The organism is [Roseibacterium] beibuensis (assembly GCF_039542305.1).
Lineage (GTDB): Bacteria > Pseudomonadota > Alphaproteobacteria > Rhodobacterales > Rhodobacteraceae > Roseibacterium > Roseibacterium beibuensis.
In genome coordinates this window covers 1-56,779 of the sequence record NZ_BAABHW010000008.1, presented here as the reverse complement: position 1 = coordinate 56,779, position 56,779 = coordinate 1, and the positions used below count along the sequence as shown (strand labels likewise).

At 61.7% G+C, this 56,779-nt stretch carries 56 protein-coding genes (1 of these 56 cut by a window edge); 28 read left to right on the top strand and 28 right to left on the bottom strand.

Features of this window, described 5'->3' with window-relative positions; all coding sequences use genetic code 11:
* Positions 1-55: the 3' end of a L,D-transpeptidase family protein gene (locus tag ABD923_RS18600; protein ID WP_259555043.1), read on the top strand. Its footprint begins 458 nt before the window's first position; 55 of the gene's 513 nt are visible here — the last part of the coding sequence; the start codon falls outside the window, past its left edge; the stop codon is at positions 53-55.
* Positions 56-64: 9 nt separating this feature from the next.
* Here ABD923_RS18600 and lnt read toward each other — a convergent pair whose 3' ends face one another.
* Genes lnt through ABD923_RS18550 form a run of 10 tightly spaced genes read right to left on the bottom strand, consistent with a single transcriptional unit; the run spans position 65 to position 7,487 of the window.
* The gene (gene lnt, locus ABD923_RS18595) at positions 65-1,642 is read right to left on the bottom strand and encodes an apolipoprotein N-acyltransferase (RefSeq protein ID WP_109535038.1); all 1,578 of its coding nucleotides are present in this window, start codon (positions 1,640-1,642) and stop codon (positions 65-67) included.
* Entirely contained in the window at positions 1,609-2,067 is a 459-nt protein-coding gene (lspA, locus tag ABD923_RS18590; RefSeq protein WP_109535039.1) for a signal peptidase II, read from the bottom strand. The genes lnt and lspA overlap by 34 nt, the downstream gene beginning before the upstream one ends.
* Before the next feature lie 28 nt (positions 2,068-2,095).
* Positions 2,096-2,878, bottom strand: coding sequence for a ZIP family metal transporter (locus tag ABD923_RS18585; RefSeq protein ID WP_038008344.1), 783 nt, complete (start codon positions 2,876-2,878; stop codon positions 2,096-2,098).
* Between the two features lie 12 nt (positions 2,879-2,890).
* Entirely contained in the window at positions 2,891-3,346 is a 456-nt protein-coding gene (locus ABD923_RS18580; protein ID WP_038008346.1) for a DUF411 domain-containing protein, read from the bottom strand.
* 3 nt (positions 3,347-3,349) lie between these two features.
* Entirely contained in the window at positions 3,350-4,723 is a 1,374-nt protein-coding gene (locus tag ABD923_RS18575) for a M23 family metallopeptidase (RefSeq protein WP_109535040.1), read from the bottom strand.
* A complete protein-coding gene (locus tag ABD923_RS18570; RefSeq protein WP_109535041.1) occupies positions 4,720-5,346 on the bottom strand; it encodes an SCO family protein in 627 nt (208 codons plus the stop codon). Before ABD923_RS18570 ends, ABD923_RS18575 begins: the two co-directional genes overlap by 4 nt.
* A complete protein-coding gene (locus ABD923_RS18565) occupies positions 5,346-5,813 on the bottom strand; it encodes a copper chaperone PCu(A)C (protein WP_066010340.1) in 468 nt (155 codons plus the stop codon). Before ABD923_RS18565 ends, ABD923_RS18570 begins: the two co-directional genes overlap by 1 nt.
* Before the next feature lie 23 nt (positions 5,814-5,836).
* Positions 5,837-6,496: a DsbA family protein gene (locus ABD923_RS18560; protein ID WP_078530650.1), complete on the bottom strand. Its 660-nt coding sequence runs from the start codon at positions 6,494-6,496 to the stop codon at positions 5,837-5,839.
* Positions 6,493-6,915, bottom strand: coding sequence for a disulfide bond formation protein B (locus tag ABD923_RS18555; RefSeq protein WP_009573598.1), 423 nt, complete (start codon positions 6,913-6,915; stop codon positions 6,493-6,495). Before ABD923_RS18555 ends, ABD923_RS18560 begins: the two co-directional genes overlap by 4 nt.
* Positions 6,916-6,920: 5 nt before the next feature.
* Positions 6,921-7,487: an SCO family protein gene (locus ABD923_RS18550; RefSeq protein ID WP_259555044.1), complete on the bottom strand. Its 567-nt coding sequence runs from the start codon at positions 7,485-7,487 to the stop codon at positions 6,921-6,923.
* 207 nt (positions 7,488-7,694) lie between these two features.
* On the opposite strand from ABD923_RS18550, the gene ABD923_RS18545 reads away from it, so the two are divergent.
* The 6 genes from ABD923_RS18545 (at position 7,695) to ABD923_RS18520 (ending at position 11,788) form a co-directional block, all read left to right on the top strand.
* Complete coding sequence (locus ABD923_RS18545) at positions 7,695-8,123, top strand: MerR family transcriptional regulator (RefSeq protein WP_013959865.1); 429 nt, start codon at positions 7,695-7,697, stop codon at positions 8,121-8,123.
* Between the two features lie 103 nt (positions 8,124-8,226).
* Positions 8,227-8,805 (top strand): cation efflux transmembrane domain-containing protein, encoded by a 579-nt coding sequence (locus ABD923_RS18540; protein WP_009573601.1) that lies wholly within the window; start codon positions 8,227-8,229, stop codon positions 8,803-8,805.
* A 95-nt stretch (positions 8,806-8,900) separates the two neighbouring features.
* Positions 8,901-9,656 (top strand): transglutaminase-like domain-containing protein, encoded by a 756-nt coding sequence (locus ABD923_RS18535; RefSeq protein ID WP_259555046.1) that lies wholly within the window; start codon positions 8,901-8,903, stop codon positions 9,654-9,656.
* Positions 9,646-10,563, top strand: coding sequence for a cation diffusion facilitator family transporter (locus tag ABD923_RS18530; protein ID WP_259555047.1), 918 nt, complete (start codon positions 9,646-9,648; stop codon positions 10,561-10,563). The genes ABD923_RS18535 and ABD923_RS18530 overlap by 11 nt, the downstream gene beginning before the upstream one ends.
* Positions 10,560-11,117: a methyltransferase family protein gene (locus tag ABD923_RS18525; protein WP_259555048.1), complete on the top strand. Its 558-nt coding sequence runs from the start codon at positions 10,560-10,562 to the stop codon at positions 11,115-11,117. The genes ABD923_RS18530 and ABD923_RS18525 overlap by 4 nt, the downstream gene beginning before the upstream one ends.
* Before the next feature lie 95 nt (positions 11,118-11,212).
* Positions 11,213-11,788: a L,D-transpeptidase gene (locus ABD923_RS18520; RefSeq protein WP_259555049.1), complete on the top strand. Its 576-nt coding sequence runs from the start codon at positions 11,213-11,215 to the stop codon at positions 11,786-11,788.
* A 107-nt stretch (positions 11,789-11,895) separates the two neighbouring features.
* On the opposite strand, the gene ABD923_RS18515 is transcribed toward ABD923_RS18520, so the two are convergent.
* Complete coding sequence (locus tag ABD923_RS18515; RefSeq protein WP_259555050.1) at positions 11,896-12,738, bottom strand: hypothetical protein; 843 nt, start codon at positions 12,736-12,738, stop codon at positions 11,896-11,898.
* Between the two features lie 236 nt (positions 12,739-12,974).
* On the bottom strand, positions 12,975-13,571 hold the full coding sequence (locus ABD923_RS18510; RefSeq protein ID WP_405048347.1) for a hypothetical protein: 597 nt from the start codon (positions 13,569-13,571) through the stop codon (positions 12,975-12,977).
* A 367-nt stretch (positions 13,572-13,938) separates the two neighbouring features.
* Here ABD923_RS18510 and ABD923_RS18505 point away from each other — a divergent pair, with 367 nt between their 5' ends.
* Positions 13,939-15,090 carry a Fic family protein gene (locus ABD923_RS18505; RefSeq protein WP_259555052.1) on the top strand — a complete coding sequence of 384 codons (1,152 nt, stop codon included), beginning with the start codon at positions 13,939-13,941 and terminating at the stop codon, positions 15,088-15,090.
* A 54-nt stretch (positions 15,091-15,144) separates the two neighbouring features.
* On the opposite strand, the gene ABD923_RS18500 is transcribed toward ABD923_RS18505, so the two are convergent.
* A complete protein-coding gene (locus tag ABD923_RS18500; protein ID WP_259555082.1) occupies positions 15,145-15,372 on the bottom strand; it encodes a hypothetical protein in 228 nt (75 codons plus the stop codon).
* A 247-nt stretch (positions 15,373-15,619) separates the two neighbouring features.
* Between ABD923_RS18500 and ABD923_RS18495 the strand changes: the two genes are divergently transcribed.
* The 16 genes from ABD923_RS18495 to ABD923_RS18420 are packed head-to-tail and all read left to right on the top strand — an operon-like array spanning position 15,620 to position 28,016.
* On the top strand, positions 15,620-15,979 hold the full coding sequence (locus ABD923_RS18495) for a hypothetical protein (protein WP_259555053.1): 360 nt from the start codon (positions 15,620-15,622) through the stop codon (positions 15,977-15,979).
* 52 nt (positions 15,980-16,031) lie between these two features.
* Entirely contained in the window at positions 16,032-16,703 is a 672-nt protein-coding gene (locus tag ABD923_RS18490) for a lytic transglycosylase domain-containing protein (protein ID WP_259555054.1), read from the top strand.
* Positions 16,700-16,990 carry a TrbC/VirB2 family protein gene (locus tag ABD923_RS18485; RefSeq protein WP_100196091.1) on the top strand — a complete coding sequence of 97 codons (291 nt, stop codon included), beginning with the start codon at positions 16,700-16,702 and terminating at the stop codon, positions 16,988-16,990. Before ABD923_RS18490 ends, ABD923_RS18485 begins: the two co-directional genes overlap by 4 nt.
* 9 nt (positions 16,991-16,999) lie before the next feature.
* Complete coding sequence (locus ABD923_RS18480; protein ID WP_045682577.1) at positions 17,000-17,278, top strand: VirB3 family type IV secretion system protein; 279 nt, start codon at positions 17,000-17,002, stop codon at positions 17,276-17,278.
* Positions 17,268-19,652: a VirB4 family type IV secretion/conjugal transfer ATPase gene (locus tag ABD923_RS18475; RefSeq protein ID WP_259555056.1), complete on the top strand. Its 2,385-nt coding sequence runs from the start codon at positions 17,268-17,270 to the stop codon at positions 19,650-19,652. Before ABD923_RS18480 ends, ABD923_RS18475 begins: the two co-directional genes overlap by 11 nt.
* A complete protein-coding gene (locus tag ABD923_RS18470) occupies positions 19,649-19,864 on the top strand; it encodes a hypothetical protein (protein ID WP_259555057.1) in 216 nt (71 codons plus the stop codon). Before ABD923_RS18475 ends, ABD923_RS18470 begins: the two co-directional genes overlap by 4 nt.
* Before the next feature lie 4 nt (positions 19,865-19,868).
* Positions 19,869-21,035, top strand: a complete 1,167-nt coding sequence (locus ABD923_RS18465) for a lytic transglycosylase domain-containing protein (RefSeq protein ID WP_259555058.1) — start codon at positions 19,869-19,871, stop codon at positions 21,033-21,035.
* The gene (locus tag ABD923_RS18460; RefSeq protein ID WP_259555059.1) at positions 21,032-21,829 is read left to right on the top strand and encodes a type IV secretion system protein; all 798 of its coding nucleotides are present in this window, start codon (positions 21,032-21,034) and stop codon (positions 21,827-21,829) included. Before ABD923_RS18465 ends, ABD923_RS18460 begins: the two co-directional genes overlap by 4 nt.
* 26 nt (positions 21,830-21,855) lie before the next feature.
* A complete protein-coding gene (locus ABD923_RS18455) occupies positions 21,856-22,503 on the top strand; it encodes a VirB8 family type IV secretion system protein (RefSeq protein ID WP_259555083.1) in 648 nt (215 codons plus the stop codon).
* On the top strand, positions 22,500-23,213 hold the full coding sequence (locus ABD923_RS18450) for a TrbG/VirB9 family P-type conjugative transfer protein (protein ID WP_405048346.1): 714 nt from the start codon (positions 22,500-22,502) through the stop codon (positions 23,211-23,213). Before ABD923_RS18455 ends, ABD923_RS18450 begins: the two co-directional genes overlap by 4 nt.
* Complete coding sequence (locus ABD923_RS18445; protein WP_259555060.1) at positions 23,210-24,535, top strand: TraB/TrbI/VirB10 family type IV secretion system protein; 1,326 nt, start codon at positions 23,210-23,212, stop codon at positions 24,533-24,535. Before ABD923_RS18450 ends, ABD923_RS18445 begins: the two co-directional genes overlap by 4 nt.
* 1 nt (position 24,536) lies before the next feature.
* The gene (locus ABD923_RS18440; RefSeq protein ID WP_259555061.1) at positions 24,537-25,571 is read left to right on the top strand and encodes an ATPase, T2SS/T4P/T4SS family; all 1,035 of its coding nucleotides are present in this window, start codon (positions 24,537-24,539) and stop codon (positions 25,569-25,571) included.
* Between the two features lie 17 nt (positions 25,572-25,588).
* The gene (locus tag ABD923_RS18435; protein WP_259555063.1) at positions 25,589-26,008 is read left to right on the top strand and encodes a hypothetical protein; all 420 of its coding nucleotides are present in this window, start codon (positions 25,589-25,591) and stop codon (positions 26,006-26,008) included.
* Positions 26,008-27,033, top strand: a complete 1,026-nt coding sequence (locus ABD923_RS18430; protein ID WP_259555064.1) for a TrbL/VirB6 family protein — start codon at positions 26,008-26,010, stop codon at positions 27,031-27,033. The genes ABD923_RS18435 and ABD923_RS18430 overlap by 1 nt, the downstream gene beginning before the upstream one ends.
* A gap of 47 nt (positions 27,034-27,080) precedes the next feature.
* Positions 27,081-27,515 carry a hypothetical protein gene (locus ABD923_RS18425; protein ID WP_259555065.1) on the top strand — a complete coding sequence of 145 codons (435 nt, stop codon included), beginning with the start codon at positions 27,081-27,083 and terminating at the stop codon, positions 27,513-27,515.
* A gap of 27 nt (positions 27,516-27,542) precedes the next feature.
* A complete protein-coding gene (locus ABD923_RS18420) occupies positions 27,543-28,016 on the top strand; it encodes a hypothetical protein (protein WP_259555066.1) in 474 nt (157 codons plus the stop codon).
* A 46-nt stretch (positions 28,017-28,062) separates the two neighbouring features.
* Here the strand turns inward: ABD923_RS18420 and ABD923_RS18415 are convergent, their stop codons facing one another.
* From ABD923_RS18415 to ABD923_RS18405, 3 genes are read right to left on the bottom strand one after another with little or no spacing between them, the layout of a single operon-like run.
* A complete protein-coding gene (locus ABD923_RS18415; protein WP_259555085.1) occupies positions 28,063-30,045 on the bottom strand; it encodes a type IV secretory system conjugative DNA transfer family protein in 1,983 nt (660 codons plus the stop codon).
* Positions 30,038-32,389, bottom strand: a complete 2,352-nt coding sequence (locus tag ABD923_RS18410; protein ID WP_345229570.1) for a relaxase/mobilization nuclease domain-containing protein — start codon at positions 32,387-32,389, stop codon at positions 30,038-30,040. Before ABD923_RS18410 ends, ABD923_RS18415 begins: the two co-directional genes overlap by 8 nt.
* Positions 32,376-32,978 carry a helix-turn-helix domain-containing protein gene (locus ABD923_RS18405; protein WP_259555068.1) on the bottom strand — a complete coding sequence of 201 codons (603 nt, stop codon included), beginning with the start codon at positions 32,976-32,978 and terminating at the stop codon, positions 32,376-32,378. Before ABD923_RS18405 ends, ABD923_RS18410 begins: the two co-directional genes overlap by 14 nt.
* A gap of 561 nt (positions 32,979-33,539) precedes the next feature.
* Between ABD923_RS18405 and ABD923_RS18400 the strand changes: the two genes are divergently transcribed.
* From ABD923_RS18400 to ABD923_RS18385, 4 genes are all read left to right on the top strand, one after another.
* Complete coding sequence (locus ABD923_RS18400) at positions 33,540-34,259, top strand: ParA family protein (RefSeq protein WP_259555069.1); 720 nt, start codon at positions 33,540-33,542, stop codon at positions 34,257-34,259.
* 247 nt (positions 34,260-34,506) lie between these two features.
* Positions 34,507-34,926, top strand: coding sequence for a hypothetical protein (locus ABD923_RS18395; RefSeq protein WP_259555070.1), 420 nt, complete (start codon positions 34,507-34,509; stop codon positions 34,924-34,926).
* 151 nt (positions 34,927-35,077) lie between these two features.
* Positions 35,078-35,248, top strand: coding sequence for a hypothetical protein (locus ABD923_RS18390; RefSeq protein ID WP_165910185.1), 171 nt, complete (start codon positions 35,078-35,080; stop codon positions 35,246-35,248).
* Positions 35,249-35,386: 138 nt separating this feature from the next.
* On the top strand, positions 35,387-36,487 hold the full coding sequence (locus tag ABD923_RS18385) for a Fic family protein (RefSeq protein ID WP_259555071.1): 1,101 nt from the start codon (positions 35,387-35,389) through the stop codon (positions 36,485-36,487).
* Between the two features lie 94 nt (positions 36,488-36,581).
* Here ABD923_RS18385 and ABD923_RS18380 read toward each other — a convergent pair whose 3' ends face one another.
* From ABD923_RS18380 to ABD923_RS18325, 12 genes are all read right to left on the bottom strand, one after another.
* Positions 36,582-38,048 (bottom strand): DNA phosphorothioation-associated putative methyltransferase, encoded by a 1,467-nt coding sequence (locus ABD923_RS18380; protein WP_259555086.1) that lies wholly within the window; start codon positions 38,046-38,048, stop codon positions 36,582-36,584.
* A 28-nt stretch (positions 38,049-38,076) separates the two neighbouring features.
* Positions 38,077-38,526 carry a class I SAM-dependent methyltransferase gene (locus ABD923_RS18375; RefSeq protein ID WP_132952026.1) on the bottom strand — a complete coding sequence of 150 codons (450 nt, stop codon included), beginning with the start codon at positions 38,524-38,526 and terminating at the stop codon, positions 38,077-38,079.
* 110 nt (positions 38,527-38,636) lie between these two features.
* Positions 38,637-44,066, bottom strand: a complete 5,430-nt coding sequence (locus tag ABD923_RS18370; protein ID WP_259555073.1) for an FtsK/SpoIIIE domain-containing protein — start codon at positions 44,064-44,066, stop codon at positions 38,637-38,639.
* A 1-nt stretch (position 44,067) separates the two neighbouring features.
* Positions 44,068-45,639: a hypothetical protein gene (locus ABD923_RS18365; protein WP_345229569.1), complete on the bottom strand. Its 1,572-nt coding sequence runs from the start codon at positions 45,637-45,639 to the stop codon at positions 44,068-44,070.
* Complete coding sequence (locus ABD923_RS18360; RefSeq protein ID WP_132952020.1) at positions 45,636-47,453, bottom strand: ATP-binding protein; 1,818 nt, start codon at positions 47,451-47,453, stop codon at positions 45,636-45,638. Before ABD923_RS18360 ends, ABD923_RS18365 begins: the two co-directional genes overlap by 4 nt.
* A 7-nt stretch (positions 47,454-47,460) precedes the next feature.
* Complete coding sequence (locus tag ABD923_RS18355; RefSeq protein WP_259555074.1) at positions 47,461-48,336, bottom strand: phosphoadenosine phosphosulfate reductase family protein; 876 nt, start codon at positions 48,334-48,336, stop codon at positions 47,461-47,463.
* A complete protein-coding gene (locus ABD923_RS18350; protein ID WP_132952016.1) occupies positions 48,333-51,512 on the bottom strand; it encodes a hypothetical protein in 3,180 nt (1,059 codons plus the stop codon). The genes ABD923_RS18355 and ABD923_RS18350 overlap by 4 nt, the downstream gene beginning before the upstream one ends.
* Positions 51,509-52,411: a DUF4007 family protein gene (locus ABD923_RS18345; protein ID WP_259555075.1), complete on the bottom strand. Its 903-nt coding sequence runs from the start codon at positions 52,409-52,411 to the stop codon at positions 51,509-51,511. Before ABD923_RS18345 ends, ABD923_RS18350 begins: the two co-directional genes overlap by 4 nt.
* Positions 52,408-53,553, bottom strand: a complete 1,146-nt coding sequence (locus ABD923_RS18340; RefSeq protein WP_259555076.1) for a cysteine desulfurase family protein — start codon at positions 53,551-53,553, stop codon at positions 52,408-52,410. Before ABD923_RS18340 ends, ABD923_RS18345 begins: the two co-directional genes overlap by 4 nt.
* A gap of 4 nt (positions 53,554-53,557) precedes the next feature.
* Positions 53,558-54,418 (bottom strand): BrxR family helix-turn-helix transcriptional regulator, encoded by an 861-nt coding sequence (locus ABD923_RS18335; RefSeq protein ID WP_259555077.1) that lies wholly within the window; start codon positions 54,416-54,418, stop codon positions 53,558-53,560.
* 198 nt (positions 54,419-54,616) lie between these two features.
* On the bottom strand, positions 54,617-55,549 hold the full coding sequence (locus tag ABD923_RS18330; RefSeq protein ID WP_259555078.1) for a DUF2493 domain-containing protein: 933 nt from the start codon (positions 55,547-55,549) through the stop codon (positions 54,617-54,619).
* 365 nt (positions 55,550-55,914) lie between these two features.
* Positions 55,915-56,766, bottom strand: a complete 852-nt coding sequence (locus tag ABD923_RS18325; protein WP_259555087.1) for a DUF7146 domain-containing protein — start codon at positions 56,764-56,766, stop codon at positions 55,915-55,917.
* Positions 56,767-56,779 lie beyond the last annotated feature (13 nt).

The window sequence follows — 56,779 nt, the reverse complement described above, 5'->3', positions numbered from 1 at the left end:
CGAGGACATCTATGCAATGGTGAAGGACGGGACACCTATCCACATCTTTGCATGACGGTCTTTCTCATGCGGCGGTAGTGAGCCGTCGCATTGGCGCCATTGCCCAGCTCCACGAAGCCAAGATGAGCGCCAACAGCATCCAGTCTCCGAAGCTCGCGTAGAGTGTCGGCGGTCGCGCGGAGGGCAGGCTAGCGTCGATGATGCCCGTTTCGCCGGTATCGAGCCGCGCAACGATCTCTCCGCTCGCGTCGATGACCGCAGAGATGCCCGTATTCGCGGCTCGGATGACTGGAAGGCCTTCCTCTACGGCGCGCATACGTGCGGAAGCCAGATGCTGCTCGGGTCCGATGCTGGTGCCAAACCAGGCATCGTTTGTCGCGTTGAAAATCCACTCCGGCCGGAACAGGTCATCGACCACATGCCCTGGGAAGATGATCTCATAGCAGATCGCCACGGCGACCAGCGGCACACCCGGAAGCGCAAGCGTTCTCGGGCCCAGTCCGGGCGTAAAATCGCCCAGACCCGCCGTGAGCCGCTCGATGGGCAACCAGCCGCGGAATGGCACGTATTCGCCGAAGGGCACGAGATGGTGTTTCGCGTATCCGGTCAGGATCTCGCCGGTCTCGTCAAATGCCTGGACCGTGTTGAAATATCGGGTGCCATCCTCGCTCGGTACACGGTCCGGCACACCGGTAAGCAGCACTCTGCCGTCTGGTAGCGCTGCGGCAATGCGGGCCCGTGCCTCCGTATCCTCATCGAGGAAACCCGGAAAGGCGGTTTCCGGCCAGAGAAGAACGTCGAAATCGCCGGGCTGGGTTGAAAGCTCAAGATAACGCGCGAAGGTTGCCTCGCGGTTCTCGGGCGCCCATTTCTCCTCTTGGGGAACGTTGCCCTGGACGATGCGCAGCTCCACACCGGGTGGTTGTTCTGTATCCGACTGGAGGCGAAGTGTGCCGACGGCCCACATCGTCGCGATGCCGGCCAGCGCCATGAGCGAGATGGTCAGTCGTTGCCGCCCGGACGCCATGACAGCCGCGACGGGAAGTGCCGCGACGAACACGGTGAGAAAGCTTAGCCCATAGCTTCCGACCCAGGCGGCGGGCTGGCGCAAAGCGGCGTAATCGACCAGAGCGTAGCTGGCGAGGATCCACGGAAAACCTGTCAGAACGTGACCACGCAACCACTCGGCCACGGTCCAGAAGGTCGCGAACAGGAGGCAGGCCAGGAGATTGCCCAGGGCTCCGCGCCGCGCGATTTCGGCGAAGAGCGCTGCGGCAATGGCCGGGAAAATTGCGAGACCTGCGGACAATCCCGCGACGGCCGGGATCGCCATCGCCCCGAACCGCTCGCCCTCGACGTAGAAACTCTCTGCAATCCACGAAATCCCGAAACCGAACTGGCCAAGACCAAACGCCCAGCCGACGAGGAAAGCGCGCCCGAAGGAGAGATCGCGAAGACCGACAAACAACGCGGAATAGGCAACGGGAACAAGCAGGAGAAGCGAGAAAGGCGGGAAAGTCAGAACGGTCAGCGCCCCGGCGACGAAACCAAGCGTCATCCGCGAAAGCAAACGGTGGAGCAGTGCTATGCGGTTCAGAATTTCCGGCTTCACGATTTGATCGGACGCCGCACGCTGATCCATGGCGCAGCGAGCAAGAGCCCCACGCCACTGACGACAAATACATCCGCCATGTTGAAGGCAGGCCAATGTGTTGTGCCAATATAGAAATCGAGAAAGTCTGTTACGGCCCGATACCGCACACGATCGATGACATTGCCCAGGGCTCCGCCAATGATCGCACCGTAGGCAAGCGTTTCCACCGCATTGTCGGCGCGAAACAGCATAACCCCCAGCCAAACACAGATGGCAAGAGCGAAAGCGATGAGGCTCCACCACGGCGCGCCGCCCAACATCCCGAAAGTCACGCCGTCATTACGATAAAAGACGAGGTTGAATCCCGGAAACACGGGAATTCCGGCGCTTAAAGTGACGGCATTCGCAACGACAATGGCTTTGGTGATCTGATCGATCGCGAACGCAGCAAGTGCTGCGAAGACGCCGATCATCGGAGATACCTTGTTTAGTGACATTGCCTCATCCCAACCAGACATCAAGGAACAGCATCAGAACGAGCCCGACTGCGAGACCGAGCGTCGCCCTGTTCTGATGGCCGCTGCGATGGGTTTCAGGGATGATTTCGTGGCTAATGACGTAGAGCATTGCGCCCGCGGCAAAGGCCAGACCCCATGGAAGCAGCGGTTCCGACAGTGTGATGATGCCGGCCCCGAGCAAACCGCCAATCGGCTCGACCATGCCCGTCAGCGCCGCGATGCCCCAGGCGCGCAGCTTCGGATATCCCTCGCCCAGCAGAGATACAGCGACGGCCAATCCTTCGGGCGCATTCTGAAGCCCGATGCCGATGGCGAGCGGCAGACCGCCCTCCATACCTCCGGATCCGAAGCCGACCCCCACGGCAAGGCCTTCGGGGAAGTTGTGGATCGTGATCGCAATGATGAACAACCAGACCCGCCGCAAAGACGCCGCTTCGGGCCCTTCGCGTCCCGTCTTGAAGTGCTCATGCGGCAGCTTTTCGTTCATCAGGGCGACAGCCCCCATGCCCAGAAGAATCGAAACGCATACGATGGCCGCAGGCATCGCGCCGTTTTCGAACATCGGCTCCGCCGCATCCAATGCCGGGATGATCAGCGAAAAGAAAGAAGCGGCGAGCATCACACCGGCAGCGAAGCCGAGCGACAGATCGCGTGTGGCCCGAGACGGGATGCGCCCGAACAGCACGGGAACTGCTCCGACTGCTGTGAGCGATCCGGCGGCGAGACTTCCGAGAAAGCCGAGCATTATCGGAGAAAGATTTTCCATGGGCGGGCCAGATTATCCTTCGGCGTAGCTCGAAAAGACTTCCGTCGACCCGTCCTTGCGGATGAGGAAGACATCATAGGCCTCGCGGTCGTCTTCTGGCCCCATGCCGGGCGAGCCATAGGGCATCCCCGGAACGGCGAGGCCGACGGCGTCCGGGCGCTCCTCGAGAAGGCGGCGGATGTCAGCGGCCGGGACATGGCCTTCGATCACGTAGCCATCAATGAGCGCGGTGTGGCAGGAGACCATGCGCTGCGGCACGCCGTTGTCGAGCTTGAAGCGAACCAGCAACCCGCCGAACATGTCCTGGCCGGTCGGCGCAAAGCCATTCTCTTCGAGATGGTTCATCCACGAGAGGCAGCAGCCGCAACCGTTGGTCTTGCGGACGTCGATCGCCGTTGCCTCTGCGAGGGCCTGTGCCGCCGGGAACAGGGCGAGCGTGATGGCAAGAGCTTGGGTCATGCGTTTCATGGGTCAGAGCCTTTCGGTTGTCGTTTCGGCAATCTCGCTGCCGAGGTTTTCATTCAGAAGCGCGCGCGCCTCGGCCAGACGCGAGAGCGCGGCGGTATCATCCGCTTCGCTCTCGGCTGCTTCGGCGAGCCGGTCGTCAGCGAGGGGGTCAGTCGGGCGCCCATCCACGAGGACTTCGTAGTGCAGGTTCGGACCTGTCGCCGTGCCAGTCGCGCCGACGCGGCCGATCACGTCTCCCGCCGCAACGCGTTGGCCTTGTGCCAAATCTTCCGGCACGGCGCTCAGATGCGCGTAGCGCGTCATGGTGTCGGAGCCGTGCAAGATTTCGACCACGCGACCATATCCGCCGCGCCAGCCGATGAAATTGACCCGCCCCGGTGCCGTCGCTTGAACCGGTGTCCCACGTGCCGCTGCAAAATCGACGCCGGTGTGCATCCGGACGTTGCCAAAGACCGGATGCGTGCGGCGCCCGAACACCGAGCTGAGGCGCGCACCCTCGACCGGCTGTGCGAAGACGCGCAGCACCTCGCCATCGACGTAGATCGTCGCCTGACCGCTGCCGTCGTCAGGCCATACGATCTCGTAGAGCGAACCGCCGATGTCCAGTGCGGCGAAGGCGAGTTCGGGCTGTCCGATCCTGTCCTCGCCGACCCGCGCCTCACGCCAGAGAAGCCTTAGTGTTTCGCCGCCGGCCATCTCGCGGCGGAAATCCACGGTCCCACCCAGCATCTGCGCAAGGTCCACGGAAAAACGGGCGGGTATGCCGGCTTCGTCGAGTGCCGCGAAGATCGAGCTGTCGATCACGGCTTCGCCGGCAAGGGTTACGATCTCCGGATCCGGAGCCACGACCTGTGTGGACAACTGCTCGCCGAAAACCACCTCGATCCGAACCCCGTCCTCGACGGCGAGTGAGACGGTGCGGGGGCTGCCGTCCATGGTCGAAGCAACAGTGACCGAGTGCCCCGGCCGCAGCCGTCGCAGATCGTATTCCGCGCCAAGCGCGAGGGCAACTTCGGCTCTGTCAGGTGCCGCAAGACCAGCCTCAGACAGCAAGAAATCGAGCGTCTCGCCAGGTGCAATGTTGCGCGACCATGTCGACAGGGGTGGCTCGATCGCCTGCACGGGCCTGTCGGCAAACGCGACCTGCAGAAGGGGCAGGGGGCCGAGGTCGGGTGCATCTTCTGCCCATACCGTCACGGGCAGCGTCACGGGGATGTCAACGTTCTGGGGGGCTTCAGGACCTTGGGGCATCCAATTACCTGCCGAGGCAAGTTTCGGCGGCACGGGTTCTTTCGAGAAAACACCGGAGATGACGATAGCTGCCCCGGAAACCGTCCCCGCAATTGCGACACAAGCCGCCAAAGTTCTGAGCCTCATGTCGCCCCCTCCATTTCTTCTTCCAGCGCGCGGCGAATTTTCGGCACCGCGAATTCTCTGGGTTCGTGATAGTCGATCATGGTGACGAACCGCCCAGAGGCTGCGAACAGGAAGACGCTCGCGCTGTGGTTCATCGTGTAATCGCCGCTCTCCGTCGGCAACCTTTCGTAGGTGGCGTGGAAGCCGTCCGCGACGCGCGCGATCTGCTCTTCCGGTCCCGTCCAGCCACGTATCCCAGGATGGAAGTAGCCGACATATTCGGCCATCGTTTCGACAGTGTCGCGCTCGGGATCGACCGTGATGAAAACCACGTTCATCTCGTCGGCCTCGTCTCCCAGATCGTCGAGCCATCCCGAAATGTCCGAGAGCGTGGTCGGGCAGACATCGGGACAGTAGGTGAAGCCGAAGAACGCCATCGTCGGGCGACCGATCAGGGTTTCTGGCCCGACCGCGTTGCCCTCATGATCCGTCAGACGGAAATCCATTTCGGTCAGGGCCACAGGCCGCTGCCCGACAGGTTCGGGTCCACCGGGTCCATCGACCTGCCACCAACCGACGAAGAGCATCAGGGCGACCGCCCCGACACCAGCCGCGCCGTACCCCAGGATCGCCCGTCGCCGCATCAGTCCTCTGGCCCCCGCGCGGCGATGCCGAGGATCGGCACCTCGACCGTCACTTCGCCTCCGTCGTCGAAAAGCAGGGTCAGCGGAAAGGTGTCCCCTTCCGTCATCGGTTCTTGTAGCCGCATCAGCATTGCGTGCAGGCCCCCCGGTTCGAGCGCGACGCTCTCGCCCGGGGCGATCGCGATCTCCCCCGCCGGGCTCATGGAACTCACACCCTCGGCATTTGTCTTCGTCTCGTGAATTTCGGGCATCATCGCGAGCGGAGTTGTAAGGCCGATCAGCGTCACCGGCTCGTCGCCAGTGTTGCGGATCGTCATGTAAGCGGCCCCGGGACGGTTCATCCCGATGGAGGCGCGGGACCACGCGTTCTCGACGACAACATCCTCGGGTCCGGCCAGCGCGGGCACCGAGAGCCCTCCAAGGGTCAAAAGCGCGGCCAGTGTGCCAGTCAAAATATACTTTTTCATCGTTCTGATCCTGCCCTTTCCATTCAGCTTTGCGCGGCAGCGACTTCGGCGGCCACCAGACGACGCAACTCTGCCTCCCCGAATGGATCGAGCGGCTTGCCGTTCACAAAGAATGTGGGCGTCTGGCGAATTCCCACGGCCTCGACGTCAGCACGATCCTGGTTAAGGATCGCCACGACACCGGGTGCCAGCATTTGCGTGCGCGCGGCTTCGGCATCGAGTCCGGCCGTGGCGGCGATCTGAAGGATCAGGCCAGGCGCCGGGGCACCGTGCGACGCCCATCTCGGCTGTTCCCGCAGAACGGCCTCGAGCACCGGCACGTAAACGTCCTGCATGCGCGCCGCCTCGAGCACGCGGATCGCTTCCTCGGATGCCGCGCCGTGGAAAGGCGTGTAGCGGATCACGACGCGGACAGCATCCCCATGCTCGGCCATGATGTCCTTCACGATGGGATGAAAGGCGCGACAGGCCTCGCAGGCCGGATCGAAGAATTCGACGATCGTGACGGGCGCATCCGCAGGCCCGAGGATGGGCGAGTAGGGGCGGATCATCGCCTCCGCAAGTTCCGGAGCAACGGGCTCCGCTTCGGCCACTGGGCCGGGGCGGTTTGCAAACCAGGTGGCTCCGCCGAAACCGGCGGCGCCGAGGGCAAGAACGGACAGGATCAGGCCGCGTCGATTCATGTTCGTGTGTCCTTTAATGAAAGGGCCGACAGCGCCCCGATCAGCGCGAAGGCGGCGAGCGCCATCAGCGGGATAGGGATGCCGAAGACCAGTTGGTTGTCATCGGTGCAAGAGGGGCCGGTGGCCGTGCAGGGCTGGACGCGTTCGGGAACAAGACCGACGTACAGCCCCATGTGCCAGAGGGCGATTGCGCCGCCGCCAAGCGCCAATGCGATGCCGTAGCGCCCCACGCGGCCGTCCCGCCACCAAAGGCCGAGCCCGAGGACAATGGCCAAGGGGAACATGAAGGCGCGCTGGAACCAGCACAGCACACAGGGCGTCTGCCCCAGCACCTCGCCGATGAAAAGCACGGCAAGCGAGGCGACGAGCGCGATGATCCACGCCAGCCCGAGGGCTGTTTCTCCGGACATACGGTTCATGTCGGTCAGATCCTCTCTTCCAGATTGGCGAGGATCTCTTCGGCGGAGGTGCCGTAGGGCCACGAGTCGGCGAAGCCCGCGTCGGGATCGAAGAGGAACAGATGCGACGTGTGGCCCATCGTGTAACCATCCGGCGCCGCAGCCTCTTCGACGCGTTCGAAGAAGATCGGAAAGGTCTCGGATGTGGCGGCGATCTGTTCCGGCGTGCCGGTCAGCCCGATGATGCCCGCATCGAACAGCGGGACGTATTCGGCGAGTGCTGCGGGCGTGTCTCGTTCAGGGTCGATTGTTATGAAAATCGGCTGGACCTTGGCGGCATCGTCGCCCAGACCGTCCATCACCGCCGCGACCTCGGATAGGGTCGTCGGGCAGACGTCGGGGCAGTTGGTAAAGCCGATAAAAACCAGCATCCAGCGCCCCGCAAAGTCCTCCTCGGTTCGAACCATACCCTGGTGGTCCGTCAGTTCGAACTCAGCGAAAAAAGGCGGTTCGGCGTCGGTTCGGGCGCTATCGGCACGATAATCGGACCATAGCAAAAGCCATACGAAGGCAAGCGCTGCCACGCCTGCCAAAACCCAAAGAAACTTCTGTGCCGATGTAAGGGACAATCCTGTTCGCCTGATTTTGATTCTTATTGCTTGTGCGGATACATCCTCTAGCTGCTAGAGGTTCAAGCACGAAATCATGGTATAGCTTGAACTCACGCGTCTGTGAATCCGACACTTGTCTATTCCGACGGCAAAACCTACACAAACTGTATCTTTTTCATGGAGGCGAAAATGCTCACGATCGGTACTCTGTCAAAGAAGACTGGCACAAAAGTGCAGACCATCCGGTACTACGAACAGATCGGACTCATGCCCGAACCTGGCAGGACCGAAGGCGGACAGAGGCGCTACGACAATGCACAGCTTGATCGACTGTCCTTCATCCGCCACTCGCGGCAACTCGGCTTCTCGCTCGATGCGATCCGCGAGCTGCTCGACCTCAGCGACCATCCCAATCGGCCCTGTGATGAAGCTGATGCCATCGCGCGTCGCCAGCTCAAACAGGTGGAGCAGCGCATGGCTCGCCTGAAGGCGCTGCGCACGGAACTGAAACGTATGGTTCACGAATGCAGCGGCGGGCGGACGGGAGATTGCAAGGTGCTTGAGGTGTTGCGGGACCATTCGGAATGCTTGACCGAACACGAGGAAATCGGGGCCTGAAGGAATTCAGCCAACATTCCGGCTGGAACGCAGATCAGCCGCAGAAGTTAATGTGTCGTACAACACAAGCTGGAACCACAAAATGGCCGCTAGACAAGATTCAATGGAGAGACGGACGCTTTGGATCGTTCTGGCGCTCAATATCGGTTTGGCCGTGGCTTTTTTCGCAACAGGCGCCTTCGGCGACTCAAGTGCCCTGATCGCCAACGGGCTCGATAACCTCTCCGACAGCTTCGTCTACGCGATCAGCCTTTTCGCCTTGTCCCGATCCGCCAAATGGAAACGCGGGGCGGCGAACGTTTCCGGCGGGCTGCTGATCCTGTTCGCTGCAGGCATCCTCTACGATGCGTGGCGCCGCTACATCGGTGGGTCAGATCCGCTCGGGACGATCATGATTGCAATGGCCCTGATCGCGGCGGCTATCAACGCAGTCTGCGTTTGGCTGCTCGCTAAGCTCAAAAATCCAAACGTCAATATCCGCGCGGCCAACACCTTCAGTTACAACGATTTCGCCGCGAACCTCGGGATCGTCGTGGCCGGTGGCCTCGTCGCTTGGCTAGGAACCAACTGGCCGGACCTTGTCGTCGGTGTGATCGTCGCCGGGATCGCGGCCTGGGGCGGTATCGACATCCTGCGCGACGCACACGGCGAACACCACAAAGCGGTTCACACGGACAAATAGTTGCGGGAGATTCTTTCTGAAAGAAAGGATTGAAGCTATAGTGACTATAGCAATTAGTCTTGTTCCAAGACGATTCGAGGAGCGACCCGTTGCAGATGACTGACCCCCTACTTGTACCCACCAAACTACTGGATTTTGATGCCGCGCCTCTTGCGCGTCTAATTGAGAACCGCAGCTGGCGCGGCTTATCCGAATACGATCGGATCGGAGCTGCCTATGATTTCGTTCGGAATGAAATCGCGTTCGGATACAATCGAGCTGACGACATCCCCGCATCCGAAGTGCTTTCCGACGGCTATGGGCAGTGCAATACCAAAGGCACGCTCTTGATGGCGCTGCTGCGTGGTGTCGGCATTCGTTGCCGGTTGCATGGGTTTACGATCCATAAAGGCTTGCAGCGCGGTGTTGTCCCTGAGCTGGTGTATCCGCTTGCTCCGCAGGAAATTCTCCACTCATGGGTCGAGATCGAATTTCAAGGTGCCTGGATCAACCTTGAAGGCTTCATCCTGGATGACGCTTTCCTCGATGTCCTGCAAACGTCATTCTCGGACACAGAAAGTCTCTGCGGTTATGGCGCGGGCACGGATTGCCTTGGCGCGCCTCCCGTCGCCTGGAACGGAGAAGATACCTACATTCAGAAAACCGGCATCGTGCAGGATTTCGGCGTGTTTGATACGCCGGACGCCTTCTATTTTTCCCATGAGCAATCCTTTGGATGGCTGCGTGGTGCCCTTTACCGTCATATCATACGCCACTGGATGAATGCGCGCGTTCGTGGTTTCCGCAGCGACCGCCTCAAGACTGACCGACGCGCGACACACGCGCATGAGGAGCCTGCCAATGCCACATGACCACGGGCACGCGCATATCGATCCGGATTCTGGCGATCGGCGGGTTGCCATCGCGATCTGGGCGAACGGGCTTCTTACCGTTGCGCAAATCGTCGGGGGCATATTGTCGGGCAGCCTGGCACTGATCGCCGATGCGCTGCACAACTTTTCCGATATGGCCTCGCTTGTCATTGCCTTCGCCGCACGCAAGATCGCGCGCCGCCCAGCCGATGAGCGCATGACCTTCGGCTATGGTCGGGTCGAAATCGTCGCGGCCCTGATCAACTACACCACCCTCATCGTGATCGGCTTCTATCTGATCTACGAAGGTGGCATGCGCATGATTGATCCACCCGAAGTCATGGGGTGGACCGTAGTCATTCTCGGTGGAATCGCGCTTGTGGTCGACACGCTGACCGCAATGCTGACCTATTCGATGCAGAAGGGGAGCGTGAACATCCGTGCGCTTTTTCTCCACAACCTTTCGGATGCGTTGGCTTCAGTGGCCGTCATAGTCGGCGGGACGCTCATTATACTCTATGAAATGCGTTGGGTTGATCCGGCCATCACCATCGGCATCGCGCTCTACATCCTGTATTTGTCCTTCACCGAAATAGGGGGCCCAATTCGAACCCTGATGCTTGGGAGCCCACCAGATATTGATGGAAATGACGTGGTCAGAGCGATCCAGAGTGTCGATGGCGTTGTGGACGTGCATCATGTCCACCTGTGGCAAATGCAGGAGCACGCTGCGGCATTGGACTGCCATATTGTCGTCGAACGCGAATGGATGGGTGAGGCCGACAAGATTAAAGAAAACGTCAAATCGGTGCTGCATGAACGTTTATCAATCGAGCATTCCACGCTTGAATTCGAAGCGAGCGACAATGCGCGTCAGGAGGCGCAGGTGTTCGGACACCGCTCATGACGATTGCCCAAGGCATACTAATGGTCGTTGGCCTGCTATCCGGTCTGGTTTTGATTGGTGCGCTCCTTTGGTCGATCGCCCGCCCGTCCAAGCGCATCTGGCCTCCAAACAGAGAGCATTCAGTCATACCAAACATTGCATGGGGTCTCACATTGGCCGTGTTTGGGGCGGTGATCGGTTTGGGCATCTTGGATTGGAAATCCGCTTCTATGGCCAACCCACTCCGTTGGGCGGTCGGGCCGTTCTTGATCGCAACCGGAAATCTGATTGTCTGGTGGGGGGCATTCAGCATTGGACTGAAAGCCACCAGCGGTGCGAAAGACGAGCTGATCACTTCGGGTCTCTACCGTTTCTCTCGGCATCCGCAGTACCTTGCCGACATGGCCATCCTGATAGGTTTTGGTCTTCTCTTCGCCTCATCTTGGGTTTGGCCTATCGTCATCGTTGGAGTTGCCGCGCTGGCCCTTGCCCCGCTCGCGGAAGAGCCATGGCTGCATGAACAATACGGCTCCAAGTATCGCGATTATTGCGCTGAAACGCGTCGATACCTGTAAACTCGCGACCTCACGAGAACGTCATCGTTTTTCAGTTGAACCTCTAGCTTCTAGAGGTCGTATCCGTCAGCCAACAAAAGAGTGAGGCAAGGCATATGACAAAAACACTGAAAACACGACGCCAGTTCGTCTCGACAACTATGATCGGACTTCTGGCAACACCTTCCCTTCTCCGTGCTCAGGAGCAGGAGCAGGAGCCCTCGGCGGTACGCAGAAATATTTCGTCCTTTAGTGCGGATCTCTGGCAAGACCACTTCGATAACCTTCAGCACGGTGCAATTTTGTGCGACATCGACTCGCGTGCAGTCCAGTATTGGTGGGAAGACGAAAGTGTCTACAAACTCTACCCGTCGAGTGTCCCTGCATCGGAAGAGTTGACCCGCCGAGGATATACAGAGGTTATAAGGAAGGTGGAGGGGCCGAGTTGGCGGCCCACTCCATCAATGAAAGAGCGTAACCCCGAATGGCCTGACTATTGGCCGCCGGGTCCTGACAACCCGCTTGGAACACACGCACTTTATCTGTCGTGGCAGTATTACCGGGTGCACGGAACCGGTGACACGCGCAAAATCGGTCGGCAATCATCAAACGGCTGTATTGGACTGTACAACGAGCACATTGCTGAACTTTTTGCTCTGGCAGAAGTGGGAACCCAGGTCAGGATTTTCTGAAACCCAAGGAAAGCTGGCTGATACTTCCATTTTTAACATAAACTTCACTATCGGAACTTGACATCTGTGGCGGGGCTTTCATGGACTCCAAGTCCGAGCAAGCGAAGCTACCGGGATATCTCCCCTTCCAGCACCGCTCGTCCGTGCACCGCCAAGGTTGCTGAAAACCTCTGGCACCCAAACTTGCGGATCACATCGAGTACCCGCGCTTCGTAGGCAGCGTGTCCGATCAAGCGACACAAGTCGGACGCGTGGAACTGGCGGTTCGCAGTTGGTGCGGCTTGCATCTGTCTCAGCAATTCGCGCTCTTTGGGATCCGTTATTGGTCTCGCGGGCGGCTTGACCGCGGGACGAGTTGGAGTTCCCCACGAATTTCGCCATCGGCGCATGAAGCCAAGCAGGAAGCCGGCCGGCACCCTGCCGTTGCCTCGGGACCGGTTGAAGGCGAGGAAGCGATCCCAGATGACCTGGGTGTCGATGTTCCAGCAGGGCAACGTGGCCTTCGCTGCTTTGATGAGCTCCGCCCAACTTGTCTGAAAAACGTTCGAACTCGTGGTGATATCGATCAGCCCTGAGAAGATAGTTTTGTTATTATTATCTCTAGATAGTGATGTGTCGCCTTCACCTGACACGAGATCATGGGTTTCACTCTCCTCGTCGAAAGCGGAAAACCGAAAGATCCAGGGCGCGAACTTGCCATTCGGCTTCGCCCGCTCGAGCTGCAACTCCGAAGCCTCAAGTTCGCTCAGAAGAACCGCAAGATACTGCCGTGAGACACCCATCTTCTCTGCCAGGGCCGAGAGGGTGAAGGCTGCCGTTCCCCGCGACAAACCGTTGTAGCCATCCTTCCAGGCGATGGCGTCGAGGATGAGGGTGGCAAGCTTGTGCGCTGCAACAGAGAGATTTGTCTGCGTAATCCGCCGCAGGATCAAGCCGGTCGTAGGTTCCATGGTCGAGGTCTCCTTGGAGATCCGACGCCATGTCGTGAGACAACAACATTCTTGCCAGCAAAACAACTTTGCTGGTTGCAGGTGTTTTAGCGGTGCGCTAGGAAACTCTTGTTCACGGAGTTTTCTAGCACGGCGTCAGGCTTCACGGTCTGGCGTCGTCTCCTTTTCAGGGGTTTTGCACAGCCTCCCGTGCGGGGTTGAGATGACGCGCGCGGCAAAACCGCGCGCAGATTTTGTCAGTAGCGAACTTCTTCAGAACCATAGTTCCCGGCGTGATCACGCCAGTCGACGAAGACGGAACGGTAAAAGTAGCTGCCACATCCATTCGGGATGCTCAGGCCGGATGCGGCTGGCACCTGGCCCACGGTGGATCTTGTCCATCGGTAGTCGCCCTGCACGCCGTAGGACCCCAATCGCGTCGAGTCGCTGCGATTGCAGTCGCCATCTCGGTTTTCGTGCTGGCGGTACTGGATGTGATAAACGCGAATGCTGCGTACGAAATCAAAGGCGTCGCCCGAGATGTCGATGTCGGCTTGTTCATCCGCTTGGACGCGGACAAGGGGCAAAGGAGTCGATTCCTGCGGTTCGGGCGGATCGCGGAACGTGATGTCATAAAGGCGTTCCATAGGCGACATCGGACTGGGATCGTTGAGAGACACACCCATTGGGCACCGCCAGATTTGTAAGGGCGGCTCGATCGGCCATGGCGTGATCCGCCGAATGAAGACCGCTCTGGCATGCGCGCAGGGCGCAGAGTCAGGCCAACCGCCCGCAAGGCAGAGGAGGATCGCACAATCCACCTGATAGGCCTGAGCCGGAGCTGACGAGGCCATTAGTCCGGATATGCTTATTGCCGTGGCTGTTGCCACGCCGTGGATCACGTGCTTCATGATGCCGACTCCATCTATAATGGTGCAGCGATACGAAACAACATTAATGATAGCAAGGAGATTTGATTGATGGTCGCGTGCAAGTCTTGCCTTTTTCGCTCGCCATATCCTCGAGCCTGGCAGCGGGCCGCGGAGGAGTTGCGGCCAAGGAACCGGCCAAATTTGCGGACGGGATGCGCTTTTTGAGTCGGCAACCTTATGATAGTCTGTGGTTTTAGAAGAGGTAAGTCATGGCCAGAAAAGCGGCCAGAAAGCAGGACAAGTGACAACCCCGGATGATGGAGAAACGGTAGGACTTTTCGAGCCTCTCATGGTTTCTGAAGGTGCACCAGCGCGCGCGCGTCTAAACGATCTCGCGCTCGAGCTGGCAGAAAAGTCTGCCGCGTTCCGGAGCGGGTTGCCTTCTTCCGTCTCGGAGGCGTTGGCAGATCTCGTGCGGGCGATGAACTGCTACTACAGTAACCTCATCGAAGGGCACGACACCCATCCCATCGACATCGAACGCGCGATGCAGGGCGACTACAGCGCCGACCCATCGAGGCGAAACCTTCAGCTCGAAGCCAAAGCACATGTGGCGGTCCAGAAATGGATCGACGAGGACGGCATGGCGGAGAAGCCAACTGCGCCCACGTCCATTATCGAGCTGCATCGCCGCTTCTGCGAGCTGCTGCCGCCTGAGCTTCTCTTCGTCGAAAACCCGAAGACGGGCGAAAAAATACCTGTTGTGCCCGGCGAGTTGCGGACGCGCTACGTTGAAGTCGGGCTGCACGTTGCCATCAGCCCTGGCGCGGTGCCGCGATTTCTCGAACGTATGCACAAGGCTTACAGCCTTGCCGGCAGGATCGAACCAATCCTTGCAGCGGCTTGCGCGCATCACCGGCTTCTCTGGGTGCACCCTTTCCTCGACGGTAACGGGCGTGTTGCCCGCCTCATGTCTTACGCCATGCTGCGCAAGACGCTCGATACACGCGGGCTCTGGTCTGTGGCGCGCGGGCTTGCACGGCAAGAGGCCGCCTACAAGGAGCACCTGGCCTCCTGCGACGGTCCTCGCCGCGGAGATCGTGACGGCCGCGGCACGCTGAGCGAAGCCGCGCTTGCCTCCTTCGCAGACTTCTTCCTGCGCACATGTATCGACCAGGTGGAGTTCATGGAAAGTCTGATGCGACCTGATCGGCTGCGTGACCGCATCCTGATCTGGGCCGAAGAAGAAATCCGCGCCGGGGCGTTGCCTCCAAAATCCGATACCGTGCTGAAAGCCGTCCTCTATCAGGGGCAGATCGAACGTGGAGAGGTCGAGTCCATACTTGGCACGAGCGATCGCACCGCACGACGGGTGACGTCTGCGCTACTTGAAGCGGGGGCTTTGTCATCGACCTCGACCCGCGCGCCGCTCAAGCTGGCGTTTCCTGCCAAGTATGCAGGTCGGTGGATGCCCGGGCTGTTTCCTGAAAAAGACACATGAAGTTAGGCACAATGCGGTGACGCTTGATGGCCTCAAGGAAATGGCCGAGCACCTCTATTCGACAGCATTCAGGAACCTGGCATAGTCATCACTGACCTCCCTCGCCTCGACAAAGGTGCGGGCGCGCTCGGTGTCTAGACAACGGAAGTAGTCCTGCACATCGGCAATGTAGGTCTCGAAATCGCTTCTGATCAGATCGGCGTAGGCACGCATGTCGTCTTGCGACTTAGGCAAGAACGGTCGTTCTGGAGGTACGCAATCCGCGGCCGCAGCTACCGGCATGCTTACAAGCAGGAGCGCGAACAGCAACGGAGCGTTGCGCGCAATAAACAAGCGCAGGGCAAAACTCCTTTGCCGCCTTTAAGATTGTCGATCTGTCGGCTATCACTCTTATCGGAGCAAGGCAATCTTCGTCAAGTCGTTTTAATTGTCTTGCTATCGTTAATGTTGTCTTGTATCGCCCGCGGTGTTGCGACCCCGTGGGCCCGAGACTGCATCTCACGCAGAAAAAAGGGACCCAGGGAAGGCCATGATAGAAGAAGCACCGAATGTGGTTACAGAAGACGGGCTGCGCAGCCTCCTTGCCGAAGGCTATCTCATCGAGGTGGTCTGCAAGGAAGGCGCCGAGAAGCGCCACAACAGTTGGTACGGCGCCTGGGTCATCCGGGCAGTTGCCCCGGATGGTGGCGACGACAAGATGCTCGTCACCAGCCGCAGCGTCCTCAAGCAGCGCGATTTCAAGACCATCGTCGGTCTTGTCAGCTTCCTTGTCGACATGGGTTGCACGACTGCCAGCATCCCGCTCGTCGAAGGCGCTCGCGAGCGTCACGCAGCACCCGGGCGCACGTCCGAGCCACGGACCGGCCCGGTTCTGGTCAAGGACAACTGACCGCGCGTTTGCGCTCGTCGTGCTACTCGGTACAGGTGTTTGTTCCGCACCCTTGGCCGCATATGCACAGAATGGGGCCGACGGTTTCATCTTCCAGGTCAGCCCTGATGGCCGACTGATCGACACAACTGATGCCACGAGCACCCTGCGCTCGTTCACCGGTGACGAAAACGCCCAGAATGGGCCCCTTCCAGATCGTCTCTTTCTCTTTGCCGCACCGCAGTCCCATGGGGATGATGATCCCCTCAGCGATGTAACGGCTGCCGCAGCGATTGCCCCGCGCGCCATCCGCGCCGCCCCCGAAATCCTCCACGCCATCGAGACCACGGCGCTGCGTTACGGCAGCCATGATGCCCTGCGTCGGGCGGGCCTGTCGGTCACCGATTGGGCGCTGTTCTATCGCGCCAACATCGAGGTCGAGAGCGCGTACAATCCCGGCGCCTTGAGCCCGGTCGGTGCCATCGGGCTCGGCCAGCTGATGCCCGATACCGCGCGCGATCTCGGTGTTGACCCCCATGACATCGCACAGAACCTCGACGGCTCGGCGCGTTACCTTCTGATGATGCTTGAGCAGTTCGGCGATCCCGCGCTGGCGCTTGCGGCCTACAATGCCGGTCCCCATGCGGTCACCCGCCATGGCGGCATTCCCCCCTTTCGAGAAACCCAAGGCCATGTGGCCCGTGTGACAGCCGTGTTCCAGCGGCTGAGAGGAGACCTTTCGTGACGTCCAAACCTTCTATCGTCGCGCTCGGCGCGATGGCCCTCATCGTCCTGGCAGGACCGGCGCTTGCGCAAAGCATCGACCTCTCGCCCGTGCAAACCCTTCTGCAAGGCATCGTCGATGCGATCACCGGCCCCTTGGGCATCGTGATCGGCACGCTCGCGCTGATCGGCGTGTTCCTCTCCTGGCTCTTCGGCATCCTCGATTTCCGCCAGGCGCTCTGGGTCGTGGTCGCGATCGCCGGCATCGCTGCAGCGCCCACCATCGTCGCAGCCATCTGGACGACCTGAGCAAGACCCATGTCCGACCAATCCCGCGTGTTCATCGGCCTTCTCAGGCCACCCAAGCTGATGGGCTTGCCGATCATGTACGCCATGGTTTGGCTCTTCGGCTCGACGCTCCTGTTCCTCTGGGTCCAGAGCTGGGTGGTGGCCGTCTTCGCGGGGCTGGCCTGGCCGGCGCTCTGGAAGGCCGCGGACTGGGATCCGAACTTCCTCGATGTCCTGGTGATCACCTTGCAGGAAACTCCGCCCACGGCGAACCGCAAGCTCCACGGGGGCGACAGCTATGCCCCGTGATGGAGTAGCCGATGAAGTGGCCGACGCCCTCGATCCGCTCACCGCGCTGCCCGCATGGGTCAAGGGCGAGAAGCGGCTCTCGTCCATGCTGCCCTATGTCAGCCTCGTGACCGACCGGACGATCCGGACGCGCGGCAACGAGCTGATGCAGTGCATCCGGCTCGAAGGGGTGAACAGCACCACGAGCGAGGATGCGCATCTCGACCGGATCGGCGGGCTCCTGGCAGGCATCGTCGCGCAGGTGGGGACCGAGTTCTCCTTCTACCTGCACAAAGTCTCGAAAGCGGTCGACGTGACCCTGCCGCCCATCCCGGGCGAGGGATTTGCCACCGCCGTCGACAAACGATGGCACGCGCATCTGGGTCAGGCGGGCCTGCGTGACAAGACACTGACCCTGACGGTCCTTAAGCGCCCCGAGGCGGGGAGCCGTTTGCCCTTCGGTCTGGGGGCGTCGCGTGCGCGACATGCAGCGGACACAACCCGCCGCTTGCGCAAGCTCGACGAGGTCGTGGGGTTTCTGCTGTCCTCCTTCGATGAGCTGAAGCCTCGCCTGCTGGCCGCAAGCACCGGCGAACTTCTGGGCTTCCTCGGCTCGCTCAACACCGGCGAAGAGCACCCGCTTTTTCCGCGGTCGCGCCTCGGTGTGATTGCCGAGGATGTGGCCAATACCCGCGTCACCTTCCGCGGCACGACCATCGCACTCTCGGACGGTGCCGTCGGCGACAAGCTCGGGGCGATCTTTTCGGTGAAGAACTACCCCGCCAAGACCGATAGCCTGATGCTCGACGAGCTGAACTTGCCCGTCGACATGGTGGTCACGCACTCTTTCGTGCCGATCAACGCCAACATCATGGCAGGCCGGATCAAGCGGCAGCTACGCCTCATGCAGGCCGCCAATGACGGCGCCGTCAGCCTCGCGCAGGAGCTGGAACTCGCGCAGGACGATCTGGAATCCAAGCGTCTGATCTTCGGCGAGCACCACATGACGGTGGCCGTCTACGCGCGCAACCAGGCCGCCCTCGACGATATCGCAGCCGAAATCCGCAACATCTCCGCCACCTGCGGAATCAACCTGATCTCCGAAGCCTTCGGAGCGCGGGCGCATTTCATGGCGCAGCATCCCGGCAATACCGGGGCGCGCAGCCGCAAGGCCGCGATCACGAACCACAACTTCGCCGATCTTGCTGCTTTCCACCGCACGCCCCTCGGCAAGACCGGTATGGAAGTTCCTTGGGGCGTGCCGATCACGCTTTTCCCGACACCCGAGCGCAGTGGCTTCCGCTTCAACTTCCACGAACAGGGCGCGCCGGACCGCGAGCCCACGGGAGGCCACACGCTGATCCTCGGCCGTCCCGGCTCGGGCAAATCCGTGCTGGCGGCGTTCCTGATGACCATGGCTCGCCGGGCCGGCGCGAGGCTCTTCGTCTTCGACTATCGCGCGGGCATGGAGATGGCCGTCCGCGCGCTCGGCGGCAGCTATTCAACCGTGCGGGCCGGACGGCCCACGGGCCTGAACCCGTTGCAAACCGAGATCGACGCCCGCGGTCAGGCCTGGCTTGCCGACTGGCTTGCAAGCCTCCTCGAGCGCCGGGACCGGCCCCTGACCCCGGTGCAGACCAACCGCCTGCAGGAGGTCGTGCGCCAGAACGCAAGCGCCGGAAACGCGGGACTGCGCAACTGGTCGGACTTCGCCTCTCTCCTCGTCTCAACCGATGATGAGGGCGATCTCTTCGAGCGGATGCAGGAATGGACGGCCGATGGCCGCTATGGATGGATCTTCGGGGCCAATGCCGAGGACAGCTTCAGCATCGACGGCGATGTTGCGGGCTTCGATCTGACCGGCATCCTCGATTCCGAGAGCGAGCGGGAACGCATGGCGGTCCTGTCGTACCTGTTCCGACGGGTCGAGCGCGTGATCGAGGATCGCAAGCCCACGATCATCGTCATCGACGAGGCTTGGAAGGCGCTCGACAACGCCTACTTCGCGGAGCGGCTCTCGAACTGGCTGGTGACCGCGCGCAAGCAGAACGCCGTCGTCGTGATGATGACGCAATATGCCAGCCAGCTCGAACGTACCCGGACCGGCAAGACCATCGTGGAAGCCGTGCCGACGCAGGTGCTTTTGCCCAACATCCGCGCCTCGGCTGCCGATTACGCGATGCTCGGCCTCAGCGAGAAAGAACTCGACGTTCTTCTGGGCGTCGGCTCCGCCTCGCGCCTGGCTCTCGTGCGCGATGACCGGGGTTCCGTCGTGATCGACGCTGATCTCAGCGCCCTCGGCCCGCTCGTGACCATCCTTGGCGGCATGGAGAAAGGCGAGGCCCTCGTTGGCTCTGACTACCGGGACCGCCCTGATTTCTGGAGAGTGACATGATCCGTACCATCATCCGCAGCGTCGTGCTGCTTGGCCTTGGCCTGAGCCTGACGGCCTGCGCGCAGCATAACCCTGCGCAGGCCAACTGCTTCAACTTCCGCGAGGCGCCCGCACAAGGCGCAACCGCCACGACCACGATCTCGACGATGGGGGCCGCCGTCACGCGCCGCGACACGGCTTGCGATTTCGTGATGCTGGGGGCGGGCGGCTAAGCCCATGCGGACCTGGCTTCCCCTCTCGATGGTCAGCATTGCGCTGGCAGGTCCCACATTGGGGCCGGCCGCCGCCCAAGGCGTGCCGACCTTCGATCTGCGCCTCTTCGCCGAACGACAGGCGATCCTCGAGCAGACCGATCAGGATCTCGCACTGCAGCAGGACCGGCTGACCCGCGAGGAGGAACTGGCCGAGATCGAGCGCCAGCAACTCGCCTCGCTCGAAGGGCTGATGGATGCGATGTCGCTCGGCTCGGGTGATGTGGCTGGCACCGTGGCCGGGCTTGAGGCGGGGCAGGGGGTGGTTGGTGACGTCGAAAGCGCAGCCGCCAGCCTCTACGCGCCCGAGGACAACAATCCGGCTGCAGCCCGGATGTTCGGCGATGCCCGGGAAGGGATTGAGGAACTGATCATCCGCGCGGCACGTGACACGCATGGACTGCCAGGGGTGAGCCGTGCCGGCCTGTCGCTCGTGCAATGGCGCTGCCTTCTGCAGGCGCTGATCTGGCAGGAAAGCCGCTTCCAGATCGGGGCGCGCTCCCCCGTGGGGGCGTTTGGCCTCACCCAGATCATGCCCGGCACGGCGGGCGATCTCGGGATCTACCCGGCCTATTACGACGACCCTTGGCTGCAGGTGACGGGGGGCGCCCGCTACCTCGCGCAGATGCTGAACATGTTCGATGGTAACATCATCCACGCGCTCGCGGCCTATAACGCAGGCCCGGGCAACGTTCAGAACTACGGCGGCGTCCCGCCCTTTGCGGAAACCCAGCATTACGTCGTGGTGATCCCGCAGCAGTACAACAGCTACCTCGCCGCCGTGGGCGGCATCGATGCGCTCGGCACCATCGACCCGGTGCTTCTGGCGAACGCGAGCTTCAGCCTCTCGGCCCATGGTGCAGGCGCTTATGGTGACTACTCGCTGGTCTCTGTCCGCGCTGCAGCCCTGCGTGTGCAGGACATCATCACCCGCATCGGCGAGACCGAAGACCTGCACGAGGCCATCGCGCTCAACACCTATGCGCGCGCCGAACTGGCCCGACTGGTCGCGATCCGCACCCGGATCAAGGCCGCCCACACCCAGCCGCTGAGCGAGGAACAACTCGCCATAGCCGCGGCCCAAGCCGCCGAGCGGCAATTCATGGATTTCACCCAGGAGACATTGCGATGATCCGGCGCTTGTACCGTTCCCTCACCACCACCGCCGCGACCCTCGCGCTGTCCACCGCCCTCGCGGGGCCTGTCACCGCACAGGGCGTGCCCACGGTCGATACCCAGAACATCGCCCAGGAAATCCGCCAGCTTCAGCAGATGCTGCAGGATTTCGGGATCCAGACCGATCTTCTGGACAATGCGCTGGCGCAGCTCGAGACGCTGCAAGGCCAACTCGATCAGCTGAACGAGATGTACGCCTCACTGACTGGGCCGCGTAGCATCCTCGGCCTCGCCATGGGCGGCGATCTCGATGGCCTCCTGCAGGCCAATTTCGAAGACATCCCCGGACTGATCAGGGGGATTCAGGCGGGTGACTGGTCGAGCCTGATCGGCCCCAATGCGGGCCCTCTGCGCACGCAGATGGAACAGGCCCTTGCCGGTGCTGGGTTCGATGAGGATTCACTCCGCGAGATCGCCACCAGCGGCAATCCCGGCGCCGAAGGTGTCGCCACCCGCGCCACGACCGGCGCCGTTATGTCGGCGGCGGCCCAGAACAGCCATGCCGAGGCGGCGCAATCACTGGAACGCGTCGAGCAACTCGTGTCGTTGATCCCCGACATGGAAGACCTCAAGGAGTCGATGGATCACAACACCCGCGTCACGGCGGAACTCGCCATCGCCATGACGCGGATGTGGGAGCTTGAAGCCATCCAGACCCTCGGCGCAGGCAATGCGGGCGTGGTGGACGCTGCCACCGTCGCCGAAGAGCGCCGGTACATGGACTTCACCCTGCCGAGGCTGCGGCCATGACCAAGGCACCGGACATGACGGCAGGCATGAGCACCCGTGAACTGGTCGAAGAAGAACTGATCCACGGCGCGCTGCGCCGGGAGCAGCTCTGGCGGATGATCGGACTTGGCGGAGCGGGCTTCGGGGTCTTCGGCTGCCTTGCGGCCGCGGCCGTCGCCCTGATGGTCGAGACGCCGCCTCCGGTCGTCGTGCCCTATGATCCCACGACGGGCTTGGCCCTGCCGAACGCCACGGTCGAGACGGTGCGGCTTGCCGAGCGACCTGCGATCATCGAGGCGCAGATCTACCGCTACATCCTCGACCGCGAAGCCTACAACCAGCTCGACAATGATCTGCGCGTGCGCCGTGTGCTGGCGCAATCCACCGGGGCGGCCGAGGCCAGCATGCGCGCCATGTGGACCTCGGGGCAGGAGAGCTATCCGCCGACCCGCTATGGCCCCGCGGCCGAGATGGCTGTCGAGATCGCCTCGATCACGCTCATCGGCGAGAACCGCGCGCAGGTGCGCCTCAGAAAGCGCCTGACCAGCCCGCAAGGGGCACAGGACGGATCCTTCACCGCAACATTGATGTTTGCATTCCAACCCGAACGGACCCGTTCGATCGACGATGTCTGGCAGAACCCCTTCGGCTTCACCGTCACCCAATATGCCATCCGATCGGACCGTTCCGAATGACCTCTGTTCCCGTTCTCACATCCGTCCACGCCCTTATGGTCGCTGGTGTACTGGCGCTCATGGCGCCCGCAGCGTTGGCCGAGACCACACCGCGCCCGGGGGCCCATGACAACCGCGTCCGGGTTGCCAACTGGACCGAAGGCCAAGTCTACCGCATCGTCACCACCCTGACCCGGGTCACCACCGTCGAATTCGGCGAGGGCGAGACCATCCGCTCGATCATCGCGGGCGATACGGTGGGCTTCCAGTTCGACGGTGTGCCGGGCGGACGCGCCTTCGCGATCAAGCCTGCAGCCTCGGGTGTCGCCACCAACATCACGGTCTATACGAACCGCCGCTCCTACTATTTCCACGTGGTCGAGGCGCGCGAGACCCCGCATTACGTCGTGCAGTTCCGTTATCCCGAGAGCCGCGTTCAACCGGCCCGGGCTGTCGCGGCCGAGGCGCCGAATGCGAACTATGCCGTCAGCGCCCGGGAGGAGTTCACGCCGACCGCCATCTGGGATGATGGCACCTTCACCTACTTCCGCTTCGCGCGGAACGCGCCGGTCCCGGCGATCTTCCGCTATGCAAATGGCGGCGAGCGAGCGGTGAACAGCACCGCGCTTGAGGACGGTGTGATCCGTGTCTCGGGCGTGAACCGCCAATGGGTGCTTCGCCTCGGGGAAGACGAGGTTTGTGTTCAGGATATGGGTGGATCCACGTCATGAGCCAGGACACCGAAGACCTTGCTGCGCGCCTTGCGGCTCTTGAAGCTACAGGCGACAAGAAGCGCGCTGCCACACGTCCCTCCCCTCTGGCCGCCATCCTCGGTGTGGCCGGGATCGTGGCTGTCGGCGGTCTGGCCTGGGCCGCCCTGCAACCATCGCCGGAAGCGCCCCTGCCGACCGCAGCCCCGGAAGAGTTCCAGACAGCTGGATCGGGCTTCGGCGACCTCGCACCTATGCCCGTGGTAGAGTCTGCACCGCCGCCAGCGGCCGAAACGGGCCCCTCTGCGTCGGAACTGGCGCTGATGGAAAGCCTCGCGACGCTTCGGGCGGAACTCGAAGACCTGCGCGCGCGGCCCGTCGAGGCATCGGACAGCGGCGCGGAGCAGGCTATCGCCGATCTCACGGCGCAGATCGCGGCGCTGCAGGAGGCCTCGACCGAGGCGCAGCGCGCGCTCGAGCGGCAATTGACCGAACGCGACCGCGAGCTTGACCAGTTGCGCATGGATCTCGAAGTCGCGCGGCTGACCCCGCCTGCGCCCATGGATCTCGGGCCCAACGAGGAGGAGTTGCGGCTTGCCGAACTTGAACGCCGCCGCATGGCCGAAGCGGAGGCCCGGGCCGAACGCATCGCGTCGCCGATGATCGCGTTTTCTGGGATGGGGGCAGGGACCGACCGAGAGAACAGCCTCGAGGCCGCGCGCTTGAATGAAGACGAAGCCTTCGTGCGCGCGGGTGCCAGACCCGCCCCGGTGACGCGGGCCGAGGTGATCGTGAACCCCGGCAACACCGTCGTGCAAGGCACGATGATTCAGGCCGTGACCGAGACGGCGCTCGACAGCACGCTGCCTGGAGCGATCCGCGCCATCGTCTCCGAAGACGTTCATTCCTTCGACGGCACGCGCGTCCTGATCCCGCGCGGCGCGCGTCTCGTGGGGCGTTACCGCTCCGATGTGGCGCTCGCGCAGTCGCGGGTCATGGTGGCCTGGGACCGCATCATCCTACCCGACAACCAGACCGTGGAAATCAGCGCCTTCGGTGGGGATGAGCTTGGGCGCACCGGCACCACCGGATTTGTCGAAACCCGTTTCGCGCAGCGCTTCGGCTCGGCCGCGCTGATCTCGCTGATCGGGGCATTGCCTGCGGCGGCCGCCGGACAGATCGAGGATGAAGCCGCCGCTGACATCGCGAGCGATGTGGGCACGGACTTGCGCGACAGCACCCAAAGCGTGATGCAGGATTATCTCGCGATACGGCCCGTGATCCATGTCGACCAGGGCACCCGCATCACGGTCATGGTCGACCGCGATCTGGAGATCTTCTGACATGGCAGCGAGCTATCTCGAGGCCTCGCTCGACCGGCTGGGCGCACCCGTGCGTTACTGTGACACGATCGAGATCTGCATCAACCCCGACGGACAGGTCTGGGGCGAGTTCCAGGGTGATCATTTCATGCGCGGCCTCGGCACGCCGCTCACCCAGACCGAGATCAAGGATCTCGGCAACCAGATCGCCTCGGCCGCCTCGACGACGCTAAGTACGAAGAAACCCATCGTCTCGGTCTCGATCCTCTATCGCGACCGTCCAATCCGCGCGCAGGTGATCCAGCCGCCAGCTGTGGAAGGGGGTTTTTCGATCTCGCTGCGGTTCTTCTCCTCTCTGCCACTTGAGGCCATCAAGCTTGGTTTCCTCTATGGCAAGGAACGCAGCCTCGAAGGCCTGCGCCGCGAACGGAATGCCGCGTTGCGCGATGTGGTGGCCTCCGGCGACATCGATGCCGCCCTGCGCTTCTGCGTCGGGAACAAGCTCAACATGATCGTCTCGGGCGGCACCTCGACCGGCAAGACAGTCGCGGCGCGCAAGATCCTCTCGTTGATCGCACCCGAGGAACGGATCATCACCATCGAGGAGGCGGCCGAATTGCGGCCCGAGCAGCCGAATGCCGTAACGCTGATCGCCGACCGGGACACCGAAGCCCGCAGCGCCGATGTGCTTCTGGCCTCCACCCTGCGGATGCGGCCCGACCGGATCGTCTTAGGCGAGGTCCGTGGCCGCGAGGCCATGACCTTCCTCGAGGCGGTCAACACCGGGCATGGCGGCTCACTGACCACCTTGCACGCCGAGACCCCGCAACTCGCTGTCCGCCGCCTCGCCATCGCTGCGCTGAAGACCGATGTGCCGATGACCTATGCCGACATGGTCGACTACATCGAGGGCTCCATCGACGTGATCATCCAGGCCGGCCGTCATGACGGCGCCCGCGGCATCACCGAGTTCTTCCTGCCGGGGCAGGCGAGACATCCAGATCAGAACACGGGTCCAGCCGGGGGTGCCGAGCGCCCCACGGTCGCGGCCAAATGAACCGAAAGGAAACCTCCATGCGCAAGATCACCCTCGCCGCAGCTGTCGCCCTGCTCGCCGCGCCCCTCGCGGCCCAGACCTCGCCTCAGGTCACGAACGATCTCACCGTGACCATGTCACCCCAGCAGTACCGGATCTGCAACGACCGGCCCGCACGGCCGGCCTGGATGGATGAAGTCAACCCGCGCGAGTCCTACAAGGCGCTGACGTTGATGCGGCTCTATGAGCTGCGGTCCTGGGAGGCGATCAAGGAAACTGGCGACTGCGGCTGTGATGTCCGCTTCCCGTCATGGGATGCCGCCTCCGCCGAGTACGAGGGACGGTTCGCGACAAGCACTCAGGCGGAGCACACTCAAGCTCGGCTGGCCATTCGGAACGAGCAGAACCAAATTGCCCGCGACGTCCAGGATATCTGCGAAACGCAAGGCAACTGGTAATGAGCATCGTCAGCTGGATGGTCGGAACCGCCGATGGCTTTCTTGCCGATGCGGCCGAGTCCCAGTTCGGGGCTGTGGCCAGCAATACCGGCACGATCGTCCTGCTGATGGTCACGCTCTCGCTGATCGGCGTCTGTATCAACATGGCCTTCCAGTTCCGCAGCATGGATGGGGCCAGCTTCTTCTGGTACCTGATCAAGCTGACGCTGATAGGGCTCTTTGCCTTCAACTGGGCCAATTTCAACGCGGTCGCCAATGCGGTGATCGGCGGGCTCGACTACGTCGCCGGGGCCCTGATTTCCTCGGTTGGCGGCGGCGGGGCAGGGGCCACGTACTTCGCCGCCGAGTTCGATGATCTCATCACGGAGTTCAGCCAGTACCTGAATGCCATCGGTAACAACCTGAACTGGATGACTGGCGCGATCCTCGGCGGCATCGGCCTCGTGCTCCTGAGCCTCCTTGGCTTCATGACCGGGATCGTCCTCATCTTCGCCAAGATGATGCTGACCCTGATGCTTGGCCTTGCGCCGATCATGATTGCGCTGTCGCTCTTCGATGCGACCAAGGATTTCTTCCACAGATGGGTCTCGACGACGATCAGCTACGCCTTCTACCCCATCGTCATCGCCGCCATGTTCTCGACCGTCGTCGGCATGGCGAATTCGCTGCTGGCCCAGCTGGGAGATCCGAACTCGGCTACCAATATCGGCTCGCTGGTGCCGTTTTTTGTGATGATCTTCCTGGCCAAGGGCTTCGTTGCGGCAACGCCCCTGATCGTGCGGGGGATCTCTGGAAACCTGATGGTGGCTGCGGCACCCGCTGTGGTCGCGGGATCGACTGGGATCATGCGGGGGATCTTCAATACCGACGGCGTAAAGGGCAGGGCGCGGATTGGCGCGCTCACGACAGGTGAAGTGATTGGGCGGGGGGCTGTACAAGCCCCGGCCGCCGTGCGGAGCGCCGCGGCAACGGCAAGCGCGCAGGTGGTCCGGATGGCCGAGAGGGCGAAGCGGCTGGGTCCGTGACCACGGCGACAATGCGGACGGAATCGAGATGAATTCAGAGGGAACACATGACCGATAAGCAGAAGGTCACCATGGCTTCGGTCATTCTCAGGCGGTTTGGCTTTACCAATCGCGAAGCAGCCCAGTTCTGGGGGGTGTGCGAAGAAACGGTGGCGAAGTGGGTAACGGGCGAAACCGATATGCCGACTACCATGCAGCTCACGGCGCTTGAGCAAATCAATGCCTGGCAAAGCTATTGTCGGCATATGGCAGGCATTTATCACGATATCTTCCAGGAAGCGCCCGAAGCATACATCGGTGTGTTGAGCGCGAACGATGCGGCCGCGTATGGCGTTCCTGAAAGTGATGGTTTCATCTCGAACACCATCGCCAGCATCTGCGCATATCTCGCACCGAAGCACGAACACTTGGTTCTCGTCACATCCGAAGAGGCGGCCCGGGAGGACACTTTAACCCGCTTGCGAGAATGCGCTTTTCTTTAGGCGATCAACTTCGTCGATCTTTTCAATATGGAAACGGCATTCGGAACGACCGAGCTGGCGATGACCGAGTTCCTGGTCTCTCGTCTTCGCCGCGATCTCGGCGATCCTGTCGCGGCGATGCTGTCAACAGATGGCATAACGTATGACCGGCGCTGGACCATCCACTTCATCAACACCCATGATTTCGTGGCTGATTTCGCCAATGAGGACGGCGAGGGCGATGAGCGTCACGAGTATTTCGAGGTTTCATTCACGCCCCTCTCGTTGGATTCTCCCTTCGATTTTTACAGCGATGATCAAGCAAGGGTGCGCCTTGTTCTGGACGATGGCACGACGATGGATGTGGGCCTTGCCACCGGCGATTCTGAAGCTGATTTCGTTGCCATGAACGCAGCAGTTGCAGACATGCTCAATGAAGTATTCGGGACACCCGCGAAGATGAAGACAGCGTTCGAGAAGCAACGTGCTGTCGAGCAATCCGAACGCGACATGCTACACTGACGGACCCGGTGCGCGGCGCACGGATCCGTCATCAACTCTGGGCCCGTCAAGCATGCTCCGCGATGATCCCTCGTGTCGTCTGAACCGCTGCTGCCAGTTCGACACTGTCAGAAGCCCGAAGACCGAGCCCTGCAAGATCGAAGGACAGCTGATCTGATCCCGCGCGACCCGCAGCGGCCCGTGCAGCCCTCCCTCGCGCCCGCCCCGAGGGCGCAGGCTTGGGATCGAGCAGCTCTTGCGAGGGAGATTGAGCCGCTTGGGGCAGTGCATTTGCCTCAGGCCCTTGGGCCCCTGCAGCCGCCCGCACCGCCTGCAATTCCAGCTTCAGCTTCTCAACCGTCTCGCGTGTTTCGGACATCTGCCGATCGCGCCGCAGTCCGTCCTCATCAGGGTACGGGAAACTCCCCGCCTGACCGGTGTGCAGCGCGTTCAGCGCCGGGTCCTCAAAGTATTTGATCCGCCGCGCCCGGATCGGCATCTGCGCGTCGATCACGAGGATCACCTCGTCGAGGTCCATCCTGCGGGCCTGGTCTTCGGTGAGGAGCGGCGTGTCCTCTGTCCGCTCGGAGACGCTGCGTCCCTCGAAGGGGTTACGCCCGACCGCGCGAGACCTGGTCACCACACGCTTTGTGGTCTTGCCGACAGCCTGGCTCAACTCCTCGATGGTCTTCTGCTCGGACGGGGTGAGGTAGAGCTTCACGCCCGCGCCGCCCTGGAGGGACCGGCGGGTGTTCTCGCCGTAGATCTCGTCCAGTGCCGGGATGGTCTGGGTGACGATGGCGAGGTTCCCGCCAAAGGAACGCAGCGTTTTGATGCTCTCGGCGACGATCGGCATCTTCCCGAGCCGATCGAATTCGTCGAGCATGATCATGACCGGCCAAGGTTCGTCGTCCCCAGGCTCCTGCGCCTGCAGCGAGGCGATCAGGTCCGAGAAGAAGAGCCGGATCAGCGGGGCAAGCGGTCGGATCATCTCGGACTCGACAACGAGATAGATCGCGTGGGGGCGGCGCCGAATGTCCCGGAAGGAGAAATCCGAGGTCGCGGTGGCCGCGTCGATGGCACGGTTGTCCCAGGTGTCGAGACCCGAGGTCATCAGGAGCGACAGGTAAGAGGTCAGGGTGTCGTTGTTGGTCGAAGCCATGCGCTCGAAGATCAGCTTGGCCGAGGTGTTCTTCACCTCCTGCGAGCGTTTCAGGTACTCCTTCTGCTTGTCGCCACCCGAGGCGGTGATGCGATAGATCTCGCCGATGGTCGGCACGCCGCGTTCGAAGGCCAGAAGACCGGCCGCCACGAACAGATCGATGCCGCCTGCCAGAAGCCCGCTCAGTTTTTCGTTGTCGGTCTGCAGGAAGAGTTTCGCGGTCAGCTTCAACTCCATCTGCTGCCGGTCGGGGTTGGTCATGGCCGCAATGCGCGCGAGGGGGTTGTAGCGGTGGGTCGGCCGGTCCCAGTCGGTCGGCGCGAAACGGAAGACTTTGTCGCCCATGCTTGCGCGGAAGCGTGAGGTCTCGCGGAAGTTCTCCCCCTTCACGTCGAGCACCACGGCCGAGCCCTTGTAGGTGAGCAGGTTCGGGATCACGAAGCCCACGCCCTTGCCCCGACCCGTGGGCGCCACGATCAGCGCGTGCGGGAAGGTCTTCGAGACGAGGAAGGGACGCTTCGATTTCGGGCGGCCAAGCTTGCCCAACAGGAACCCACCGCCCGGTTTGGCAAAAAAGCCGTTGCGCTTCATTTCTGCCTTGGTCTGCCAATGCGTCGTGCCGAAGCGCGTCAGGGCATCGCCAAGAAGCGTGACGCTAAGCATCAGCGCGGCGATCCCAAAGCCTGCGAGGATCAGGTTCACCCAGAGAAAGTCCCGCGGCGCGCTGACACCGAGGGCTCGGTACTCGCGCGCGAGCAATGTGAAATCGATGCGGTCGGTCGACAGCCCATAGCGCAGGATCAAATAGCCCGTGGCCACGACATAGCCGATGGCGAGGCCGACCAGCGTCAGGCTGAGGATGCCGCCCGCGATCTTGCCCTTATCCATGGGTGATCCCTTTTTCGCCATGGGCCGCGGCGTGACGCGCGCGCTGCGCCTCGATCTGTTCCTCGGCCAAGGCATCCAGAACCCGCTCCATGGCGGGTCCGTGGGCAGTCACCTCACTGCTCTCCAGATAGGCCTTCGCGAGCTCCAGCTGCCGCAGCGGATGTTCGGTGAACTTGTCCAGCACATCTGCATGGCCGGCGCGCAGGGCGGTGACCGCGTTTGGCGCGAGGTTTCTGTCGACCTGCTCGATCAGGCGCTGCCCGGCTGTTTCGGAGAGAGCTGTGCCATTCTCGGCCTCGGCCCGCCGGAGGAAGGTCATCACATCAGGGGCGGTCTCGGCCATGAAGCGCCGCTCGGCATAGTCTTGCCGCGCTTGGTCCTCGATGTCGATGCTACGCTCACTGATAAAGGCGCGTGAGGCCCCCATGGCGCGCAGCCGGTTGATCTCATCCTGCACCGCGGTACCGAACTCTTCATCGGGCATTTCCGCGCGGTAGCGCGCGAGGGTGCGGTCATCCTCGGTGATCGGACCAAGATGTTGCGAAGGATCGCGCAGAGCAAGGTCCATGTCGCCCGCGTGGAGCCTGCGATCCTTCTCCTCGACGGCGAACTCCTGCGGCTTGCGGCTGTCGGTGATCTTGTCCCAAGCCATCGAGGCCAATTCGGCGTGATCGGGCGATCGCTGTGCATAGGCGTTGAAGGCGGCGCGGGCTGCTTCCACTTCGACAGCACCCGCCCTGCGCACGGACGGGTCATCCGAGAACGGATGAGTGAAATCCGTCCGGCGAAACTGGGCGACCAGCTGCTGGAAGTCCTGCCGCTCGGACGGGGCGAAGGCGTCCGGTCCCGCGTGGTCGAGATCGCGGCCCAGTGGCGTCAGACGCTCGGTAAGCGAGACCTCGGCATCCTCCGCCTCATCGACATCTTCGACCGCCCGCAAGATGCGCGCATCGGTCAGAGTATCGCCTAGGCGGACGTGAACGGCTTCCAGCCGGTCCAGCGCTTCCTCGCGATCCTCGCCCTTCTCCAGATCAAGGTCGCCCGCCGTGGCGATGGCGCGCAGATCCTGCGCGAGCCACTGCCGTTCGAGGGCTGCATTGGCGGCACCCTCACGCATGCGGGCGGCAACCGCCTCGGGATCGATGCCCGTGCCCTGCAGTGCCTCCGTGAGGCGCGCCTTCACCGAGGCGTCGTCAAGGCGTCCCATCTGGTCCTCACGCATGTTGGCCCGCGCATAGACCCCGTCCCGGGATGGTGCATCGAGCAGCGCAGCCGAGCGGTCTCCAAGCGGATTGAGATGCGCGACTGAGGCCAGCACATCGGTGAGCTTGCGCTCGATTTCCGGCCGCTCGGCTGCGGGCGCCCGGTCGATCGCCGCTTCGATCTGACGGATGTTTTGAGAGAACTCGGTGATCAGCGTATCAAATGCCGTTTCGTCTTGGGACATGTAGATGGCTCCGTCAGATTGGATCTGACCGCCACTGGCAAGGATGGTGCTGGCCCGCTCGAGTGCCTCGGCCACGTCATCGAAGTTCGACCGGGACGCCTCGACCGCCAGACCACGGTAGGTCAGCGCATTGCGCGCCACCGTTTCCAGGGCTGCGGCCAGGTCGGCCCCCGTGCGCTGGCGCTCGACCGGCGTTCGGCCCTCGTCACGGGCTTTGTAGACCTCGTCTATCTCGGCGCGGTAGGTCGTGACCCCCCGGTCAAGACGCCGTGTCGCCTCGAGCCGGATCCCGTGGACCTGCGCCGCCTCGACCATCGCCACCCGGAAGGCGTCGTAGTTGAAGTGGTGATCCTTCCCGAGAAAGAACATTTCGCCATCCTTGCTGCGGCGGTTCAGAACGATATGCGCATGTGGATGCGCGCGATCTTGGTGTATTGCAGCAATATAGTCGAATTGCGACCCCTCACCTTGAAAGAACTTCTCACAGACGGATTCCGTGATCGCGCGCACCTCTTCGCCGCTGGTGCCGACGGGAAAGGCCATCAGAAGATGCGAGGTATGGCCGAGCTTCGGGCTGTGCCGCTCGCCCCACTGGTTCTCGAAACGGCGCACCACCCGGTCGATCTCCGCCTCGGTCAGGGTCTTCTTGCCATCATGGGTGCCGCGACTGTCGAGGATGTGGCTCGACTTGGTGGTGAGGTAGGTCAGCTGGGCCTTGAGCTGCGCGCCCGTGTAGCACCCACCCTTGGAGATCGGCTTGAAGATGGCCGGGGAGTAGCCGCGCGCTGCCCGGACCATCTGCGCCTTCTTGGCGAGCCCCTGCCAACTGCCCGAGACCCGGCTCCAATCGCGATCGAAGAGGGCGGGGCTGACGCCGCGCGCCTCACTCCGCGCCACGTTCGGCCACCTGCTCCGCTTCCTGCCGCGCCAGACCGGCGAGGGCCCTGGTGACTTCGAGGTCCAGATCGCGACGCCGCGCGCGGAACATCTCCTGGATTTGATCGGCCATGTCGAAGACCAGCACGGCGAGATCGCGGATCTCGGCATGACTGGCGGGGGTGTAAGGCAGCCGCTCGCCCTTAAGCTTCGCCTCGTTCAGGCGACGCGCGACCTGGTTCACGTTGTTGCCGACCCGGTTCAGCGCCGCGCTCATACCCCTCAGCTCATCCGTCATGCCGTGATCCGGGCGCAGGAGATCGTCCGCGGCCAGCATCAGGCAGCGCATGGCATCCGAACGATGCGCGATCCCGCGCCGCGCAAGGGCAGCATCGAAGCCGCGAAGGTCGCGGTCGGTCACCCGCATGGTCAGCACGCGGGTGCGGCTGTCATTGGCCGAGACGGCGGAACGGCCCCGGCTCAGCACGTTGTAGACGGTCTTGGTTGAGACCTTCAGTGCAGCACTGATCGCACTGACCGAGACGCCTTTCGCCCGTTCCCGGACGATCTGACGGCGCTCCTGATCGGTCAGTCTGCGACTGCTGCTCATGTGAAGTATACGTTCCTATTTCTTGCCAACTTCGTACAAGCCCGCCTTCTCCCAGCACAAGCGGAGAAGGCATCAAGGGCTTGTACTCAATGTAGAAAATCGGCCCCGGAGGCCGATTTGACGTCCTTTGGCAAATGCAACGCGCAAGGCGCTCAATGCAACGCGTCCCGCGTTGCCTGCACCGCGCACCGCGTCCTTTGGCCTGCGTTTTGCGCGCCCTGCAGCACGGCTTCTGGCGAGTGCCCGATGGCATGTGCCGCCTGCATCGCGCTTGGTGCCGGATGATCCACGTCCAATGCAGAATGCGTCAGGTTTCCTGCGACGCGGCCAATGGCCCATGTCGAATGTCGCACGTCATCTGGGGCCTGCATCGTGCGGACGGGATAAAGTCAGGTGTCCCGTGCAGCGTGCCTCACGTCCCCTGCACGATGCATTATGCGCCCCGCATTTCGCCTGAGGCAGCCCGCATCCCGTCTTCTGCTTGACGCCGTCGCGCATGGGGGTTAGCGACGTAGAAACATCTTTGTCGCGTTTCACCATTCTTGCGAGAGGCCCGCCCCTATGCCCAACGACAATCTCGTGGTAATCGCCGCGATGGCCCGGAAAGGGGGGAGTGGCAAGACCACGCTCTCGCGCGCCTTGATCAGCGCTGCCGTTGCCGCTGGCCGTCGCGTCCTTTTGATCGATACTGACAGCACCGGTGTGCTTGGCACCTGGCACAAGCGGGCTGAAGCCGCGGGTCTGGGATCACCGCTCCTGCGCTCGGCAACCGTCGAGAGCGTGGGAGCCGTAGATCGCCGGATCGAGCAGGTCTATGCGGCGGACTCGGCGGATTTCGTCTTCATCGATACGGCAGGCGTCGGGGCCGAGTGGTCGGACGGGATCGCTGTTCTGGCCGATCACATCGTGACACCGGTCATGCTCTCGACCTCGGATCTCGATGTCGGCGCGCAGACGACCGACTGGTTCGAGAAACTCCGCGCCCGCGTCGATGACCCCGACAGCCTGCCCCGCCATCACGTGGTCCTGAACATGGTCGACACCAAGACCACGCGTGCAGATGCCGCCCTCATCGAGGCGGCGATCGCGCGGTTCCCGGTTGTCGAGACCGTGATGATGCGGCGGAATGTCTACAAGGAGATGGATGAGAAGGGCCTCCTGCACGCTGTGGCGTTGCAGAAGCAGGCCGATCCGAACCCCCTCATGCGCCCCCATGTGCGCCATGTGGTCGAGGCCCTCGAAGAGGCGACTGACATCCTCAACAACATCCTCGCGGCGTGAGGATGGGGCGTTGAGGAAGAAGATCCCGACAATCACGCGGCCCGACCTGGCCTATGCCGCATCCCTGCGCCCAGAGGTGGGAGAAGACCCGGGAAGGGAAGAGGTGCGGCTCGCGGAGGTGATGCCAGAACCTGGTAGCGTGCAGCCCGCAGTCCTAGACGATCACGCTGCTTCGCCGCAAAGGACGCAGCCTGAGCCCTCTCATCAAGCCAGACAGGAGGCAACTGGACCCGCTGAGCCTGCGGTCATGTCATCGCCAACCCGAACGCGGCACAGTCCCGCGACGCGCAAGATCGACATCAGGGTGAACGCGCTGGAACGGCAAGAGGAAGCCCTGATCGATTGCGGCGTCGATCCCGCCCACGTCATCCGCGCCGCCCTGCGGCGCGCAGTCAAGAACTGGGAGCTTGGGTCCGAGTTCGTCCCACCGTCGGAAGAGCAGCGGACACGGATCACCGAATGGCGCGCACGTACCTCGCTGGTGGTCGATGCCGCTGCGCTGACTGCCCTCTTGCGCGCGCATGACCCTCTCGATGTGCTGAGCAAGTGGGCCTTGGTCTGCGGCCAGATCGAGCCGCGCGTCTGGGCAGAGATCGACATACTCCTGGACGAGATCGCCGTTCGCGCTGCAGCGCAGAATGCAGAAAAGGTTGCGCCAGAAACCTGACTATAAAGACAACTTGTCCTTTTGTCGGTGGGTTCTTGCCGAGGCCGCCGACTTCATCTTGCAGTTGCAGAAACCCAACCCTAAGACGTTCAAAACGATATTGCGGCCTCGTTGTTAACAAGTCCTGAGGTCAGTTTGAGAGGAGCACATCGTGACCATTTTACCGCGGCTTACAGCCGAACCGATCATGCGCATCCTCTGCAAGAAGACCGACACGCTGGTGGGCTACCTGTACCAATGGAACAATGGCGACTTGCAACCTGCCTGGCTCAACGATGCCATGCCCGACGTGCGCTACGAGCCGATGGTCGAGGCCGCCTGACAGGCGCAAAGGCCTAGCCCTTTGAGGGATCCTGCGGGTGTGTCCGCCGGTTCAAGCATCTGGCATGATGCATAGATCGCGCTTCCATAAATCAGAATTTGGCGCTATTTTGAGTTATAGGAAAGGAACCTATAGCTCATGCGCTGGAACTGGACGCAACCTGACTGGCCGAATTTCCGCTATGACAGCATTGCCGTCGAACCTCTCGAACGGCGGTTCCTGCTGTCATCCGGCGAGATCCTTGGCGCCGTCCGCCATGTGACCGACGACGAGCGCGACCGCCTGCGCATCGAGCTGCTGAGCGAAGAGGCGATGCGGACGAGCGCCATCGAAGGCGAGGTGCTGGACAGGGCCAGCGTGCAATCCTCCCTGCGCCGTCAGTTCGGCTTGACCGCGGACGGCGCACCGTCAAGGCCGCGCGAACAGGGCGTCGCGGAGATGATGGTGGACGTCTACTCGACCCACGCCGCGCCTCTAACCCACGAGACCCTCAGCCGCTGGCACGGGATGCTGCTGTCCCATGACCGCGGCCTCGAGACCATCGGGGCCTATCGGCGGCATTCCGATGCGATGCAGATCGTCTCTGGTCGCATCGACCGACCGACGGTGCATTTCGAAGCGCCGCCCTCCGCGCAGGTCCAAAGGGAGATGGACGTGTTCGTCGACTGGTTCAACCGAACGGCGCCAGACGGTCCAACGCCCCTGCCGGCTCTGACCCGCGCGGCGCTTGGGCACCTCTGGTTCGAAAGCATCCATCCCTTCGAGGACGGCAATGGTCGCCTCGGCCGCGCCTTGGCAGAAAAGTCCCTTGCCCAGAACATCGGCCATCCGAGCCTGATCGCGCTAGCCTACACGATCGAACGGGACCGAAAAGCCTACTACGACCAGCTCGAGATCCACCAGAAGACACTGGACGTCACCGGCTGGCTGCTCTGGTTCGCCGAGATCATTCTGAAGGCCCAACAGACGACACTTTACCGTGTCGGCTTCTTCATCGCCAAGGCGAAATTCTACGACCAATTCCGTGATCGGCTGAACGAGCGACAAGCCAAGGTGATCGAGCGCATGTTCCGCGAGGGGCCGGACGGATTCAAAGGCGGCCTCAGCGCCGAAAACTACATCGCCATCACCGGCACCTCGCGTGCGACCACAACCCGGGACCTGCAGGATCTGGTGGAAATGGGGGCGCTGAACCGGACCGGAGAGCGGCGGCATACGCGGTATTGGCTGACGATCTGAATCAATATGAGTCTTGAAGGGCTTAAATTCGGAAGGCTTCATTAAATCAATCACCTCAAGGCCTGAAGCCCTGCAAATGATATTATACCCATTTTCAATATGGTAGTTTCAAACCGGCCTTAATAATTGCGTGGGCCACCTCATTGAATGGTATATTTGAGATTGAATCTCGAAATAGATGCCGAAGTTCTAGCTCGAACTTTACCTGATCAACGTACCTCTCATCTTCCTCAATCATGTATACCGACTTTTCCATTAGAACGGTAACTCGTCCGTCAGACTGGTGATTAAAAATGGACACTTCACCCGTACGCAAGTCAACCTTTGTGCGCTCCGAAAGCCTTGGCAGAGCGCTGGTGGCGAAGTCCGGGTAAAGGAGTGCTGTCAGCTTCCGAGACGCGAGGTGGACGCGATATATCGTGGTGCCGTCCAGAGTGCCCGCAAGTGTTTGTGCGATGCCGATGTATGTGCGCAGTCGCGGTGTCAGCTTTGGCAGGTCGCGGGCGTGGACCTGGTATTTGTCGCCTGACAGGTGCCCAACGCCGGCAATTGCATGGGCGTGCGCCTCCTCCGCAAGGGCAGCCATATCGCCGGCGTCAAAGAGCATGCGTCGGCCGACCCCCTCTGCCGCGGATAGCGAGCCGAAGAACGCACGGATATCGCGTTGCAAATCAGGCGATAGCCGACGGTACGGGGCACGACCGGAGAAGGCGCCGAGGGCAAAGAAGCGACCGACTTTGTCGGCGCGATCAGCAGTGGCGGTAGCCATTTCGTCTATCGGGATGGCCGATAGCGCATCGGCTATCGCCGCTTTTATCGACAAGCGCCCGTCCGCTAAGCGCATTTGCAGATCTGGGGGTATTTCATCTGCATGAGGGACGCGGCCCATCGTCAGCAAAAGGTCTATGAGATCGTTCCTTACCGAAGCGAGTACTTCTTGGCGACAGGACGGCCCTGACGCTAGGTTCGACGGCTGGCGGGGCACCGACAGGATCGGTCGACACCCCCCCACTCCCATCTGTCGGCGCGATAGAACGCGTTGTTCGAGCTCTTCATCACGGAACACAAAGAAGATGCCCGGACCAGCTGCTATGGGCGTCATATCCAGCGTTTCGAGCAGAAGGGTTCGCAGTTCCACCTGAGTGTAGTAGCGCTGGAAGGTGCCACGAGAGGAAAGGAAGCCATCGCCATGCGGCCGGTGGCCTGAAACATCGCCCTTGCCGACCAACATGACTGCAACGGCCAAGCAACGCTCGGCAAGATCGAATGCTTTGCGCAGTACGTCGCACCGTTCGGCTGGGTCTTCAACCACATTGAGGACGAAGCCGAGGTTAACGATATCCCGCGGCGCGAGCACACTTCGATCTGGCGCGAAGTGAGGATCCCAGCCGACTGCATCAATCCCGGCGGCCCTGAGCGCGCGCACGTCGTCGCCGCGGCCGCAGCCGTAGTCGAGAACGCTGATTCCGTCCTCTAGAAGCCCCGCAGCGTTGAGCGCGGCCATCGGAGCGGACAGGCTGTTCCGTCCAATCGCTGTCCTGTGTCTGGCGACGGGTGGCATCACGCCACCAAATGGGCTATCCGCTCCCTCAGCAGTCATCGAAACTACCTCGGGTGGTCCGGGAGGCAACGACGCGGTGATCGCGCACCTCGATTCCTGCTTCGGCCAAAGCCGCCTCCCAGGCGTGTTGCCGCCCACGCCGCGTCATGTCAACGAAGAGGCCTCGCCGCTCAAGCTCCCGCGTCAGCGCCAAATAGACATCGCGTCCGGGGGCGTCGGGAGCCAGCAGTAGTTCCTTGCGATGGAGGATCGGCGGATTAGTCTGGTAGCGACGGACGGTCACCACTCCAGTCCCAAGATCGACACGGTGGCTTTGGCGCAGCGCAGGAAAGGCGTGCTCCGCGAAATCCTCGTAGTTCAGAAGTGATACGGCGCGGTAATCCGCCAGATCAATCTTCGCCACGTTCCAGTTGCCCTTTGGAACGTGCTCGGCAGCGGCAGCGATCGGCCTCGACTGTTCCAGAAGAAGACAGTCCATAGCAGATTGGTGCACATAGAGCGCACCGCCAACCCGCTTCCCTGTGCTAGACCCATCTATCTCCATTCATGACCCTCTCGCTCGGTGCGACACCGGGCGCCAAGCGATTATTAGCTGAGTCGGGATGCCCAATAACTCTTTGCGGCGGCGGCAAGCCGATGCATATCCTCTGTTTCGGCGAAGGGCACCTGCACCACGAAGAAGTTCTGCCCTGGTGGTAGCTGCTGATTAGCAAGAACGCAGGCGAGATGACCCTTGCCCAAGAGCTTTTCGGCGCCGCCGACCCCGAGAACCATCCGTGAGCCAGTACTATTCTGCACCTTCAGGCAAAGGCGGTTACCCATGTTGTCCCTAAGCCGCCCTGGTACAGCCTCCGCGTCGGCGCGCTGTGTGATCAAGGTCAGGTGAATACCCGCTGCACGCGCCTTCATTCCGAGATTGGCCACGGAGGAGAGTACGACTTCCTGATACTCCTTCTCCTGTGCCATCCATGCGCCTAGCTCATCATGCACCAGAAAGATCCGTGACATCCGCTGCTGAGGCGTGACTTTGCGGTTGTATTCCGTGATGTTGGCGGCACCGACTGCGGCGAATTTGTCGTAGCGGGCGTCCATCTGGACCACGAGATCTTGGAGGATCGTCTGCGCGTCGCTCACCTCGGTGACAATCGGCACCTTCATCTGCGGAGCGCCTTCCAACCAAGTGAAGTCCACTCCCTTCTTCGGGTCAACCACGATCAGCTCGGCTTTTTCGGGATCGTTGAAGGCAATGAGCTGCAGCAGAATCCCTTGCGTCAGGATCCCCTTACCGCTGCCGGTCTCACCCGCGATCAGAGTGTGCGGACCGTGCGCGTCGTACCCAGCGAAGGACTCGGAAAGGTTCAAATACAACAACCGGTCCTCATCTTCACGCGCTCCGAGGATGAAGGAGGTGGCCTGGCCGGGGTCACGATCAGGCCAGTGGGCACTTAGCCAGGTCGAGGCAAGCGGTACGCGAGCCCTCGTCTCCCGCGTTACGAAGACTGAGATACGGCCGCGTCCGGGCCGTACATCTGCAACCTCGATGCCATATGTCGTCAGCAATTCGCTTGTGCGCTTCTCGATCTTGTCGACAGTCAGCGAGGGATGGCCGCGGAAAGCGATTAGCGCGCCGTTGGGCGTTAGCCTCGGCTTGGGGTCCGCAAACTCGGCCTGCATGCCAAAATGGCTTAGTGCACGCTGGGTTTCCATCGCCATTCGATCGGCCCAAGCGAGGGAATCAGCATCGGTGATCGCTCCGCCCTCGGTTGCCGCCATATCGCGTAGGACTTCGAAGACTGGAGGCGGTAGGAAACGCGGCGGCTCTGGCACCGGCTCCGCATTTGCTGCATCTTCTTGTGCTTCAACCGGTTCCGCACCGGTAGTATCGGCGGAGCCACCCGTCTCCGTCGTACTCCGCGTCACCTCCGGGTTTTCGTCCGACAGTTCCTCCGGGGCCGTGGAGCCTTCCTCTAGAACTACAGTGGTGTCCGCAAGCGGTTTCAGGCTAGGCTTCGGGGCATCGCCTTCACAATACCAGTCGATGTCGCCGAGACCTTCGCGCTGAGGAACCTCTCCGCCCACAGTGTGCTGCAGTGTCTGACGAATAGCCGGGGTGGTTAGAACATGGTGGCGAAGAAATGGTCGATCCGGATCCGCCTCGCACCGCCAGACCGGACCATGATCGTCGTGCAGGCACACCACGGCTTCGCCACTTATATGAAACGATACTTCGCCTGTGCTCAAGGCGTTGAAGAACGCGGCACGTTGGACGGGATTGGGAAGCCGCTCCGTCACCCCGTCCCGATTAACGAGGAGATCGGCCAATCTTGCGCAGGCCGCCGCCCGCGAGATGGCGTCATCGTTGTCGATGAACAGACGGACAAGACGGTCCACTGTGTCCTGGACCTGCTGTTGCGCTTCCCGGATCGTGGCTAGTTCGGACGTTTTCTCAACAAACTTTGCTTCGCCCACCTGCAGGAACACTCGGAACTTCGCATTGTCATAATCGATAGTGACGGCGATGGCATCGGCAACCCGCCCCTTCTCGGACATGAACCAGCCACGGTAATCGTCGAGAGAGATCCAGATTGGGTCGTCATCCACTGTGCTCTTCAGCGCACCCTCCATCCAAGCGCGCATCACGGCGAGGCCGATCATTTCACGTGAGGCGTTGGTGTATCGGGCCGCCGATAGGACCTTCTGGCCCGAGATCCGCAGCACGTCGCGGATGACTACCCCCGCGAGCTTCTCCGCATCCGGCGCTGTGATGCCGCAAGCATCGATGAGATCATCGCGGACGTTTCGCTTAAGCCGATCATCCACCTTGCCAGCGCTTACGATCACCCGGCCGTCCGCCCCCGGGACCGAGATGTCGCTGATAATCTGAACGCCGCTGCGCTCGAACAGGGTTCGGCTGGCCACCTTATCATAGGTGATCACCCATTCTGCCAATTGGTGTGCACGACGGATCAGATCGACCACCTTGGCGTCAGCAAATTGTGCCTGCCGGATGAGCACCCCGTGAAACCCGCCAGGCAAGAAGCCTTTCGCCAGTTCGTAGAGTAGGTCCTGGTACTGCCCTACAGCGCGAGGCGGCCTCGGTAGTGTGAGGTAGATTCCCACGCCTGAAGCATCGGTCTCAGTCATCCGGCGCCGAGGTCGCCGAGCCATGCCGGGATCAAAGGGGGCGGGAAGATCCTGTGAGCCGCCAGCCTCCTCCACCCAGACCGGATCGGCATGGTGGCTGATGACATCGTGCAGGAAGACCAAATCGAGTTCCCGCACCTCACTATCCACGCCTTCCGCGGCACGGTTTGAGCGCACATCGACCCGCAGCCTCGACAGAAACCCGCGCGCCGTCTCGCTAATATTCTCTGCTCCCAAGCGGAGGTTTTGATTTCGATATATTTTGCGCATGCGATCCTGATCACGGTGCGTGATTACGAGGTCGCAGCGCAGGTCTGACCTCCGTTGCAGACGCTTGGCCATCTCCCGCGCAACCTCGCGCGGCAGAGTCTGGCTTTCCGAGTCGAAGATTGCCGCCGAAAGGTTGGTAGCCTCATGGGGGTGAACCTCGAGGTACTGGTCGACGCCCTCCATGAACTTCACTGCAGCCGATGGCGCGGAAGCTTCGAGCGCCTCTTGGTTGCGGGCTACGCAGTCTGCAGGAACCATCAGGCTGTAACCGCCAAGATCCTCGACCGCGATCATCGTCATTTCGCGAGCAAAAACGACCTCGGGAAAAACCCAGCGGGAGCGAGCGAGCCTCCGCTCTTGAAAGGCACCGGAGAGATCGGCGCTGCGGGCCGGGCCGGACGTCAGTACGGCCTCCACAAAAGAGGAAAGCTCAATTATCTTCGCTCGCCGCTCGGCCAACCGAAGGGGGTGCCAAGCGGCCAGAATAGCCATATAATCGGCACCGTCGGAGGCCACCACGCCGATACCGGCGACAAGCGCACGAATATCCCGTCCCGCCCGGCCCGTGGTCGCGGGCAGACGACATGTGCGGCATAGGATTCCATAGGCCTCGGCCTGCTCTTCGAGGATGCTCGATGCGAAGGCCGCACCCGGGTTCTCCGACAATTGCTTCACCGCCCTACGATACGAAATGTCGAAGGCTTCGGTGGCCGCCATCACGGCCGTCGCGGTTTCGCTGTCCAGTGTTCGGTTACGTTCAAGCTCTTGCAGCCGTGAACGAAGATCTCCAAGCAGATCCTCCTGTGGCCGGACAACCAAATCGAAGGTGCGTCCCTGCTGGCCTTGGGCTACATCGCTGAAGGAATACCGGTCGTATAGGCTCGTAGAGGAGAGGCGCGTGTTCTCCCCGCTCGAGCGCGGCGCGAAGTTCAGCGGTCGGAACACGCTGTCGCCCGCCTCGGCCGCCTTGGCTAGGGCGTCGAGATCCTCGATCAGGGCGAGGCTGATAGGTTCATCCTTGGGTGACTTTCCGGGTTGCCACGTCGTCTTGACCCGGGGTGCCTGCTTGGGGGGATTGCGAAGACCGCCCAGGTCGGTCAAATCCTCGGCCTCTACCAGATACAGTTCAAGGTCGATCTTCCGCGCTTCGTTGCCGCCGGCATCCCCGGTACCCTGGTACTTCTCGGCTGCGGCCAAGTCCCAAACTACATTTGGCCCGAAGAGCGCCTTCAAGGCCCTCAGCTCAAAGTTGAACAGCCGATGAATATCTGGATCAAGCCCCTCCCAGAAGAGGGCCTTGTCGTGCTGTGTGGCACGAACGAGGACCCGCGGCTCAGTCATGTCCACCAGCGCCGCGTCGCCTGCAATTATGAGTGCCTCGAAACCCTCGGCAAAGGCAGACAAAAGATCGTGCCCAATGACCTCCTTTGAAAACAGTCGCTTCTGCCAAGGCTTGAAGAGCTTGACGTCACGGCCCAGGCGCTCCTGCCAACGATTAAAGAACTCCACTTCGACGTCGCGTGGCTCGCGTGGTGTGGTGTTGGTCAGGCTGTCGAGAAGGTCCCGATCTTCTTTGGTGACATCGTGGCCGTAGTTGCCTTCGATGAAGCGCAGGGTGCGCTTGCCGAGGCTTTCCGTAGAGGAACTCCGCTTGCCCCCAAACACGCTGGCCCCGACGCGTTCCCAGGAAACCTTGCGGCAGAACGCTTCCTGGCTTGGCCGCCACCCGCCAGGAAGGATCATATCTGCGTCGTCCAAGAGAGCTCGAACAGCGTCGAGAGCCTCAATCACCTCAGGCTCGTTGTCATGCTGGAACTCGTCCACCCGTGCACGCACAGCTACGACATCAACGCGCTCGTGCTTGGGCGTCATGAGAGTGGCGTAGACCCCGGCCTCGAGGCGGGCATCGCGAAATGCTGCAGAGAAGTCCCGCGCACGCGCCTTCGGGTTACCTTCCGGCTTGAAGGCTGGAAGCTTGACGATGCCGTCTTTTGGAATCCGTAGAGCCGGCATCGCATTCCTGATGCGAACATCGACTTTATAGGCAAAAGCCTGATCGACTATGGCACATATGAAATCGACCCACATTTGAAGGTCGAGGCACACTTCCCGTGCGTCGCGGAGTCCTTCGAGTGCGGCCCGAAGGTAGCTGTTCGCCTCTCCTGTCTCTCTCAGTTCCGCGACCCATGCCGGGATTTGGTCAATTATTCTGGGTTCGTCGATGCGGGAGATCGGGCCAAGTCCGGCGCCGATGCCCTCACGTTCGGCGTCAGGCGGCGCGAAGACGATGACTTCGGCGGCATCATTGTGGCGCCAATGGACAGCGGATTCCTCGGACAGATAATCCTCATCGACCTGCATACCCGGTGCGGCCTTGGGGTTCATCTTCAGAAGGACGCTCCTGCCATGTAAATCTTCAGGCTTGTTGCGAGCGATCCCCTCAAGCGCCTCGGCCTTCAAACCAGCGAGCATGAAGGTGACACGCTGCCCAGCCGCCGCGTTGTCTACGGCGCTCAGCACAATCCCCCAGACGACGCGAGCGATTAGATCGCCTCTCCTGGCGTCAGGGGCGGAAACCTCGGAAAGCTTTGTTGATAAATTCATCTCACAACCTGTATGGGTTCGTCACGAATGCACAGTCATCCGAAAGCCGTTGCGTCAGGGCGAGCCGGGTCATGCGCGCCTCGAGGGCGGCAAGGTTTGCTTCGTAGCGCTCGACATGGATACGCCCGAATGCATCTCGGGCCTCTTCGGGGCCGATAACCAGCCCATAGCGCCGGTAAAGTTGGGCCACGAAATCCCGCAACTCGATGGTGTGCGTGACATTGGCGAGAACGAGGGAAAATAGCATCCCATCATCGAGGGCGAACCACGGCCCAACCCGTTGTCGCGACGTCGCCAGTCCTGACGCCTTTGCTAGCGGCAACAGGTACTTGTAGGTATTATTCTTGTCGCGTTGCATCGCATGGTCGATGAATGCTTCTAGTTGTTGCGCAGGTGTCGCAGCGTTTCCGCGATGGTCATCGCCCTTGGTGAAGCCAAATCTCTCCTTCAATGCTTGCTTGGCGAGTCCAGGATCGCTGCGCTCTAGCGCCATCTTCCAACGATCGCAGTCCCCAAGCACTCGCTCCACAAAGGCGCGTACCGCACGATTGGCGACATCCCGGTGCAGGTTGAGGTGGACCTTGGCCTCCTCGCGCAGCTGCTGGTTGCCTCCATCGGTAAGATCGGCAACGATCGGTATTGCTTTTGGTGCCCCAACCTCTTCCTGTGCCCGCTCCGCCAGATAGACGACGATGTTGAGCCCGGTGATACGGAAAAGAGGCTCGAAAAGGTGGCCCTCCGGCAAGCGATTGCACATCAGGATGTTAAGCCAGTCTTCGGCGAGACGATCATAGGCGGACAGGGTCAGGTGCGGGAGATATCCGATCTGGGTGTTGGACGCGCCGGTGTCTGCCGGGTCTGACAAGGCTTGTGCGATCCGATTGATCGGGTCGTTTTCGGAGAGAAGCCGCTCTTGGACCAACCGCTTCAGCTCGACTGCGAAAGATGAGCGGTTCAGCATCAAATATACAAGCTCGCCACCTCGGCCGAAGAAGCGACGGTCAGCCGTCCAGCCGCCGCGGGCCTCTCGCATGTCCGTGCAGATCATGTCCGGTCCGGTCACCGCGAGGAAGCGCGACGTCCACCGTCGGTTGTGCATCACATCAAGCTCACGCGACTGCAGCAGCCGGACTGCTTGGTGCAGAGCGTTGATATCCATTGAAAACCGTTCGTTTAGGTAGGCGAAGGCATCGTGCGAGGCCCCCGCACCGAGCTCGCGTTGTCCTTCACCGAACTGCGCGTTGACCCGTTTTTTCCATTCGTGCCACTTTTCGTGGTCAGGGATGGAACTGTCCTCGACAACCTGTTCAAGATGCCGATCCTGAAACAGCAAGAACCGCATCTTGCGGCGGTGAGGTAGAGCATAGTGGAATGCTTCATGTGCGTCCGGCTTGGGCAGGACGCTGCCTAGAGGTCTATCCGCGCAGACCGCTAGGGTCTCGAGGACAATCATGAACGGCTCCTGCTCCTGCATGAAGCGGTGACCGTGAATAAGCTCCTGCACACGCATGTCGGAACTGTCGAGGACGTTCGGGGGGGGCGGCAGTCTGCTAGTGGACATGATGTTCATCACCAGGCATCTCCCTCTGCCATGATTGCGATCGCATGCTCTTGCAGGTTGCCGTCCAACATCCGGACCTCCTTGGGCATCGGAGCTGCTCCGTCGAACTCGAACGCATGTCGGACTTCCGTGGCCACCTGCAACTGGAAGCGCTCGACCTCCCGCTGGCATTCCGAGGAAAAGCTGGCCGGTAGAGCACCATCGGCAATCCGAAGCAAGCACTCTACCAGGGTTGGTCGAAGCGCCAGGTCCACCGCCCGATCCACCCGCCCTCGGGTTACGACTCGAATTACCGGCGGTCGGCCGTTGTCGGAAGGACCGACGCGGTGGTTGCCCGACACAAGGAAGGACATCGTGCTAATGCCGCCAGTGCGAGGATGACCGGCATGCTGCACTAGCAGCGGGATTTCACTGCCCAGATAGACACCGGGTGGCGCTGTTATCCAAAGGCGATCGTCTGTGATCGTCATCTCACCGGTCATCATGCGGTTCAGTCCGCGCAGCAACTGGCGAGCAATCTGCTGTGGCATGCCCGAGCCGAGGAGGCCATCGACCATCGCGACGTAGTCGACGCCATGCTTGAAGACAGACAGATTCCACGGGCTGCGGTGTGGGTTGGTACGGACCTCGGCACTCTGCGGATCGAGCGAAAAGAACAGCCGCCGCCGCTGATCGACAATGGCGCGCTGAAGATCGGCTGAATGGCGGGAAGGGTCACCCCGGTACATGTCTCGAATCGACGCGAAGATGCGCTCTCCGTACCACGGACAGTCAGGCAAGCTTTCGTCGCCCCACAACAGCCCGTGATCGAAGACGTTGTTGGTTTCAAACCCCACCTGATACTCGCTGAGGACTGTGAAGGCGCCATATTGCCGGCGCTCGCGCTCGGTCAGGTTCACCCCAAAGGCATTGGCGAAGGGATTTGTCGAACCATAGTCGTTCTCCCGCGCCCGTCGCTGCGCCTTCTGACAAGTCAACAGGGTCGAACCGGCTCGTGCGTCTCCGAGCAGGATATTGACCGTGAGCAAGATTAGCTGACGAATCGACAGATGTCGTCCATCGGCGGCGGCCATGCGGATCATGTCCTTGAGCCGGGCACGCATTGATGCCGGATCGTTCCGGAGAAGGATGTCGCGGTTGCAGCGGATTGGACAGGGATTGTCCTTGTCGGCAAGCGCCGGACAGCCCTCGCACCCTCGCCATCCATCGTGGGCCACCACGCCGTCGACGATCTGATCCACAAGGTGGCGATGGGACTGCCGCGACATGTTGACGAGCAAGAAGTGTCCGTTCGGATCTTCGCGGGCGTCGGTGCGCAGCATCTCCGCGAAACGGTCGTGAAGCTCCGCTTCCCCACGATCTCGGAAGAACTTCAGCAGATGACCATCGTTGACACATATAATGAAGACTTCGGTGCTCTCGCCGGTCAGCGTAGCCATGATGTCGGGAAATATGCGGTTCTTCTCAGCTTCGTTGATCTCGCTGAGATCCTTAATGAAGAGAGCCGATCGGCCGGACGGCAAGGGTTTAGGCAGGGTATAGATCTTTTGTGTGTTGGACCAAACGCGAGCCTCGCCGGACAGCGCTTCGGCCACCTTCCGAGCAGTGTACGTTTTGCCATCCCCAGCCGTCCCGGTAAGGATCACACATTTTGGCGTGGCGGACTGCAGAAGCCCGATCAACTCGGCAGTGAGGGGCTGGTCAATTTCAAGGGCCGCACAGCCGGTCCTCTTGGCGGCCTCAACCACAAACTCATCGTAGAGATTATTCGAGGACGCTTGAGGGCCGTAGGAGGCCAGGAAATCGACGAGGGGGTTGCTGTTCATCCTAGCCTCACAAGTGGCAGATGGCGCATCCGTCTTCCGGCTCGCCTGTTGGGGTCGCATAGCGCTCGCGAAGCTTTTCCAGCTCTTCCAGCGAGCGGGTCTGAGACCAAGTAAAGCGCCGCCCGTTCGCCTTGGTCACCTCGTAGGTCTTGGCCGCCTCGAAGAGCTCAGGGTGACGTTCTTTCAGCCCCTGCCACTCTCCGACTTGCTGATAAAAACAGAAGTAGCAGCCCGACCGCGACCGCCAATCGTAGTAGGGCGGCAGCCCGAGACCGCTGCCCAGCAGCAAGTCGCGAACCTCGTCGAGGCCGAAGCCGATGTCCTTGAGCGGATAGACCGGCAAGATGTTGTTGCGGTTGGACAGCACTACCGGCTTGGCGCGTCCTGTTTCGGGCCGCACTTCGTCGTCTTCAGGTGAGGGTCCGGCAGAGGCGCCGCGAAAGCCTTCCCTGTTCTCGTCAGCACGAATGCCGATGTAGCTAAATGCATCGTCGCCGCCGACGAAATGCTCGAACGGCTTGATCTTAAGCATGCGAGTGCACCAGCGCGCCTGCGGGTTAGGGAGGAAACCCGAATAGACTTCGTTCAGCAAGACATCGAAGGGCGACCGGCGCCCACCTTTTGAGCGCACCTGCAGCTCGGGTAAATCGAGGGCAGTAAGCCGGTTGATTTCGACTCCGAAGATCGCCTCGAACCGGCGCAGATAGCTGTAGGTCTCGGGCAGCTCTGCCCCGGTGTCTGTGAACACGAACTCCAACGGCAGGTCGCTGTGCCGTTCGAGCATATACACCGCCAGCGCGGTGGAGTCCTTGCCCCCACTCAGCGGGATGATATGGCGCCGTGACCGGTCCTGCACCGCATCGGAAAGACTAGTTGGCGTCATGACGTTCCCCTGTATATCTCATCCAAGTATTTGATCAGACGCGCACGACCGATTTTTGCATCGTAAACATCAAAAATTGTCGCCAGCTTGTTGCGCAAAAAAGGCTCGAATGCGTCGCTGCCGTCCGCGCGCTCAAGCACCGCTTCTTCAATCCGCACAAGTGCCTCCTCGAGCCGAGCGCGAAAGAGGTCAGCCGTCCGGTCATCCCATGCTTCGAAGCCCTCTCCGCATAGAATGCCGCTCAACTGAGTTACGAAACCTCGCGCGCCCCTGGGGGAGTTGCTGGAGCTGCGCGCACGTGCGAGTACGCCCCTAGCTTCATGATCAAGGGCGCGCACCTCTTCGTCTCCCAGTGGAACGCAGGCCGCCCACTCCGAGGCCGCATCGAGAAGAGAGCGCGGGCTGCCCCTGAGCCGGCGGCTAAAAATCGCTGCAGCGACGTCAATTGCTTGGTCAGCAAAGGCCGATGATACACCTTCGATCTGGCGTACAGCTGTAGCAAATACTTCAATCGTCTCTGCGTTCAGGGCTGGCTCTCCGAGCACCTGCGGCAGTTCTCGGAATAGGAAGTTGACGGGGTCGAAAGACTTCTTGCGCAAGAGAGGCTGGAGCAGATCCGCATTCTCGCCCAAGCCTTTTGTGCTGAGGGCCGTAGGCGGAAGTCCACTTCGCCATTCCAGTAAGGCATCGTAAAGCCCTCGCAGCAGGTCTGGCTCCTGCGGGTCAAGGTCTCCGACTAGACACCGGATCATCTTCTTGAGATTGCTTGATTGCCCTGACGTCAGAGTCGGCACTTCCAGTTCGAACCGCTTTGGTTCCTCGCACATCTTTTCAATCAGGCTTGGCTGGATGTCGTCCACATACCTCGCGCGGCCATCGACGAGTTCCCGCAACGCCAACGCTCTTCCGAACGCAATCATACCTGCCGTCAACAGGAGTGGCAGCACACCTTCCCGCAGCCCGATTGGTGGGGCTGTCAGCCGGTCGATGAGGTCCTCTACACTCTTGAGTCGTTCAGATGGTTGGGCAAAGAATCCCTCGATCTCTGACCATACATGCCTCATCGAGAGATCATCTAATTCGGAAGGCATCCGCCACCGCCAAGCGCCGTTGATGCAGCCATAGAGGCCGGTGTGCTCGAAGACCGTGCGGTAGATCGAGGCGTCGGCGGATGTGGCGCCTTCGTAGCCGAGCGCACGGATACCAGTGCGTTCGATGATCGCAAGCATGCAGCGTTTGCGGGCCGAGCGAGTTACTGCCGAGACTCTGCGCCGGACAACCTGCTCGTTGGCGATCCGCGGAGTATAGGGGAAGCGCTCCTCGAACAGGCGCGAAAGGATCTCGCCTGACGTGCCGCTCTCGGCGAACCTGTGAATCGCCGGCCCAGACAACCAGACAACTTCGCCACGGTCGGGGTTCATCAGGCGTTCGAGGCTCTGACGCAGTGCTGCCTCGGCCTCGGACTTCAGTTCCTGAAGCTCGCGCTCCACTAGCGGGTCGGTGGCAAGAAGCTCGTGGCGGTCTAACAGCGCCTCCATTGCGAGGAGGTCAGCGAGAATTGGGCCAACCTCGGCGGAACGGCGGGGCAGTGCCAAGATTAGGTGGGGCGGAAGGGCGCGGGCAAGCTCCATGAGGTCCGACCGGTCTGCAGTAGCGTCGATGACTAGCGCCACAAGCGCATCCTCGCCATCGGCATGAGCCCGGAGTACCTCCAAGCCTGGAGCCGAGATCAGGTCGCCTTCGCGCACGAAGCGGGCCCGAGCGAAGCGGGTAATACCTCGGGCGTGGTTGTAAGGTGGCGCAGTATAGGCATCTGGCGGGAACATCCGTTCCAGCGACTCCACCGGGTCGCTTTCCATCGCCAATCGAGTGGCCTCCTCAGCGACCATCTGACCAAGGTCGATGTCAGCGCCATGCCAGACCGAAATGTCGTCTACCCTGCGGCGATGGAGGAGCAGTTTGCGCGCCACCAGCGCTTCGATTGCGGCATCGACGGCCTCTGACGTCGTTGGGCTACCCTCCGCCACAGCATAGACCAGCCGCGCGTGCGGCAGCTTCAGCCGCTCCGCGCTGCGGCCAAGTTGCAGTAACGCCGCGGTCTTTATCACCCTCCGTTCTAGATCTGTTTCGGCGCGTGACAGCGCTGTCTCTGTCTCGACAAAGCGGCGGTGGGTGCCACCTGGTCCTGTGTCGGAGCGCATCGCGGGGGCGAAGAAGTCGTAGAGCGCATCAACGCCTAGAGCTGTCCCAGGCTCGGCCGCCGCCACCACATCAGCAAGGTAGCGGAACATCGTCCGTTCGGCCTGAGCCACCTGCGCGGCGAGGCTTGGCAGAATCTGAAGCGCTGCCGGTGTCAGCGGCGCAGTGCGGGAGAGGATGTCGGACAGCCTTGCGTCGTCGGTAATATCGGCAAAGAAGCCAGCGGCTCGGGCGCGGGCAATGGCAGCTGCATCAGGCGTGTCGCGCCGCTCGTCAAGCGCCTCAGCCAGCATCTCCATCGCGTCGACGCCATCGTCGATCAAGCTGAGCGTTTCAAATCGCCCCTCGATCTTTCTCCACGCTGATTGTGCCGTGTCCGATGCACGTCGGGTGTAATGGTAGACCCCTTGGTGCATGAGGGTTGTCAGCGTCACCCGAGGCTCGGTCCGTCGCACCGCCCATTCCGCCAGATCCTGCACCGCCAGCAGGTCCTCTGGACGGCCCTCGCGCACAAGGGTTTCGAGATGCTGGCCGAACTCGTCCCAAACGATAGCGATCTGCGCCATGCCGTTCCGGCGGGCAAGGCGGAGGATTGCCGCAAGAACCTTGGAGAGCGGGCCTGCTTCCACTTCCGCCCGCTCGGCAAGCTCCGCAGCTAGGTCGGGGCAGGCGCCATGCAGCAGCAGGAGTAGCGTCGACCCGTGGGTCTCGACTGAGCCCAAAGCCGGGTCAACTGCAGCGATGCGCGCGCGCAGTTGCCGGGCCATAGTCGGATCGCCAGCAAGAAGGGTGATCCCCGCAAGCGCGGCAAGCGATTTTCCCGCGCCATAGGGTGCGACCACATTAGTGGCCGAGCTCCGTTCAAGTCCGCAGACAGCGCGTACCACCTGTAGGGTCTTGCGCGTGGGACGGTATGCGGCGATCACCTCTGCCCGCGCGCGGTCATCCGCGATGTTGATTGAGCGCAAGAGGTTCATGCCGCCTCCCGGGCTGCGCCAACGCGGTCATAGAAGCGCCGCGCCCAGGTCGCGGCAGCCGCACTCGGCAGCGAAACATAGCGTTCTCCGGCCAGTGTCCGCACCCGCAGTACCTCGGGCCCCAGTTCCCGTTCACTTGCTGCGGCAATATCCAAGAGCGCTTCGCGTGACCGACCCAACATCGCCCCAGCCCGTGTCATCGGCGCGCTGCCGATCGTGATGTCCTGCAAAATCCCCTCACGCAAAGTGGCGGAGGGTTGGCTCATCCCGAGCGCCGAAAGGACGAGCCCAAGTGCCTCCGGCGGGATGGGCGTCGTTTCCGATCGCTCGAAACGGTCCGTCCCGTAGAGATGTCGCCACAGATCAAGCCGGTGAAATGGTGAACCTAGATTGTCTTCTGGATCACTACGCGAACGTGGCACCGGTACGGCGTAGGCCTGCATCACAGCAGCGACCTCGCGTTGCACCGTCTTTACAGCTGGTGCCTTTCCTCGTTTCGGCGAGAGATCGCGCATCAGTGCCTCAGCCAATACTGTCCGGTTGCAGCGCTCTGGTCGACGCGGCGAGAAAAACCAAGGCAGCGACGTCTCGGCTCCACAAGTCATTGCGCTGGCATGCACCAGCCACCAAGTACCCAGCCGAACCATGTAAGGATCATACTCTGCCAATATGGCGCCGAGGGGCGTGGGCTCTAGCGGACTGTTCCTGCTCGACCGTGTCGCGAGGCCCGTCGCATGCAACCACCAGCCAATTGATTTAGCCATGTTGCGCCCGACTCCAAGCTGGTCCGCTGTCTCGGGTGCCGAAAACACGCCTATACCGCCTGCTCGCAGGTGAAGGAGGCCCTTCGTCAACCAGCCTGGCCTCGGATAGAAGGTTTCATGTCCGCCAAGCTTCATACAAGCCCACCCATCATCTCCCGAAGAAACAGCGCCTCTTCCACCATTGTTTGTGCTGCGAAGTCGACGTCATCTTCTTTTGTGTCAACGGCAAAAGCTATTCGGAGGCTTGAATAGGCATCGTCTCTTGACAGGCCCATCGCAAGTAGTGTGCGTGACGGCTCTGGCTGCCCCGAGGAGCATGCCGAAACCTGCGAGCAAATGATGCCACGCGCCTCGAGGCGAGCCACAAGTGCCATGCCATCCACACCCTGAATCGTAAGACTAGCAGTGTTAGGAACCCGCTGCGTATCCGAGCCATTCACACGGACGTCGGGGATTGCAGCAATAACTTGCTTCTCAAAGCTGTCGCGCAGTCTGCCCATGCGAGCAATAGCGCTCTCTAGGTTCCGCTTTCGGAGTTCGCACGCGACGCCGAGACCAACGATACCTGATACGTTTAATGTACCGCCTCGCAAACCACGCTCTTGCCCGCCACCTATTAAAACCTCTACTTGCGGCACTGTTCCCGGCTGTATCAAAATTCCAATACCCTTCGGCCCGTGCAGCTTGTGACCTGAAAAAGTAAAATAAGATACGCTATCCGCTTCAAAAACAACCCGCCCCACCGCTTGTGAGGCGTCAATCAGACAAACGGCGCAATATTTGTGTGCCATGAGCTTGATTGCAGTCAGATCCTGAAGAACACCCGTTTCGCCATTGGCCCAAGCGAAAGCTATCAGTTTAGGCCCGCTAACGGCCTCTAGAACTGACTCAAGTGCATCCAGTCGCCAGCGCCCGGATTTGTCCAGAGGAACTGTTCTGACTTTCTGTGGCATGTGTCGAAAATAAAATCCTGCCACAGCTGGGTGCTCTGCCGTCGAGGTAATAAGCGTCGCTCCGAGTGTCGCGTGATAACGCAACACTGCCTCGTTAGCTTCAGTAGCACCGGAAGTAAAAACCACTTGCTCTGCACGCACTCCGAGCAGTCGTGCCACTTGTTCACGGGATAACGCCACTGTCCGTGCTGCGGCCTGTCCAAATCCGTGCGGGCTCGACGGATTAGCCCAGTCACTTTCGAGCGACCGAGTTACGGCGGCTACGACCTCTGGGAATGGTCGAGTAGTAGCGTTATTGTCGAGGTAGACTATTTGGGAATGCATCTGTTTAACTAACGTCTCTCATCACTTCGGCCGGATTCAAAAGCACAATCTGCTGATCGTGCGGCTTCCGTACTGAAGGATCGGTATCTAGGCCAAGCCGCTTCAGCGCGTAATACAATAGCGCGCGTCTTACCTTGATCTTCGCCTTGCCGCCGCGCATGCCGTAGTCCAGAGCGATGACCTTCGCCTGCGTATCCGAGAGGTCGGGGTGAGGGGCGATCTCCAGCGTTACCTCGGCGTGCCAATCATTGTCGTCGACGGCCGACGTGTCGGTGCCCCGCGAACCGCGGATCTTGAGCATTCGGGACAGCAGGAAATCCTTGAAACAATTGTCAGCAAAACAGAACGCTCGCGTGTGCCAGCGGAAGCCGTCGAAGGCTATTGCGTGAGGCGCGATCCAGCGCCAGCTTGGCTCCGGGTGGGACAGGGATTGGTATCTCACCTCGATTGCTTCGGACCGGCGGATGGCTCCTACGACAGAACGAAGCGTCAACGGATCGACCCCGCGCACAGGCATAGGGGCAGATGCGTACGGCGGGAGGTTGGCAATCCAGGAGTCCTCGCGGTCGAGGACTCCGTCGGCGAGCGAGCGTAGCTGCGCTAAGTAGCGGCTGGCCTTGGGCTCCAGGAACCGAGCTTCGAAGTTCGAGCCACGTACATATGTCCGCGCGCTCTTGTCGTAGACCATGTTGCCGGGTGCGAAGCCGATGTAGCGGTTCAGGTCGGTGGACGCTTGGTTCACCGATACCCCGAACTGATCCATCAGATCACTGCGATTCACATGCCCCTCCCAGAACAAGCGGAACTCTATGAACTCGAGGCGTTGCTCGACGCCCCAGCGCAGTTCCGACTCGGCATTAGTCATCATGGTCTCCCGGCCCAATCAGTGCGAACGGAAACTATGCACACCCACTTTATGGGCCTACGAAAACCCTATCCACATGAGTGGACACAATCAATGGCTTTTGTCTTCGAAACACAGATCATCATCGTGAGGTCAAATGACCAGTGACCCCTCGTAGTAGGCTTCCACCTCGATTTCCCCGCGAGGGGAAAAGGGGGCTCATGCCCCCTTCTCGAACTTCATGACCGGGATGCCGAGCTTCTTGGCTTTGTCGGCGAGGTTTTCCTGGATGCCATTGCCCGGGAAGACGAGGACACCCACCGGCAGCACATCGAGCATGGCGTCGTTGCGCTTGAATGGGGCGGCCTTGGCATGCTTGGTCCAGTCGGGCTTGAAGGCGACCTGCGTCACGCCCCTCGCCTCGGCCCATTTGGCGGCGATGAGTTCCGCGCCTTTCGGGCTTCCTCCGTGCAGAAGGACCATATCGGGATACTTGGTCCGGACCTGGTCGAGCTTTCCCCAGATCAGGCGGTGATCGTTGAAGTCGGTCCCACCGGTGAGGGCGACCTTGGGGCCTGCGGGCAACATCACCTCGGTCTCCGCGCGGCGCTTGGCGGCCAGAAAGTCGCGGCTGTCGATCAGCGCCGCGGTCAAATGCTGGCGGTTCACCATCGAGCCGGTGCGGGGGCGCCAGGTCGAGCCCGTGTGATGGACGAACTCGGTCGCGGCGTGATCGCGCATCATGTCCATGCAGTTCCGACGTTCGATCAGCGTCAGGCCTTCGGCCGTCAGGCGCTCGAGTTCGGTGGATTTCACCTCGGAGCCGTCCTGCTCGCGCTGCAGGCGGCGCTGCGCCTGTTCGTTTTCATCGAGCGACCGCTCGATCCGGGCCGTCGCGCGGTGGAAGAGGTTGACCTGGCCCCAGAGCACCTCTTCGAGGTCGGGTTCCATGCGGGTGTCTTCCAGGGTCGCGACGAGGGCGTCGAAGATGTCGGCGACGGCGACAGCGAGGCGCTGCCCATCGGGCATGGGGCGCGGATCGGGCTCGTCAAAGGGGCGGTAGCCATAGAGCTGCAGCTCGTCGAGCGCATGGGCGGTCTGGGATGCGGTGTGGGCGGGTTCATACGCGTCGTCATGGGTGTGGATCATCATCGGTTCTTGCCTCCGGGCCAGTCTCGTCCGCGCGACAACCCGCGCGGCCTTCATGGGCTGCGGAAGCCGTCACGGGGGACGCCCCTTCACCCCGCCTTCGGGGCCGGAACGCATGTGGAGGAGGACGGGGGGCGGCTGATTTGTTTCGCGATGCAAAGGCGGCTCTGCCGCCGGCGGAAATCAGTCGCCCCCCGTCCTTGAAGGGGCGGCCCCTTTGACGGCCGCCTGCCCATCTCTTGAAGGCCGTGTGGGTGACGGGTGGATGAGATTGCCCGGGAAGAGGCAAAAGGCGACAATCCACAGCCATGACAGGGATCCGTGACCCCTGCCCCGCTGTCCCCTGACCGCCCCTTGCGCGATGCAAGTCAGCCCAACAGGCGTTGCCGATCCTCGGGCCCGATCTGCCCTGCCAGATGCTGGCGCAGCGCTTCCTTGCCGTACGCCCGGAGATCATCATTGAAATCCCCGAGCCGCGGTTCAAGAACCCGCACGGCAATCCCGACCTCGGTTACTCTGGCGCTCAACTTCTCTGCCGCGCGTTGCCCGGCCGGATCGCGGTCGATGGCGATGTAGAGGCGCTGCACCGCCTCCGGCAGCAGGACCGCTCCGAGGTGACCTGACGAGAGTGCCGCCCAGACGGGAAGGCCGGGCACTGCCTCGACCAGGGACAGCATGGTCTCGATGCCTTCGCCGACCACAAGGATGTCGTCACACGGGGTCAGCCTGACGGCATTGCCGAGGAGGTGACCCATGGCACGCCGCTGCGTCTCGACAGCCGCCTTCCCCTGTCCGTCAGGCGCAAGCCAGGTGCGATGCACGCCCTGCAAGGCCCCTGCCCCATCGGTAACTGCAGCGATCAGCGCCGGTCTGGGGATGCTGCGGCTCTGGCCTTCATCCCGATGCCAGCACTTCGGGTGGAAGCGAAGCGCACTGATCATGCCGCCTTGGGAGATGCCCCGGGAGCGGAGGTAGGTGTCGGCAAGCGTGCCTGCGACCGGCACCGAGGCTGCGAAAAGGCGCGCCGCCGCCGCTGGTGTGCCACCAGGGGCTTTGGCCTTCTTTGGCACTGGCGCATCCGGGAGGACCGGCTGCGGACGGCCCAAATGCGCTCGGGCCTCGGCCAGAAGATCGGGAAAGCGGGAGATCCCAGTCCGCTCGCGGATGATATCGAGAAGATCGCCATGCTCGCCCGTGGCACCATCCGTATTATGTGGAATTCCACATAATACG

Bases quoted from the DNA above. Each gene is read 5' to 3' on its own strand.
- lnt (WP_109535038.1), bottom strand. From the start codon at position 1,642: ATGGATCAGCGTGCGGCGTCCGATCAAATCGTGAAGCCGGAAATTCTG.
- lspA (WP_109535039.1), bottom strand. From the start codon at position 2,067: ATGATCGGCGTCTTCGCAGCACTTGCTGCGTTCGCGATCGATCAGATC.
- ABD923_RS18585 (WP_038008344.1), bottom strand. From the start codon at position 2,878: ATGGAAAATCTTTCTCCGATAATGCTCGGCTTTCTCGGAAGTCTCGCC.
- ABD923_RS18580 (WP_038008346.1), bottom strand. From the start codon at position 3,346: ATGAAACGCATGACCCAAGCTCTTGCCATCACGCTCGCCCTGTTCCCG.
- ABD923_RS18575 (WP_109535040.1), bottom strand. From the start codon at position 4,723: ATGAGGCTCAGAACTTTGGCGGCTTGTGTCGCAATTGCGGGGACGGTT.
- ABD923_RS18570 (WP_109535041.1), bottom strand. From the start codon at position 5,346: ATGCGGCGACGGGCGATCCTGGGGTACGGCGCGGCTGGTGTCGGGGCG.
- ABD923_RS18565 (WP_066010340.1), bottom strand. From the start codon at position 5,813: ATGAAAAAGTATATTTTGACTGGCACACTGGCCGCGCTTTTGACCCTT.
- ABD923_RS18560 (WP_078530650.1), bottom strand. From the start codon at position 6,496: ATGAATCGACGCGGCCTGATCCTGTCCGTTCTTGCCCTCGGCGCCGCC.
- ABD923_RS18555 (WP_009573598.1), bottom strand. From the start codon at position 6,915: ATGAACCGTATGTCCGGAGAAACAGCCCTCGGGCTGGCGTGGATCATC.
- ABD923_RS18545 (WP_013959865.1), top strand. From the start codon at position 7,695: ATGCTCACGATCGGTACTCTGTCAAAGAAGACTGGCACAAAAGTGCAG.
- ABD923_RS18540 (WP_009573601.1), top strand. From the start codon at position 8,227: ATGGAGAGACGGACGCTTTGGATCGTTCTGGCGCTCAATATCGGTTTG.
- ABD923_RS18535 (WP_259555046.1), top strand. From the start codon at position 8,901: ATGACTGACCCCCTACTTGTACCCACCAAACTACTGGATTTTGATGCC.
- ABD923_RS18530 (WP_259555047.1), top strand. From the start codon at position 9,646: ATGCCACATGACCACGGGCACGCGCATATCGATCCGGATTCTGGCGAT.
- ABD923_RS18525 (WP_259555048.1), top strand. From the start codon at position 10,560: ATGACGATTGCCCAAGGCATACTAATGGTCGTTGGCCTGCTATCCGGT.
- ABD923_RS18520 (WP_259555049.1), top strand. From the start codon at position 11,213: ATGACAAAAACACTGAAAACACGACGCCAGTTCGTCTCGACAACTATG.
- ABD923_RS18515 (WP_259555050.1), bottom strand. From the start codon at position 12,738: ATGGAACCTACGACCGGCTTGATCCTGCGGCGGATTACGCAGACAAAT.
- ABD923_RS18510 (WP_405048347.1), bottom strand. From the start codon at position 13,571: ATGGCCTCGTCAGCTCCGGCTCAGGCCTATCAGGTGGATTGTGCGATC.
- ABD923_RS18505 (WP_259555052.1), top strand. From the start codon at position 13,939: ATGGTTTCTGAAGGTGCACCAGCGCGCGCGCGTCTAAACGATCTCGCG.
- ABD923_RS18500 (WP_259555082.1), bottom strand. From the start codon at position 15,372: ATGCCGGTAGCTGCGGCCGCGGATTGCGTACCTCCAGAACGACCGTTC.
- ABD923_RS18495 (WP_259555053.1), top strand. From the start codon at position 15,620: ATGATAGAAGAAGCACCGAATGTGGTTACAGAAGACGGGCTGCGCAGC.
- ABD923_RS18480 (WP_045682577.1), top strand. From the start codon at position 17,000: ATGTCCGACCAATCCCGCGTGTTCATCGGCCTTCTCAGGCCACCCAAG.
- ABD923_RS18475 (WP_259555056.1), top strand. From the start codon at position 17,268: ATGCCCCGTGATGGAGTAGCCGATGAAGTGGCCGACGCCCTCGATCCG.
- ABD923_RS18470 (WP_259555057.1), top strand. From the start codon at position 19,649: ATGATCCGTACCATCATCCGCAGCGTCGTGCTGCTTGGCCTTGGCCTG.
- ABD923_RS18465 (WP_259555058.1), top strand. From the start codon at position 19,869: ATGCGGACCTGGCTTCCCCTCTCGATGGTCAGCATTGCGCTGGCAGGT.
- ABD923_RS18460 (WP_259555059.1), top strand. From the start codon at position 21,032: ATGATCCGGCGCTTGTACCGTTCCCTCACCACCACCGCCGCGACCCTC.
- ABD923_RS18455 (WP_259555083.1), top strand. From the start codon at position 21,856: ATGAGCACCCGTGAACTGGTCGAAGAAGAACTGATCCACGGCGCGCTG.
- ABD923_RS18450 (WP_405048346.1), top strand. From the start codon at position 22,500: ATGACCTCTGTTCCCGTTCTCACATCCGTCCACGCCCTTATGGTCGCT.
- ABD923_RS18445 (WP_259555060.1), top strand. From the start codon at position 23,210: ATGAGCCAGGACACCGAAGACCTTGCTGCGCGCCTTGCGGCTCTTGAA.
- ABD923_RS18440 (WP_259555061.1), top strand. From the start codon at position 24,537: ATGGCAGCGAGCTATCTCGAGGCCTCGCTCGACCGGCTGGGCGCACCC.
- ABD923_RS18435 (WP_259555063.1), top strand. From the start codon at position 25,589: ATGCGCAAGATCACCCTCGCCGCAGCTGTCGCCCTGCTCGCCGCGCCC.
- ABD923_RS18430 (WP_259555064.1), top strand. From the start codon at position 26,008: ATGAGCATCGTCAGCTGGATGGTCGGAACCGCCGATGGCTTTCTTGCC.
- ABD923_RS18425 (WP_259555065.1), top strand. From the start codon at position 27,081: ATGACCGATAAGCAGAAGGTCACCATGGCTTCGGTCATTCTCAGGCGG.
- ABD923_RS18420 (WP_259555066.1), top strand. From the start codon at position 27,543: ATGGAAACGGCATTCGGAACGACCGAGCTGGCGATGACCGAGTTCCTG.
- ABD923_RS18415 (WP_259555085.1), bottom strand. From the start codon at position 30,045: ATGGATAAGGGCAAGATCGCGGGCGGCATCCTCAGCCTGACGCTGGTC.
- ABD923_RS18405 (WP_259555068.1), bottom strand. From the start codon at position 32,978: ATGAGCAGCAGTCGCAGACTGACCGATCAGGAGCGCCGTCAGATCGTC.
- ABD923_RS18400 (WP_259555069.1), top strand. From the start codon at position 33,540: ATGCCCAACGACAATCTCGTGGTAATCGCCGCGATGGCCCGGAAAGGG.
- ABD923_RS18395 (WP_259555070.1), top strand. From the start codon at position 34,507: ATGTCATCGCCAACCCGAACGCGGCACAGTCCCGCGACGCGCAAGATC.
- ABD923_RS18385 (WP_259555071.1), top strand. From the start codon at position 35,387: ATGCGCTGGAACTGGACGCAACCTGACTGGCCGAATTTCCGCTATGAC.
- ABD923_RS18380 (WP_259555086.1), bottom strand. From the start codon at position 38,048: ATGCCACCCGTCGCCAGACACAGGACAGCGATTGGACGGAACAGCCTG.
- ABD923_RS18375 (WP_132952026.1), bottom strand. From the start codon at position 38,526: ATGGACTGTCTTCTTCTGGAACAGTCGAGGCCGATCGCTGCCGCTGCC.
- ABD923_RS18370 (WP_259555073.1), bottom strand. From the start codon at position 44,066: ATGAATTTATCAACAAAGCTTTCCGAGGTTTCCGCCCCTGACGCCAGG.
- ABD923_RS18360 (WP_132952020.1), bottom strand. From the start codon at position 47,453: ATGAACAGCAACCCCCTCGTCGATTTCCTGGCCTCCTACGGCCCTCAA.
- ABD923_RS18355 (WP_259555074.1), bottom strand. From the start codon at position 48,336: ATGACGCCAACTAGTCTTTCCGATGCGGTGCAGGACCGGTCACGGCGC.
- ABD923_RS18350 (WP_132952016.1), bottom strand. From the start codon at position 51,512: ATGAACCTCTTGCGCTCAATCAACATCGCGGATGACCGCGCGCGGGCA.
- ABD923_RS18345 (WP_259555075.1), bottom strand. From the start codon at position 52,411: ATGAAGCTTGGCGGACATGAAACCTTCTATCCGAGGCCAGGCTGGTTG.
- ABD923_RS18340 (WP_259555076.1), bottom strand. From the start codon at position 53,553: ATGCATTCCCAAATAGTCTACCTCGACAATAACGCTACTACTCGACCA.
- ABD923_RS18335 (WP_259555077.1), bottom strand. From the start codon at position 54,418: ATGACTAATGCCGAGTCGGAACTGCGCTGGGGCGTCGAGCAACGCCTC.
- ABD923_RS18330 (WP_259555078.1), bottom strand. From the start codon at position 55,549: ATGATGATCCACACCCATGACGACGCGTATGAACCCGCCCACACCGCA.